Origin of the sequence: Paraburkholderia sp. GAS38 (assembly GCF_050434965.1) — a bacterium.
Classification (GTDB): Bacteria; Pseudomonadota; Gammaproteobacteria; order Burkholderiales; family Burkholderiaceae; genus Paraburkholderia; species Paraburkholderia phenazinium_A.
Map to the genome: position 1 here is coordinate 801,668 of NZ_JBNDJO010000001.1, position 57,671 is coordinate 859,338.

Below are 57,671 nucleotides of genomic sequence, written 5' to 3' on the forward strand. Positions count from 1 at the left end.
AGCGCATCGATTGGCAAATCCACCACAGTTCGTGCGAGGCCTGCGCGAGCGGCGCGGTGGCCCGCTCAGGCGCGGCCCATGGCGACCGACGCATAGCGTCCGCCAAAAAACACCAGCGGCGCCTGCTCATCGAGTGAGAACACCAGCACCTCGCCGATAAAGAGCGTGTGGTCGCCGCACGGATGACGGTCCACCACGCGCGCGGCAAAGCGCGCCACCGCATGCTCGAGCAGCACCACGCCCGGCAACCCGTCGACTTCGGCGAAGCGCGGCGCAAACGCGGTCTGCGCGTCGCCGGCGAAATGGCGGCTATGCGACTCCTGCTCGTCCGAGAGCACGCTGACGCCGAAGTGCGCGTGATCCATCAGGCAGCGATGCATGCGCGCGCGGTGCCCGACCGACACCACGATCAGCGGCGGATTCAACGAGCCGGACATAAAGGCGTTGGCCGTCATCGCGTGCATGCTCTCGCCCGCGCCGGTCGAAATCACCACCACGCCGGTGGCGAAGCGGCCCAGCGCATGGCGAAAGCGCCGTTCGTCGAACGCGGATGGGGCATCGGCCACGCCCGCGCCGCCGGCGAGATCACTGACTTGAAGTGCCCGGGCATTCATCGGCGGTCCCCTGCATACGGCCGTATTGATCGTCGAAGCGCACGATGTCGTCTTCGCCGAGATAGCCACCCGATTGCACCTCGATGATTTCGAGCGGTGTCTTGCCCGGATTTTCGAGGCGGTGCGTGACGCCGAGCGGGATATAGGTCGACTCGTTCTCGGACAGCAGGAAGCTTTCCGCACCGCGCGTGACGCGCGCCGTGCCGCGCACCACCACCCAGTGCTCGGCGCGATGATGATGCATCTGCAGCGACAGACGCCCGCCCGGTTTGACGACAATGCGCTTGACCTGAAAGCGCTCGCCGCGGTCGATCGAATCGTAGTAGCCCCACGGCCGCTGCACCTTGCGATGCTCTTGCGCCTCGGCGCCGTGTTCGGCCTTGAGGCGTCCGACGATCGCCTTCACGTCCTGCACGCGATCCTTCGCGGCGACCAGCACGGCATCGGCCGTCTCGACCACCACGAGGCCCGTCACGCCGACACACGCCACCAGCCGGCCGCCCGAGTGCGCAAAGCTATCGGTGCTGCCTTCGAACATGACGCGGCCCCGCGCCACATTGCCGTCGTCATCCTTATCCGAGACCTGCCACACGGCATCCCATGCGCCCACATCGGACCAGCCCGCGACGAGCGGCACGACCACGCCGGCAAAACGCGGATCGGAGCCGAGGTGTTCCATCACCGCATAGTCGATCGAATCGGACGGGCAGCCCGCGAAGGCGGCCGCATCCAGATGAAGCGCGCCGCTGCTGTCCGACGCCGCGCGCGCGAAGGCATCGGCACACGCCGACGCCATCGCCGGCTGGTAATGCGCAATCGCCGCGAGCCATACCGAAGCGCGCACCACGAAGATGCCGCTGTTCCACCAGTACTCGCCGGACGCGACATAGTGTTCGGCCAGCTCGCTACCGGGCTTCTCCACGAAGCGCTCGATCGCACGCGAGCCGGCCTCGCCCAGCAGCGCACCAGTGCGAATGTAGCCATAGCCGGTTTCGGCGTGCTGCGGCGGAACGCCGAGCGCGACGATCGCGCCGCTTGCCGCATGTTCGACGGCATAGCCGAGCGCCGCGGCAAAGGCGGCCTGTCCGGCGATCAGATGGTCGGCCGGCATCACCATGAGCACCGGATCGTCGCCGTCGGGTGCTGCCGCACGCGCTGCCAGCGCGGCCACGGTGAGCGCAGGCGCGGTATTGCGCGAGGCCGGCTCGAGCACGATGCGGGCGTGCGGCGCGCAGTCGAGCAGGCGCTCCGCCGTCGGCAGGCGCAGATCCTCGCGGCACACCACCAGCGGCTCGAGTTGCACGAAGCGCCGCGCATCGAACACGTGGCTCACGCGCTGCACGGTGGCTTCGAGCAACGAGCGGTCGCCGAGCAGATCGACGAGCTGTTTGGGACTATGTTCTCGCGACAGCGGCCACAGCCGCGTGCCGGAACCTCCGGCCAGGATCACGGACTGGACCGTGCAACACACCTGTGCTTGCCGCACGTGGGCGGGCAGCATGACAGGCGAGGCAAAATCGTTCATGCGGGATTCCCCAATTGGTGCGGCAAGCCGGACCTGCGCAACGAAGCGCCGAGATCGCGCGGTCCACCGCGACAGAGGCATTGAAGCATCGCCGCAAACGCCGGTCTGTTCGTGCGACCACACTGGCTTCGCGCGATGCGGTCGCCGCACGCGGCGACACTGCGCTTACGGCGCATTGCCGAGCACGCCGCCCACCGGCGCGCCGCCTGGGCGCGCCGCGCCGTGATGCTCGGACGCGGCGGGCGACGCCACGCAGCGCTCGAGCAACCACGCCTGCGCATCGGCCATGGCCGCCTCGCGCGCCTCGCGGGTGAACAACGCATGATCCAGTGTCGGCAAAGTCAGCACCCGGACCCGCGAAAAGCGCCGCAGCGCGCGCAGCCTTGCGCCGAACTGGATCTTCAGTTCGTCGACCCCTAGATCGTATTCGCCGTACACGAGATGCACGTCGACGCCTTTTCTCTCGAGCTTCTGCAGCAGCCCAACCGCCTCGTTGCGCACGAGGGAGAGCCCGGTGACCTGCTCGATCCGCTCGGCCACGCGCAACAACACGCTGCGCGCGCCGCGTTGCGACAGGCCGCGCAACACCCGCAGCAGCGAGGTTTCGCCGCGCAGCACACGCTTCCATTTGTCGAGCCGCAGCGCCGAGCGCCGCAAGACTCGCGACGAGGCGAGACCGGCCGTGCCGGGCGAGCGCGCTTCGCCATCCCAGATGAACTTCTGCAGATTCACGCCGAAACAGGCGGTCATCTGGGGATGGTGCGCACAGGCATGCAAGCCGACGAACGCCCCGCCGCAGACCCCGAACGTCACCACCTGGCGATGCCCCTGCGCGACCAGCCAGTCTGCGCCGGCCATGGCATCGGCGCAGGACTGCGGCGCGTAGATCGTATCGAGCGTGACGCTCTGCGCCGCCGGTGTGCTGTCGCCAAGGCCGCCCAGATCCATGCGCAGCGAGGCGATGCCAAGCGCGGCGAGCCGGCGAGCGAACAGGACGAAAATGCGGCCGTCGCCAATGTGATGACTGGCGCCGGTATTGATGAACAGCACGGCCGGCGCCTCGGCGCGCGGGGTATCGGGCTGGCAATGCACGCCGAAGTACGCACCGAAAACCACTGGACGCTCGACGGCTTGCGCCTCCGGCAAAGGCAGCAACGGTTGTTCGGGGTCCTCTTCTTCGCGGCCGGCGGCAGGCAGGGCCGCGTGGCTGGCCGTGTCATGCGCGTCATGCGTGTCGTACGATCCATGCGCGTCACATGCATCCCGCTTCGCCTCAGGCAGCGCGGCAAGCCATTCCGCAACCGCGGAAAACGCCTCGACCGGTTCCACGCTATAAAGCGCTTCGATGAGAAAACGATCGGCCTCGTCGAACGCACGCCGTTCAACGGCCACGCCATGCGCCGCGTAGTGATCCACAAGCGCACCGGCGCGCGCCCGGTCGCTGGCATCGAGCATCATCACGCGAGGCGCGGGCGCCGTGGTATCGCGGCGCAAGTCGATGGCCGCGAGTTGCGCGATGTCGTCGCCGTGCACGCCGAAGCCGAAGGCCTCGACATAGGCCGTACCCTCGGCAATGGGCTGTGCGTTGATGCCGTCGGGTGTGCTCAACCAGCTCTGGCGATGCGCCCGCAATTCGCGCAGATAGTTCTTCCCCGACAGCGCCGGCGAAAGAAGCACCAGCGACTCCACCTCACCGCTGCGTTGCGCCGCAAGTGCGGCAAGCGTGGCGCCGAGGCGCAGTCCGCACAGCGACACCCGTTCGACGCCCGTGCTGCTGCGCAGATAGCGGATCGCCGACGCGATGCTCGCGAGCCATGCATCGACCCGGCCACGCTCTTCTTCGCTGCCGGCCGAATCGCCGGTTCCCGGGTAGTCGAAGCGCAGCACCGGCATGCCCGCCGCGGCGAGCCGTTCCGCCAGCCGGCGCCAGCCCCGGTGGGTGCACAACGCGTCGTAGCCGAACGGATTGCAGAGCACCACGCCGTGGCGTCCTTCCCCCGCATGAAGCCAAGCCGCACAGCCGTCGAAGACGACAGGTCTCATGGTGATTCCTCGTGCGATCGCGACCCCGGAGCGAAGCGCGCCAGCAAGGCACGCGATCGCATCGGCATCGCCGCAACTCGATTTGGTATTTGCAAGCCTGTGTGTCAGGTGTTTGTTGGAATTTAATCAAACGCGCGTCCGCCTATCTGTACGGCCGCCCACACATTGCATCGCGGCCAGGTCTCACAATCGGGGCGATGACCACGCCTGCGGGCGCGTGCAGCGGCCCGGCAGGCGTTGCGCGAGCCGTCGTCCGCCGAATCACCCAGCACGAGTCCACTATGCCATTCAAGAGCCAGGGCGCTTCATTGCCTGAGACCGAAGCCAGCGTAGCGTCCGCCGACCTCGAAGGAGGCGCAGCGGCCGCGACGGCGCTGCCGGCCGCCCTGTTCCGGGACACCGGCGCGGACCGCCCGGCTCACCCGAAGCGGCCGGCGCACGGCGCGACCGCGCAGCCACGTCCGCAGCCGCATCTGCGGCCTCTGCATGCGCCGAAGTACCGGCGCGACATCGACGGCCTGCGCGCTATCGCGGTCCTCTCGGTGCTGGGCTTTCACGCGTTCCCGTCGCTCGTGCGCGGCGGTTTCATCGGCGTGGACATCTTCTTCGTCATCTCGGGCTTCCTGATCAGCACGATCATTTTCGAAAGCCTCGAAGAAAACCGCTTCAGCTACGCCGAGTTCTACATGCGGCGCATCAAGCGGATCTTCCCGGCGCTCGTGCTCGTACTGTTCGCGAGTCTCGCGTTCGGCTGGTACACGCTGATGCCCGACGAGTATCAGCAGCTCGGCAAGCATGTGTTTACCGGCGCCGGCTTCATTTCGAATATCGCGCTGTGGCGCGAGTCCGGTTACTTCGACAATACGGCCGCCACCAAACCGCTGCTGCATTTGTGGTCGCTCGGCATCGAAGAGCAGTTCTATATTTTCTGGCCCTTGCTGGTCAGCTTCGCATGGCGGCGCAAGCTCGGGTTTCTCGCGCTCATGGCGATCGTCGGCAGCGCGTCGTTCGCGGTCAATATGCTCACCGTCAAGGCCGATCCGACCGCCGCGTTCTATTCGCCGCTCTCGCGCGTGTGGGAACTGATGATCGGCAGCGTGCTGGCCTACGTCCTGCTGCATCGGCCCGCGAGCCTGTCGAAACAGGGCAATCGCCTGTCGCTGGCGGGCCTCGCTGTCATCGCGGCGGCGCTGCTTCTGCTGGACAAGAACGACGCCTTTCCCGGCTGGCGCGCCCTGCTGCCGACCGTCGGCGCCTTCCTGATCATTGCCGCCGGGCCCGACGCGTGGCTCAACCGCAAACTGCTCGGCAACCGCCTCATGGTTGCGATCGGCCTGATCAGCTACCCGCTCTATCTCTGGCACTGGCCGCTGCTCTCGCTCGCCAATATCATCGACGTCGGCCTCGTCTCGAACGGCACGAAGCTGGCCCTGCTGGCGGCGAGCTTCGTCCTGGCGACGCTGACCTATCAACTGCTCGAACGTCCTCTGCGTGCCTGGAAAAACAACCCGCTGAAGATCGGCACGCTGTGCGCCGTGCTCGCGGCGCTGGCGGCAAGCGGCGCGCTCCTCTACGCGAAAGGCGGCGTGCCGTCGCGCCCGGTGGCGCAGAATGCCGGCATCGCTCAGGTTGCGCTCAACCTGTCGCTCAGACATCAGGTTCCCGAGGAACCCTGCCATCTCGCCAACGCGCAAGCGGACTCGTTTTGCAAGGCCTACAACAGCGCGGCCACGGGACCGCTGATGGTGGTGTGGGGCGACTCGCACGCGGGGGCATGGCTACCCGTTTTCGTCGCGATGGCGCAGGAGCGCAACTATCGCCTCATGCTGTTCTCGCATCTGGGTTGCCCGCCGCTGCTCGATACGCGGCGCAGCGACGGCGCGGAGAGCGGCAAGTTCTGCAGCCAGTTGGGGCTAGCCGAGCCGATCGTCGCTTCGCTTCACAGCCTCAAGCCCGCGGTGGTGTTTCTGGTGGCGCGCTGGAGCCTCTACAGCAACGGCTGGATCAGCGACGGCGAACTGCAGAAGGCCACCCATTTCGTGACCACCGATGCGCATGCGGACGCCACCCAGACCCGTTCGCGCGACGCCCTCGCCAGCCAGCTTCCGCTCACGGTCAAGGCGCTGCTCGAGAGCACGCCGCGGGTCGTGATCTTCCAGAATCCGCCCACGCTGAAGGGCTACCTGTTACCGCGCTCGTACGCGGACCCCGCGCGGGTCGAACCTGCCGCGGCCGCGGACCGGGCCGACCAGGCGTTCAACCGCGCGCTCGTCGAGCGCATGGGGGCAACGCCCGGCGTGAAGCTGTTCGACGCCACCCCGGCGTTGTGCGACGGCACGCTGTGCCATGCGGTGCTGAATGGCGTGCCGGTCTACGACGACGACAATCACGTCAGCGCCCAGGGGGCGCTCCTGTTCAAGCCGCAGCTTCTCGGCCTGCTGGCGTCGCCGGGGTGAGCGCCATGCCCAGGCGGCGCCGGCGCGGCGGACTGTGCCACTGGGTGCGGCCTCGCACAAACACGAGCGGCTCGCGCTGGCACTATCGCGGCTAACAGGGCGTCGCGTGGATGCATCGGGCGCCTGGCGCCACGCGCCGGTCGCCTCCTTTCGCCGCAAGCCCGCCGGTCACATGGAAAAAACCCTTCTCAAGAATATCGTCATCAACTTCGCCGGGTTGATCGCACCGACCATCGTGTCGCTCGCGACCGTGCCGGCGTACATTCATCTGATGGGCGTCGAGCGCTACGGTGTGATCAACCTCGTGTGGGCGCTGATCGGCTACTTCAGCCTGCTCGATCTGGGCACCAGCCTCGCCACCGAGAACCAGATCGCGAAAGTCCGCGAAGCGCAGGACGATTCGGTCGAGCGAATTTTCTGGGGGGCCTGCTTTCTCAATCTCGGCACGGGGGTGCTGGGCGGCCTGATGGTGTACTTCGGCACCTATTTCTACGTCTCGTACGGCGTGCATATCGAACCCGCTTTCCGCCGCGAAGTCATGAGCGCGCTGCCGTGGATCGCGATCGCCGTGCCGCTTGCCAACGTCACCTGGGTGTTCGCCGGCGCCATCACCGCGGTCGAGCGTTTTGCCAGCTATAACGCGAACCAGACCCTGGGCACGATGCTGTTCCAGTTGCTGCCGCTCGCCGCCATCTACTGCTTTTCGCCGTCGCTCGCGGTGGTGATTCCGGCGGCCGTCGCGGCGCGCCTGATCGCCGGCATCCTGCTCGGCATCGCGACGTTCCGCGCACTCGGCATCAAGCGCATGCGCTGGCCCGAACGGCGCGTGATCGGGGAGCTGTTCGGCTACGGCAAATGGATGCTGCTGTTTTCCGGCGCGGGCGCGATTTCCGGCTCGCTAGACCGGGTGCTGGTGGGCTCGATACTCGGCGCGCGCTTCGTCACTTACTACGCGACGCCGCAAAACCTCGTGCAACGCCTGAACATGCTGCCGAGCGCGATGCTGCGCTCGCTGTTTCCGCGTCTCTCGGCCGCCTCGCGCACCGACGCCGACGATCTCGCCCGCGATGCGCTGGCGTTCCTCAACGGCGCGTTCACGCCCTGCATGATCGTCGCGTTATTCGCGCTCGCGCCGTTTCTGACGATCTGGCTCGGCGCGCCCATCGCTGCGGCGTCCGCGCCGGTTGGGCGCATCCTCGTGCTCGGCGTGTGGCTCGCGGGCCAGTCGGGCATTCTCGGCATCCTGATCCAGGCCCAGGCCAATCCGGCCTACGTCGCGCGGGTGAGCTGGCTGCAACTGCCGGTGTTCGTCGCGGCGCTCTGGTTTGCGACCCATCTGTTCGGACTGGTGGGCGCCGGCAGCGTCGTGGTCGCCAAGGCGCTGTTCGACTATGGCGCCTACCTCTACTTCGCGCGCCTGCATGTGCGCTTGATTGTCACGAGCATGCTGGCGCATCTGTCGTTCCTGCTGGTCTCGCTTGCGCTCGCCTGCAACCTGAGCGGCTTGCCCGCCATCATCGCCGCGGCCTGCGCCATGACCGGCGCGAACCTCGCGTGGTCGCTGTACCGCTCGCAAGAGTTGCGCGCGCTCGCGCGCAAGCTCTGGACCCGGGTCTCCTTGCCGGCCGGTTCTCACTAATTCGGGTCACTCGTGAAAACCATCAAAGCGCGCCTCAAGATCGAGCCTCTCTTCATCCTGATGGCCCTGGTGCTGCTGGCCTTCGCCTGGCGCGCGGTCTTCATCTACCGCCCGATCGAATGGGTCACGAATTTCTGGCTGTTCGAGGACTTCGGCTACTCGCTGAAAATTGCCCGCAACATTGCGCTGGGGCTCGGAGAAACCTTCGACGGGGTCGTATTCACGAGCGGTTACCAGCCGCTCTATGTGTGGCTGATGGTGCCGGTCTTCTGGATTTTCCCGAAGAATCTGGAAATTCCGGTGTATCTGGCCGAGACGCTGCTCGCCATCTGCAATAGCGTCACCGTGGTGTTCATCTACGCCATCGTCGCCCGGCTGACGAAGCGCCAGTGGAGCGGCATCGCCGCAGCCGCGTTGTGGGCGTTCAATCTCGCGATCGCCCGCAACGGCAGCCTCGGCCTCGAAACCGGACTCTCGACGATGATGGTCGCGGCGACCATGGCCTACGTCGTGTCGCTCGAGATCGGCGAGCACGCCACGCGCAAGGCGCTCGCGCTAGGCGCTTTGCTGGGTGTCACCTTTCTGGCCCGGGTCGACGCGGCCTTTCTCGTCGCCGTCACGCTGCTGTATTTCCTGTCCGGCAAGCGGGCCAGCCGCCGGGAAACCCTGGCATTCCTGATCGTGACGCTCGCGGTGTTCGCGCTGGTGGTCGGTCCGTATTGCCTCTGGAACCAGCTTCACTATGGTTCGCCGTTGCCGACCAGCGGCCAGGTGACCACGGGCAAATCGAGCCTGTTCTCCTCGCCGCTGTCGAACCAGTCGCAGGCCGAACTGCGCAACCACGTGCTATGCGCCTTTTACATCATCGGCCGGATGCTGGTGGGCATCACCTCGGTGAACGGCTACGATCCCTTCTCGACGACGTGGTCGAGGCCCGTTGCGCTGATCACGGCTGCGGTGCTGGTCGCAACGGCGGTCTTCAGCTATCGAAGCTTTCCCGCGAGCCGCCGCCAGATCCTGTTCGTCGCCGGGGTGGGCGGCCTGTACACGCTCGGCAATATCCTCTACGGCCTGATGCCGTATGAGCGCTATTTCCTGCCGCCAATCTTCGCCTTCACGATCCTCGCGACGGTGGCCGCAACCGGCCTGCTCGCTTCGCTGCGCTTTCCCGCCCGCCTGCGCGGCTCCACGATAGCCGCCGCCGTGGTTTTGCCGCTGGTCTGCTTCGGTGTGACCTCGAAGGCCAAGCTGCTGTCGGAAGAGACGCGCACGTATGGCTGGTATGACGGCATCCGGGTGCTGAACCGCATCGCGCGGCCCGGCGACACCGTGGGCGCGTTCCAGACCGGCAACACCGGCTACTTCTACGACAAGGGGCGGGCCGTCAACCTGGACGGTGTGGTCAACATGAACGCCTATCACGCGCGCATGAACAAGACGATCGACGAATACGTCACGCAAAACAACATCAAGTTCATCGCCGACGAGGATCCGTTTCCGCTCTCGCTAACCCGCGACATGAAGACCGAACAGGATCGCGCCAGCTTCCTCGCGCGGCTGTCGCAGGTCTACGCCAATCCAGCCTATCTCTACACGATCTACCGGATCGGCAGCGAACCCTACAAGGCGATCCGCAAACCCGAACCGGCAGCAGGATGGGCCGAAACGCCGCAACCGTATGCCACCTTTCGCCATGCCCTCGTGAGCGCGACGCCCGGTGCCCGCGTAGCGTTCTCGTCCGATCGACCGTTCGATCTGCGCTTCCTGCGTCAGGCATCGTCCGGCATGGCTAATGTCTATCGCGACGGCGTGCTGCTCGACACGGTGGATCTCTACGCGCCGGTATTCGACTCGACCTACAAGTTCCCGGTCTCCGGAGACGGACAGGTGCATCGGTACGAAGTGGAAGTCGCTCAGGAAACGAATGCCGGCTCGACCAGCCATCAGGTGTGGTTCGACGCGATCCTCGAGCGGTAGGGAGGCGGGCACACCACGCGCGGCATGCGCGGGCATGGATGGCCCATTCGGCCGGGTCTCAGCCGCGTGCTTCCGCGCTCAAGGTGCGCTGCGTTTCGCCGCGCAACTGCATGGCGCGCAGCACTGCCTGCACAACCTGCTCCACGGTCGGCCAGTTGCCCGCAGCGGCGCCCGTGGCGCTCTTCAACGGCGCCACGCTGCTATACGGCGGCGCGTAGCCCCAGACGGTATCGTGCGCTTTCGCATCGGCAAACGTGCCACCCAGCACCGCCACCGTGGGACGGCGAAAAGCGGCGGCCGCATGCAGGAGCATCGACGGATTGGTCAACACCACGTCGGCCTGCTCGGCGAGCGCAAAAGTGCCCCGCAACGAGACGCGGCCGGCAAGCGAGCGGATCGTCACGCCGCTGCCGCAGGCCGCGACGATCTCGGCGGCTTTCGCCTCATCGGCGGCACCGCCGACCACCACGATATCGAGCGCGTGACCGAGCGCATGCGAGAGGGCCTCGAGCGCCGCGATCAACGCCTGTGCCGGCCAGCTCTTCTCGACCAGACCGGCCGCGCAACCCACCAGCAGACGCAGCGGTTCAGGCTGGCTGGAACCGGCCGTGCGCCAGAGCGCGGCGGCTTGCGCGCGCTCGGTGTCGGTGAGGTACAACTGCGGCCGCGGCTCCGGGAGCCTGCTGGCGCCGAGCAATTCGGCCTGCGCCAGCGCCGCCCGCGCCACGTGGATCTCCGGTGTAAACACGATATGCGAACGGCAGGCACTCCAGCCGCCGCGATACCCGCGCACGCCTACCCGGTAGCGGACTTTCGCGCGCATCATCAGCAAGGCGCCCACGTGCGAGCCGAGCACATCGATGCCGACGTCGAAGCCATTGCGGCGGCGCAAGGCCGCAACCTGCCCGGAGCGCCAGATGAACTGCGCCACGTCGAGCGGCGACTGGTTGCGCACGACCTTGTTGTTCCACGGTGCGTCGAGCTCGACGATCTCGTCGACATAAGGATTGTTCTCGAGGATCGGACGCCCCCAGCGGCCCACGCCGGCCACGATGCGGGTCGCCGGAAAGCGCCATCGCAAGGCCTGAAAGAGCGGCGTCGTGGTCAGCAGGTCGCCGAAATCGTTGGGCCGCAGCACGAGAATATCGCGCGGCGTCTCGCGCAGCGGATCGATGCGCGGCCGATGAAACTGCCCGGCCGTCCAGACTGGTATCTCCAGTAATGCGCCCTTCCACCCCATTGCGACTCCTCCAGGTTCGACATCCGCACGGCGCGGCGCCACTCAGCCTTGCACGCCGGCACGCCATACCTTCGATATCCTGACGATCGGCACGAGCTGGGACAACGCCCGGCGCCGCGCCAGATACAGTGTGAGATGACCAAAATAGATCAGCAAGAAAGCCGCGCAACGCGACAGGCTAGGCTCGATCAGCCGATACCGTTTCACGCCGATATAAAGGCGCGCTGCCTCGCAATTCAGCTGATAGCGCGTGAGCCCGTCCACCGCACCGGCGCCGTTCAGGACGCCGCCGCCCGGCATGGTGTCCCGCGAGCACAAGGCGGGCTCCAGATCGATCCGGTAGCCGCGCCTGAGCGCTCGTAAGGACAACTCGGCATCTTCGGTGCCGAAGAAAATGTTTTCGTCCCACAGGTCGTGGGTGAATAGCGCCAGCGGAAAGACCGACGCATGCAGGTTCACGCACTGCGGCTCGCGGCCTTCCTTGAAATAGCCGGTGAACGACAGGCGCACCGGCTTGCACTCGTGCAGGCCTGGACCGCTCGACGCCCCGCCCGTCAGCATCGTCATGCGCCGCTGCAGGACGGGCAGGCTGGCGAAATGCTGACGCGCGACGGCGAAGAAATCGGCGTAGACCAGAATGTCGTCGTCGACGAACGACACGTAGTCGCATTTCGGCGCGTGTTCCAGGCAGTATTTCACTGCGTTGTTGCGATTGGCGCAGACGCCGCGCCGCGGTCCGGCGAGATACACGACGCCGGCGTGAGCGGCCACCACCGCTTCGTTGGCCGCACGCACGGCCGGCTCGGGCGAATCGTCGCTCACCACCACTAGCGCCGCGGGCGGCTCGCAACGCGCCAGATTGGCGAGGCACGCCGCCAGCGTGTCGACCCGGTTCATGGTCGTCACGCAAACGGCGAAGGCCGGCTGCCAGTCCGGTGGGTTGCCCGGTTCCGCTATCGCCAAGTCGGCTTGCGCCACTGGCCCTGGGTTGCTCATCGCCGCACTCCGCCTGGGAAATCGTCGTGGTGCGCCACGCTCGGGCACACCTGTCTGAATCTGCCTAACGCGCGCCATCCGCTACGAAACCGCCGCATGGTGCGCTGCATCGTGATCATGAAAGCTGCGGCTTCTACCGTCTGTGCGCTCGCCCTCCCTTCGGCGCCATGCGTCCCGCCGCCCGGATCTCGGGCCGACACGTCCGCGCCGGCGCGGCCATGCTGCGCTGCGTGTGCTGCCGAACCGACGCCGGCGGCGCGCGTCGATGAAATGCAATCTGATAAGGCACGTGAGCGACGCGCCGGGACGGTTCGCCCGGCGGCGCGCTCGACGCCCGCACAGACCGGCTATGGACAGGGGAGCAGCAGTGCAAGACAAGAGTAAAACAGTCGGCTTTTTACTGCGCTCGGTGCACTGTAACGACGGCGTGGCGTCCCATTGCGAAACCCTGATTGGCGCCTTGAAACGCAATGGCTGGCGCGTCATCGTGATAAGCGGCGCGGTCGACTACGACGCCCGCTCGGAGATGCGCTATCGCAATCTGATGTCGCTCGTCGAGCACTGGGAAGTGATCGAAGGATTGAATACGGTCACGCCGTCGATCCGCCACATCGCGCGTTGCCGGCATGTCATGAAGCAGCACCACGTGTCGATCCTGCACGGCCACGGCTTCTCGGCGCTGCCGCTCGCGGCGTTGCTGCGCCTGCTGACCGGCGTGCGCTGCGTCGCCACCTTCCACCCCTCGCTGCACGGCACCGATCCGCAACAGATGACGTCGCAAACCAGACGGCGTCAGCAGTCGCTGAAATACCGGCTGCTGTTTACGCTCGCCTCGCCCAAGGCCCTGATCGCCACCTCGCTCGAGATCCGCGACTGGCTGCTCGGCGACGTGGGTCTGCCGCTGGCCAAGGTCATTCACATTCCGCTCGGCATCGATTCGGACGCCTACCGTGAGCCTTCGCCCGCGGAACGTCTGGCCGCGCGCCGGGCGTTGAACATCGCCGACGACGAATGCATTTTCCTGCTGGCCGGCCGTCTCTCGTGGAACAAGGGGCACGACGTGCTGATCGATGCCGCGCGGATCGTCAAGACACGTCTGCCCGCGGCCAGGTTCCGGGTGGTGTTTGTCGGCTCGGGCGATCAGGAAGAGGAGATCAAGGCCTACGCCTTCAAGGACGGCACCGGCGCGGACCTCTTCACGTTCCTCGGTTTCGTGAAAAATCTGCCGGCGGTGTATTGGGCCAGCGACGTGTTCGTGCTGCCCAGCCGCTATGAAGGGTTCGGGCTGGTCGTCGCCGAGGCGATGTGTGCGGGACTGCTGCCGGTGCGCACGCCGAGCGGCGGTTCGCGCGATCAGATCGAAGACGGCGAATGCGGCTTCATCACGCCGTTCGACGAACCGGAACCACTCGCGCGCATCATCGCGACGTTGCTCGAGGACGTGCAGTTGCGTCAGCGCACCGCCGCCAATGCCGTGCTGAAGGGCAAGGCGCTGTTTTCCAAACAACGCATGGCGGAGCGCACCGCGCTGCTGTACGAGTAAGCCGCGCGGCCGCTTCGGGTACGGCGGCATCCGTCAGCGCGTCGGTGCGCCGGTGCGTCAACGTGCAGTCAGCGCATCAGCGCTCGCTCACCGCTTCCCGATACACATCGGCCACCTGAGCCGCGACCACCGCGCGGTCGAAGTTTGCACGCGCGTAGGCACTGCAGGCCTCGCTGCCCGGCAACACCCGGCGCCCCAGCAGCGCATCCACGATGCCGCTGCCGATCGCATGAAAGCCGACCGAACCCAGCACCAGATCCGGCGAGAGCGGCGCCACCACTTCCGGCAGGCCGCCCACGGGCGTCACCAGCGCCGGCGTGCCGGCCGCCAGCGACTCCGCCGTCGTCAGGCCGAAGCCTTCGAGCGCGACGGTCGGCACCACCGTCACGTCCGCGCTGCGGTACCACAGGGGTAACGCGGCGTCGGCGACGAAACCGGCCAGCTTGACGTGCCCAGTGAGTCCGCGCTGCTCGATCCGCATCAGCAGCGCCGACTCCAGCGGGCCTTTCCCGGCGATCGTCAGCAACACATCGGGCACCGCCTGCTTGACCACAAACATCGCATCGATCAGATTTTCGAGGCCCATGCGCGACACCAGACGCCGGATGCAGAAAATCTGCGGGCGGTCGTTCGGCAGGCCCAGTGCGGCGCGCGCCTGCTGCCGCGTGAGCGACGTATGGAAGTGGTCGACATCGACGCATCCGGGCACGACACGGATCGTCTCGTCCGAGACCCCATAGCTTTTGCGCAGGATGTCGCCGAACGCGTGCGAGAGCACGATATGGCGCTGGGCGCCCCGATACACCGACCACTCGAGCGCATGGCGAAACGCGCGCGATACCCCGCCGCGTCCTTCCGCCGTGCTTTCGGCCGCCCACGGTCCGTGAAAATGCACGACGCGCGGCACACGCGGAAACACCCCGATGGTCGGGGCCGCATACAGCGCGAAGTGCGTGGCCACCACATCGGGAACCGACACGCGCTTGAGCCGGCGCGAGTGCGCGCGCATCTGCCACATCCGGGTTCTGAGCGGCTCCTGTGCCGCCGCGAAGGCGTCGACGACGCCATGCGAGTCGGCCAGCACGCCTGTGCTGCCGGCCACCAGGCCGCGCACCGTCACGCCCTGGCCGGGCAGCGACTCGATCAGCTCCTTGAACATGCGATCGAGGCCCCCTGGGCGCTCGCCGAACCAGTGCATGCCGATCTGCAGCGAATCGATCGTGCTCATGTTTCGGTCGACACGCTAAAGCCCCCGACCGGGGCGAGTTGCGGCACCCGCCGCGCGCAGAGCTCCTCGTAGAGCGACAGATAGCGCGTCGCCATGTTTTGCCAGCTGAGCGTCTGGGCCCGCTCGCGCGCGGCGCGTCCCATGGCGCCGGCATAGGCCGGGTCAGAGGCGAGCCGCGTCACCGCCGCGGCGAGACCGGCCACATCCTCAGGACTCCCCAGCACGACGCCGCAGTCGTCGTCGATCACTTCGGCGCCGCCGGCCGTCGCGGCGGTCACCACCGGCAGTGCGCTCGCGAGCGCCTCCAGCATCACGAGGCTCATCGCCTCGTAGCGCGACGGAAACACGAACGCATCCACGGAGCGCATGAGCGCCGGCATGTCCTTCACGAATTCGACGAAATGCACCCGCTCTGCGACGCCCAGCGTCTGCGCCAGGGCGGGATACGGGCTGTTGCGCAGCGCGCCGGCCACGGCGAGATGCACGTGCGGCGGCATCGACACGAGCGCGCGCAGCACCGCGTCGAGGTTCTTGCGCGACAGGCGCAGGTCGCCCGCGAACAGCAGCATGAACGGCGCCTCGGGCAAGCCGAAGCGCGCGCGCTCCGCCGCGCCGGGTGCAAACTCCGTCACGTCGACGCCGTTGTGGATCACCTGCATCCGCTCATCGCCGATGCCGAGCGAGCGCACCTCGGCCGCCACCTTGAGCGACACCGGCACGACCACCCGCGCACGGCGCAAGGCACGCTTCTCGCACCATGCGTTCAGGCGCGTGTAGAGCACCTGATAGGCCGGATACGCGCCGTCGCGAATCCGGAACGGATAGAAGCCGCAGCGATACCAGCCGTCGTGCACGAAGTGGACTGTGTTCACATCGGCGCGGGCCCACGTGATGAAACCGTTCACGTGAATCACGTCGAACTCGGCGCGGTGGCGGCGAATCCACAGCGCGCTCTTCAGCGCAAACATCTGGTACTGCAGCAGGCGGGTCGGCAGACGGCTCGCCGGAATCTGCACGAAGCGCACGCGCGGCAGCGCGAGCAGCGCCGGCGCCGCCTGCGAGCCGAGCAGCGTCACCGAGTGGCCGGCCGCGAGCGCGGCGCGCACGATCTCGTAGTTCACCCGGCCCTGGCCGTCGTTGATCACGAAGGCATGGGTCACGATCAGGACTCTCATAGCACCGCCGGTGATAGGACGTTATCGATGCGCGCGGTCTTGCGCGGACTCGCGTGCGCATTCATGGCGCGGGAATAGCGCAGGCCGATCACCGGCATCACCACGCCGATCATGAAGAACATGCCCCCTGCCGCCTGCAGCGTGTTCATGAAGATCATCATCGAAAAGATCGCGAGCGCCGTGCCGACACCGGAAATCGCCACACGGTCCCGCTTGCGCGCGTAGCTCGCGGCGAAGGCGCGCCAGATCAGCGTGAGCAGGCCCGTGGCATACAGCAGCGTGCCGGGCCAGCCCATCACGTAGGGCACCTCCATCAGGCCGCTGTCGAACACGACGTTGACCTTGGTGGGGTCGTCCGCCAGCTTGGTGCCGATGCCGGTCATGCCGAAGCCCTCGCCCGAGATATCGGACAAGGCCGTGAACAGGAAATTCTTGTAGAAGTTTTCGCGCACGCGGTAGCTGCTGTCGTCGTTGATGTTCTGAAACGACTCGACGCGCTTGATCAGCGGCGTGGCGATTTCGTCGATCATCGTCAACGGCATGCAGATGCCGGCGAAGGCCACCACGCCGACGATCAGGCGGACGCGGCTGCGGCCGTCCAGCATCGCCAGCGGGTACAGCAGCCCGATCGTCCAGCCGCCCCACGCCGCCCGCACCGACGTGAACAACAGCGCCGGCACGCCCACCACGGCCGCGGCGGCGCGCATCTTGCCGCGCGCGGCGAGCGACATCAACAGGCCCACCATGATGGCGATCCCGAACGGACCCGACGAGTTCATCGTGCTCGAGATGCGCATGCTGAACGGCACGGGCAGACCGTCCGACTCCATGCCCGAGGAGATGAGCCAGAACGCGTCCCACGGCGGCGGGCTGACGAACTGGATCACGCCGTACGCCCCCATCACGAAGGTGCCGTAGACGAAGGTCTTCAGCAGCACCCGGTGATAGGCGGGATACTCCTGCCAGGTCACGATCATGCGAAAGCCGATCAGCGTGGGAAACATCCAGCCGCACAGCGTGAACGCCGCCGGCGCAATGCCGGCGCGCACCACGCCGATCAGAAACGCGTACAGCAGCGCCGTCATGATCAACAGCAGCGGCGCGGCGCAACGCTGCCCCAGCATGCGGTAGTGCGTAAACACCGCCATGCCGGAGATGGCCGCCGCGAGCAGCGGCGCGACCATGATCATGCTGCGCGGATTGAACGAACCGTTGAAGAAGTCGGCAAAGCGCCGCACTTCAGGCGTGAGAAAAAACAGCCAGCAGACGAAGCCGAGATAGTGCGCCGGATAGCGGCGATAAAGCCGCCAGGCGATCGGCACCGTCATGGGGGTGAACGCCAGCTCGAGCAGCTTGCCCTGATGCGCGACGATCAGGACCAGCGTCACGACCAGCAGGCTGACCTGCATGCCCACCGGCCCGGCGACGCGCGAAGCCAACGAGCTCGCCTTCGGATGCGCCCGGGTGCGCGGCAACGGCAGAGCCGCAGTGCGATTCATCGCGCGCCCTTAGAGCAGTTCGAAGGTGCTGGCCACCGGCGCGGCAGTGCGCTCGCGGCGCCAGCTTCCCAGGGCCGTGCGCGCGCCGCGCAACTGGCAGGTGAGGCCGATGAACGGCACCCCATGTTCGAGAAACGGACCTTCGGTCTTGCGAAAGCCGAACTGCTCGTAGAAACCGCGCAGGCTGACCGGCGCGGTGACCCGCACGACGCGCGCCGCCCAACGCTCGGCAATCGCCTGCAACACCCGCTCGATCAGCATTTCCGCCGTGCCGTCGCCGCGCCGCGCGGGACTCGTCAACACCTTGTCGATCACCACTTCCGGATCTTCCGCGTCGCCAGGCTGAATGCGCGCATACGCCATCACCGGCATGGGCCGCGACATGTCTTCGACTGCGAAGACATGCAGGGCCTGCTCGTCGTGCCCATCGGCATCGAGACACACATGGGATTGTTCGACGACGAACACCGCACTGCGCGCACGCATGACCAGATACAACTCGCGTGCCGTGAACTGTTCGAATTCGAGCGTTTTCCAGTTCATCAGATTCCCCCAGCGATTCGTTTGACGGGACGAGCCCGTTGCCATGACTGCACGTTACCTCCGGCGACCCTTGAATCTCCGTGCGGAAGCGCACCGACGATGCTGCATCGCGATCAGTTAAATACGGACAGCCGGCACACATCGTCCGAACCTGCAGCGCTCGGCGCATCCGGCAACGCATTCGCCGCCCGGGGGCGGCGAATGCGGCGAATCCAACCAGAAGCGGCTTAGCGACATGTCCTTGAGGGGGCGCCTTCCCATGAAAACTGCACTGCGACGCATTCTTTCCGAGTCCGCACGTCTCGACGTGCCGCCCGACACCCTGGCGGACGACGCCGACCTCTACGCGGCAGGCCTGTCGTCGCTCGCGACCGTGCACCTGATGCTCGCGATCGAAGACGAGTTCGACATCGAGATTCCCGACCGCATGCTGACCCGCCGGCTCTTTTCGAGCATCGATTCGCTGGCCGCCGCGGTGAGCGAGCTACAACAGGCAAAGGCGGCCGCATGAACGCCCCGCTGATGCACGACGCGGGCCCGCTCGACGGCCCACCTCCCGACGCGACGGCCGGCGGCGCGTCGCTCGCCGCCGTCGAAGCCGACGCCGGCTGGCGCGCCGCCGCCCAGCGCGCGGCGCAGGTCGCCGCCCAGCATGCGGACGCGGTGGACCGCGAAGCCCGCTTTCCGAGCGAAGCGTTCGACGCCCTGCGCCGCGAGCGGCTGCTCTCCGCGCTGGTGCCGCAAGCGTTCGGCGGCGCGGGCCTGCCGCTCGCCGACGTCGCCGCGATTTGCGAAATCCTCGCGCAAGGCTGTGCTTCGACCGCGATGGTGTACGCGATGCACCAGATCCAGGTAGCCTGCATCGAAGCGCATGGCAGCGCCTCGCCGTGGCACCAGGCCCTCCTCGCGCAACTGGTCGAACAGCAATGGCTGCTCGCCTCGGCGACCTCCGAGGAGACCATTGGCGGCAACATGCGCACCAGCGCCTGCTCGGTCGAACTCGACGGCGAGCGCCTGCGCATCGAAAAGCTGGCGCCGACCATCTCCTACGGCGCGCAGGCCGACGGCATTCTCGTCACGGCACGCCGCACGGCGGAATCGGCTGCGGCCGACCAGGTGATGATCGTCGCGTTGCGCGCCGAAACGACGCTCGAAAAACGCGGCGGCTGGGATTCGATGGGCATGCGCGGCACCTGCAGCGAGGGCTTTCGCCTCGTCGCGACCGGCCTGGCCGAACAGATCCTGCCGACGCCGTTCGCCGAGATCGCCGACCAGACCATGCTGCCGATCTCGCACACGCTGTGGGCCGCGGTATGGACCGGCATCGCCACCGATGCGGTCAATCGCGCGAAAGCGTTTTTCCGCGCCCAGGCGCGCGCCAAACCCGGTTCGGTGCCGCCGGCCGGCCTGCGTCTCGCCGAAGCCGTAGGCCTCCTGCAGATGATGCAGGCGCGCCTCGCCGTCGCACTCGACGCCGCCCGTGTCGCGCATCACGCCAAACAGGGCGCCTGCCAGGCCGATCTGCCGCTGTCGGCGCTGCTCGGCTTCGCCTCCGACATGAACACGTTGAAAACCAGCATTTCGACGACCGCGCTGCAGGTGGTCCACGAAGTGCTGATGATCTGCGGCATGGCCGGTTACAAGAACGGCACCGAGTACAGCGTGGGCCGCCATCTGCGCGACCTGTATTCCGCGCCGCTGATGATCAACAACGACCGCATCGCACAGAACACCGCGAGCCTGCTGCTGGCGCAGCGTCCGGCCGCCCCGGGGAGAGCCTGAGATGAACACGATGACCGACACCGCCGCCCTCGCCGCCGCGCAAGCCGAAGCCGCCCCGGCCGCCCCCAGCTTTCGCGACGAACTGCTCGAGAAGGGCATCCTGATCGATACCGGCGAAAACGGCCTGTATGGCCGCAGCCAGGTGTTCGAGGACGTGGTCGAACGGCTGAACGTGGCGATTACCCATCTCGGCGCCGACCAGCAGCCGGAAGTGCTGCGCTTTCCGCCGGCCATGCGCCGCACCGACTTCGAAGATAGCGAATATCTGAAGAGCTTCCCGAATCTCGCCGGCACGATCCATTCGTTCTGCGGCAACGACATGGGCCACCAGCGCCTGTTGCGCGCGCTCGACGACGCCATGACCGAGCGCGACGACGACCGCAGCGACGACTGGATGGCGCAGCAGAAACCCACCCGCGTGGTGCTGACGCCGGCTGCCTGCTATCCGATCTATCCGGTGATGGCGCGGCGCGGTCCGCTGCCTGAAGAAGGCCGCACCATCGACGTGCTGTCGTATTGCTTCCGCCACGAACCGTCGCTCGATCCGGCCCGCATGCAGATGTTCCGCCAGCGCGAATACGTGCGCCTCGGCAGCCCGGACCAGGTGATGGCGTTTCGTCAGATGTGGATCGAACGCGGCTCGGCGCTCGTGCACATGCTGCAGTTGCCGGTCGACGTCGACCTCGCCAACGATCCGTTCTTCGGCCGTGGCGGCAAGATCGTCGCGGACAGCCAGCGCGCCCAGGCGCTCAAGTTCGAGCTGCTGATTCCAGTGGCCAATGCCGACGGCAAGACGGCCTGCCTGTCGTTCAACTATCACATGGACCACTTCGGCGCGATCTGGAAGATCGAATGCGCGGACGGCTCGGTGGCGCATACCGGTTGCGTGGGCTTCGGCATGGAGCGCATCACGCTGGCGCTGTTCCGCCATCACGGCCTCGACGTCAACGTCTGGCCCGACGACGTGCGCGCGCTGCTGTGGGGCGACACTCGGGCGCGCGTGCTGCAGGGACTCGCGGGAGGCGCCGCATGACGCCCCCGCTCACGACCGCGCTCACCGGCTCGCTCCGCGCGCTGGCCATGCCCCACCCGATGCGCTCGCACCAGCCGCATGCCTTGCATCAGGGCGACCGGGTCTGGCAGGAGACCAATTGCTACGTCGACCTGTGGATCGAGCTGCTGCACGGCTTCGGGCTCGACCCGCGGGCAGCCTTCGCGTTCACCGTGACGCAGGACTTCGAGGGCGACCAGTTCACCTTCTTCAAGTTCCCGCTGGAGGATCTCGAGCGGCTCTACGGCACCCAGGTGCAGGAACTGGCGATCTACGACTCGCTGGAAGACCGCGTGCTGGCGCAGACCCTGCGCGGCCACACGGTGCTGGTCGAGGTGGACGGCTACTATCTGCCGAACACGCGCGCCACTTCGTACCGGCGCGAACATCCGAAGACCACCGTCGGCATCGACTTCATCGATCCGGCTGGGCAGCGCCTCGGCTATTTCCACAACACCGGTTATCACCTGCTCGAAGGCGAGGACTACGAAGGGGTGTTTCGCAAGCTGCCGCAGTTCAGCGGGCAGGCGGACCTGCTGTTCCCGTACGTCGAATTCGCCAAGCAGGTGCGGCCCGCGCTCGAAGGCACCGCGCTCGCGGAAGCGTCCGCGGAACTGCTGTGTACCCATCTGGCGCGCCGTCCCATGCGCAACCCCATCACGCAGTGGCGCGCCGAGTTTCCGCAGCAGCTCGACACGGTGCTCGCGCGCGGCGAGAAATTTTTCCACCTCTATTCGTTCAACCTGATGCGGCAACTGGGCGCGAACTTCGAGTTCCTGGCGAAGTACCTGCAGTGGCTGTCCGTGCAAGGCTTCGACATTCCTCCGGAGATTGCGGGTTCGGCGCAGAAGATCGCCTCGGAGTCGATGGTGATGCAGTTTCGCCTCGTGCGGGCCATGGCGCGCGGTCGCCACGACCTGTGCAACGACTGCTTCGACGTGCTTGAAAACGCCTACGACAAGACCATGCCGCCGCTTGCCGCGCTCGCGTTTTGACGCGCTACGCTGCCCGGAGTCACTGTGCGCGCCTTGCCCACCACCCCGCCTGACCTGGTGCGCGAAGCCGCTGCACCGCCCGCCGCCGGGACAACTCACGGCGGGCTCGCAACCGCGGACGGTGCGCGGGCCCGCACCGTCTGGCCGCGCGCGCTCGACACGGGCTGGCAATGCGTGAGCACGGCCGCCGGCGCGTGCGTATCGCCTGCCGACTGGCCTGCCGGGGGCTGGCTGGATGCGCAGGTGCCCGGCACGGTGGCAGCCGCGTGGCGGGCCGCTGGACAGCTCGACGCGGATCGTCCGCCGCCGTTTGCCTTCGACGATCACTGGTATCGCCTGAGCCTGACGCCCGCGCTGACCGGCAGCGGTCCGCAACGTCTGCGTCTGCACGGCCTCGCGACGCTCGCCGAAGTGTGGCTCGACGGCGTGAAGCGGCTCGACTCGGATTCGATGTTCGTCGCGCACGATCTCGAGCTCGAGCTGACCGGACCGGCCACGCTCGCCCTGTGCTTCCGTTCGCTCGCGCCGTTGCTCGCCGCCCGCCGCTCGCGCGCCCGCTGGCGCCCTCGCCTCGCCTCGCCGCCCACCTTGCGCAACGTCCGCACGACGCTGCTCGGACACATGCCCGGCTGGTGTCCGCCGCTGCAGGCCGTGGGTCCGTGGCGCCCCATCGAACTGCTCGGCGATGCCGGCGAAGCCTTCGATACGATCGACCTCGCGAGCCGCGTCGACGGCGACGACGGCGTCGTGTCGCTCACGCTGCGCTTCGTGCATCCGCAGAGCGAGACCGTCCCCGCGACGTTGAATTGCGGCGCGGCCCGTGCGTCTCTCGAGTGGCGCGACGCAGTCACGCTCACGGGCGAACTGCGCGTGCCGCGCGCCGAACGCTGGTGGCCGCATACCCATGGCGTGCCCACACTGCATTCTGTCGCGCTGGAACTGGGCGGCCAGCGCTTCGAACTGGGCCGGCTCGGCTTCAGAGAAATCGAAGTGGACCGCGGCGCGGACGGCGACGGCTTCGCCCTGCGTGTGAACGGCGTGCCGCTGTTCTGCCGCGGCGCCTGCTGGACCAGTGCCGATCTCGTCACGCTCGCCGGTACGCCACAGCAACTCGAACACGCCTTCACGCTCGCGCGCGACGCCGGCCTGAACATGCTGCGCGTGGGCGGCACGATGGTGTACGAATCGGACGCCTTCTATGCGCTCGCCGACCGTTTCGGAATCCTGATCTGGCAGGATTTCGCTTTTGCGAACTTCGACTACCCCACCGACGAGGCCTTCGCCGCCTCCGTGCGTCGCGAGGCGACGCAGTTTCTGGCCCGCACACGCCGCTTTGCGTCCCTGGCCGTGCTGTGCGGCGGCAGCGAGGTCGATCAGCAAGCTGCGATGTTCGGCCTGCCGCCTTCGATGCGCGCGCAACCTCTTTTCACCGAATGCCTGGCCGGTCTCGCCGCGCAGGAACGGCCCGATGTAACGTATGTGAACAATTCTCCGACCGGGGGCGTGTGGCCGTTTTCGACTCGCACCGGCATCACGCACTACTACGGCGTGGGTGCGTATCAACGGCCGCTCGACGACGTGCGGCGCGCCGAAGTGCGTTTCGCAGCCGAATGCCTGGCCTTCGCCAACGTGCCCGACGACGCCACCCTGCAGCAGGCGCTCGGCACGATTCAGGTTCACGATCCGCGATGGAAGGCGGCCGTGCCGCGCGACCAGGGCGCCGGCTGGGACTTCGACGACGTGCGCGACCACTACCTGGCCACGCTCTATGGCATCGAGCCCGCCCGCCTGCGCTACGAGGACCCGCAGCGCTATCTGGAACTCTCGCGAGCGGTGGTGGCCGAGCTGATGACCGAGGTATTCGCCGAATGGCGGCGCGCCGGTTCGCCGTGCGGCGGCGCCCTCGTCTGGCAGTTCCAGGATCTGCGCGCGGGCGCCGGCTGGGGCATCGTGGATTCGACCGGACGGCCCAAGAGCGCGTGGCACGCGCTCGCCCAGGTGCTGCGTCCGGTTCAGGTGGTCATGACCGACGAAGGCCTCAACGGACTCGACCTGCATCTCATCAACGAGACCTGCGAGAGCGTGACGGCACAGCTTGAACTGGTGTGCCTGCGCGACGGCGCGGTAAAGGTTGCGGGCGCAACCTCTCTGGTGGAACTCGCGCCACGCAGCAAGCAGCGTCTCGCGGCAGCGGAGTGTCTGGGGCAGTTCTTCGATCTGACGCATGCGTATCGTTTCGGTCCACGTTCGCATGATGTGACGTTTGCCACGCTGCGCGATCCGGCGAGCAGACAGATCCTCTCGCAAGCGTTTCATCTGCCCGAGCGGCGCGCTGCCGAACGTTACGACACCGGCCTTAGCGCCACGCTCGAAGCCACCGGCAGCGGCTGGCAACTGATCGTCGAAGCGAAGCGCTTCGCGCGCTTCGTCAACGTTGCAGATATGCACTACCGTGCCGTCGACAACTGGTTTCATCTGCCGCCTGGCGAGCCGCGCACGATCGCACTGCGTCCTTTGCCGGCAATGAACGCCGACGCAACACACCCCGCACCCTCGGGCGAAGTACGCGCCATCAACTCAAGCGCGCCCGTGTTCTACGGCTGAATCCACCCGTCTCCCACACCGCTCCCCTGCAAGGCTCGCAGACGCTCGTTCTGCTGCAGTTTCGCGGACGCTGTCATCACGTCAGCACAAGCGCCCGCACGCTTCGCCAAAAATTCCTTCCGTGCGCCAGGGCACCTAACCGGTGGAACACATATGAATCAAATCTGAGTCATCCCGGACCGCCGCGCCAAACGCCACCACACGTAGCCCGCCCCCTGCGAAAGACCTCATGCAGATTCTACGAGAACGCGTTTTAAACGAATTCTATCAATCACTTGCGTTGAATTTAACAGTCTCTGGCAAACCCTGGGTGGCCTTGAGGCGTCGTACAAAATTGAAACAAAAACGCACGTTTTGCCTCGCAAAACGCCATGCCGCTTTTCGCTGCGCCGCACCAGTGCTTGCTTTGGACCTGCATGGCACAGTCCTCGCTAAATGAGAAGCGCAGCACTAGCGCCGACGCCAACAACCATTCAAACGACGGCGCAAAAAGGCCATACGGGGCCCGCACTGTTCATCCATAGCCGCTCGCCAGGCGGCAATACACCAGGGATGCAGAGGCGGGTAAAAAAACCAACGAGTCGCGTCAGCGACTTCGTGCGAGGACCGATCATGTTAACGCTTCAATCCGATCTGCACGGCAATCATTTGCTCGGCGCACTGCCATCGCATGAGTGGCAAGCACTCGCCCCTCACCTCGAACTTGTCCATCTGCGCACCGAGCAGTTGCTCTGCGATTCAGGACAACGAATTCATCACGTGTACTTTCCGACCACTGCGATCATCTCGATGCTCTCGACGATGGAAGACGGCAGCTCGGTCGAGATCGCCGCGGTCGGCCGCGAAGGCATGACCGGCGTGCCGGTATTGACCGGCGGCGAAACCATGCCCAACCGCGTGCAGGTGCAAAGCGCCGGCTTCGCCTATCGCATGACCGCCCAGAGCCTGAAGCAGCATTTCCTGCGCTCCGACCTGCTGCGCCGCCTGATGATGCTCTACATGCACGCGCTGCTCACCCAGGTCGCCCAGACCGCCGCCTGCAACCGTCACCACTCGCTCAACAAGCAACTGTGCCGGTGGCTGCTCATCGAAGTGGACCGGGTCGCCTCCAACGAGCTGACCGTCACGCAGCAACTGATCGCAGACATGCTCGGTGTGCGCCGCGAGGGCATCACCGAAGCGGCCGGCAAGCTGCACGACGAAGGCCTGATCCATCACAGCCGCGGCCACATCAAGGTGCTCGACCGTCAAGGTCTGGAAGCGCGCGCCTGCGAATGCTACGGGCTCGTGAAGCGCGAATTCGACCGGCTGCTGCCGCGCCTGCATCAGGCCGAGGCCGTCAACTAAGCCGCCGCGGACCTGCAAGGTAGACCGACCATGTTGCGCAATACTGCGCGCTGTCTCGACGCGTTATTCGTGATCGCGGGTGCACTGCTCGCTCACTGGATGCGCTTCGATGCCACGCTCTCGCTCGCCGATACCGAACGGCTGCTGATCGCCTTTAACTGCGTGCTCGTCCTCTTGCTGTTCCCGGTCTTCGGCATCTACGAGACCTGGCGCGGCAAGTCGCTCGCGGAGATGCTGGTGCGCGTCTGCGCCGGCTGGTTCTTCGTGGTGGTGACGGGCCTGCTGCTGGTCTTCACGCTACACCGGATGGATGCCGTGTCGCGGCTCTGGTTCGGCTACTCGACGCTGATCTCGGGCGCCATGATCGTCGCGACCAAGCTCGCCGCCCATCTGATGTTGCGCGTGGTACGGCGGCGCGGCCTGAACTTCCGCAGCGTGGCGGTGGTCGGCTCGCCCGGCTTCGCCCGCATGCTGCTCGCCCATCTGGAGCAGGTGCCGCAGGCCGGCTTCAAGCCCGTCTGCGTGTTCGACACCACGCTGGCCGAAGCCGCCGAAGCGGGCGAGCCCGCCGAGGCCGGCGCGCGCATGAATCGTCTGCCGGTGTTGAGCGATCTGGATGCGTTCGCGGCGAAGGTACGCGCCGAACACATCAACGAAGTGTGGCTCGCGCTGCCGCTCTCGGAAGAACGCACCATCTACCGCTTCACGCGCACGTTCCAGCATGACTTCGTCAACCTGCGCTTCATTCCGGATACGCGCAGCATGACGCTGTTCGGCCATTCGCTGGTCGACGTGATGGGTCTCACGACCATCAACCTGACCGGCACGCCGATCTCGCCGCCGCAAATGTGGCCCAAGCTGGTGTTCGACCGATTGTTTGCGCTCGCCGCCCTGCTTGCGCTCACGCCGCTGTTCGCGGCGATTGCCATTGCGATCAAGGTCAGCACGCGCGGGCCGGTGTTCTTCGCGCAACAGCGCAAGGGCATCGACGGACACACGTTCAGGATCTACAAGTTCCGCTCCATGACCGTGCACGAGGAAAGCGGCGGACAGCTCACCCAGGCGACCCAGCACGACGTGCGCGTGACGAAGATCGGCGCCTTCCTGCGCCGTACCAGTCTCGACGAACTGCCGCAGTTCTACAACGTGCTGATGGGTCAGATGTCGGTGGTGGGACCGCGCCCGCATGCGCTCGAACACGACGATCTCTACAAGGATCTCGTCTACGGCTACATGCATCGCTACCGCATCAAGCCGGGCATTACGGGCTGGGCCCAGGTGAACGGCTATCGCGGCGCGACACGCAAGGTGGAAAAGATGGAAGCACGCGTCAAGTTCGACCTCTTCTACATCCACAACTGGTCGTTCTGGTTCGACATCAGGATTGTCCTGATCACGTTGTTCAAGGGCTTTGTGAACCGCAATGCCTACTAAACGCAGCAGAACCGACAGGAGCCTGCGGTGAACGAGGCGCCACGCCTTTCAGTCATCGTTCCGACCTACCGCCGGCCGGCGGATCTCGCGCGCTGCCTTGCAGCGCTCGATGCACAACTGCGTCCGGCCGACGAAGTGATCGTCGTCGCACGTCCCGAGGACGCCGCGACCCATGCGCTGCTGCGCGAACGTCTGCAGAACGCCGGCAGCGAGGCGTTGCGGGTCGCGTTCGTCGGCACGCCGGGCGTGGTCGCGGCCTACAACTGCGGGCTTGAAACGGCGCAAGGCGACATTGTCTGCTTCACCGACGACGACGCCGCGCCGCATCCCGACTGGACGCAGCGCCTCATCGACGGGCTTGGCCGCCGGCCCGACGCGGGCGGCATCGGCGGACGCGACATCGTGCACGAAAAAGGCGCGATCCTCGCCGGCGCGAACGGCCGCGTGGGACTCGTGCGCTGGTATGGACGCGCCATCGGCAATCATCACATCGGCTGCGGCGAGCCGCGTCCGGTGCACGTGCTGAAAGGCGTCAACATGGCATTCAGGCGCGCGGCCGTAGCGGGCCTGCGCTTTGACGAAAGACTGCGCGGTACCGGCGCGCAGGTGCATTGCGAAATGCAGTTCAGCCTCGACGTCGTGAGGCGCGGCTGGATCCTGATCTACGACCCGTCGATACTCGTCGAGCATTATCCGGCGCCGCGCGGCGACGAAGACCAACGCTTCATTTTCAACTATGCCGCGTTCTATAACGCGTCGTTCAACCTGCGGCTCATCATGCGCGAACACCTGTCCCTGCCAGGACGGTGCGCGTTCGTCGTCTATGCAACGCTGATCGGCACACGCGCGGACCCGGGGTTGGCCCGCGCGCTGACGCTTGCGATCGGCGGCGCCGGACCGGCGCTCGCCCTTCGCCAGTGGTGGATCGGCATTCGCGCGATGCGCGGTGCGTGGCAGGAAGCAAAACGCTGAGCGGGGTGCGGCGTTTCATGTAATGCGAGGGACCGAAACCATGATATCCAGAACGATAGTAACGGGGCTTGCGGTTGTGTCGCTGTGTCTCTTCTCGGCGTGTTCGTTTACGCCGGGCGGCTTTCTCGACACCACCAATCTGCAGGAAAACAAGGACGCCGAACCGGTTGCCACAACGGTTCAGGTGCAGCCGATCAACGCGGGGTATTTCAGCCGGACGTCGCTGCAAGCCACGCCCGCGGCAACCTGTCCGCTCACCTGTCTCACGCCGAAAACGCGCGCGCAATACGAGTATCGGATCGGTCCGGGCGACCTGTTGCAGGTGATCGTCTGGGATCACCCCGAGCTGACCTCGCCAGGCGGCGGGACCGGCAGTGCCGGTACGCCGCCGTTGCCCGCCCTGTCCGGCGGCGGCAGCGAAGGCAGCGGCAATTCCATCGCCGCGTCGCCGTCCACCAGCCCGGCCGCCACCGGCGGCGGCGAGCCCGGCGGCCTGACGCTGCGCGTCGCCGCCAACGGCACGGTGTTTTTCCCGCGCGTCGGACGGATCAAGGTGGAGGGCATGACGGCCGAGCAGGTGCAAAGGCGCCTCACCGCCGGTCTGGCCAAAACCATCCGCGGCCCGCAACTCGACGTCAGCGTGACCGGCTTCAACAGCAAGGCGGTGCAGGTGCTGGGCGACGTGCACGCGCCGCAGGCCCAGGCGATCACCGCGGTGCCGCTGACGATCATCGACGCACTCAATCGCGCCGGCGGCGCCAATGCGGACGCCGACCTGCAGAATGTCGGCCTCACGCGCAACGGCCAGCGTTACCCGATCAACGTCGCCTCGATTCTGGAATCCGGCAACGTGCTGCAAAACGTCGTGCTCAACGACGGCGACATCATCGACGTGCCGGATCGCACCAACAGCCGCGTGTTCGTGCTCGGCGAGATCTCGCATCCGTCGATCGTGCCGATGAACCGCGGCAGGCTGACCCTCGCCGATGCGCTGACGAGCGCCGGCAGCATTGACAGCCACACGTCCGACCCGCACGTCATCTACGTGATTCGCGGCATCGATCCGGAGGCCGGCGCCAATGGCCAGGTGACCACCAAACTGACCACGCCCGACGTGTACCGGCTCGACATGACCCAGGTCGACGCGCTGATGCTGATGACCAAGTTCGAGTTGCAGGCGCGCGACGTGATCTATGTGCAGATCGCCAGCTCCGCCCGCTTTAACCGCCTGCTCGATCTGATCACGCCGTCGCTGCAGACGCTGTTCTTCACCAAGCAACTGGCTCCTTAACATACGGCTAGCGAGAGAAAATAAAATGAGTACCTATGACATGCCTGAATTCTCGCCCGCGTCCGGTAACGACGAAGACGAGGTGATGCGCGACCTGGTGCGCATGGTGGTCGAACAGATCTGGTGGGTAATCGGCATTGCGGCCACGGTGCTGCTCGCCGCGGTGATCTACGCGCATGTGGCGACACGCATCTATTCGGCCGATGCGATGCTGCAGATCGATCCGTCGTCGCCGGGTTCGTCCGCCGTCTCGACGATCGCTTCGCTCTCGTCCGGCGGCACCAGCACCATCCGCACCGACGCCGAAATCGAAATCATCAAGAGCCGCGCCGTGGTCGAGCCGGTCGTCGAGCAGTTCAAGCTCAACTTCGGCACGGCGGCCAACGTCATGCCGTATCTCGGGCGCGTTTCGCGGCTCTTTGCCCATCCCGGCCACCCGCTTCCGGCCTGGTTCGGCATGCGCTCGTACGCCTGGGGCGGCGAAGAGTTCAACGTCGACTCCATCAGCGTGCCAAAGTCTCTGGAAGGCGTGCAAATGACGCTGCGCGCGCTCGGCGACGGACGCTACGAACTGCTCGACCCCGCCACCCAGCAGCCGATCCTGACCGGCAAGGCGGGCACGCTCGCCGAAGCCAATGGCGTGTCGATCCTGGTGACGAAACTGGTCGCCCGTGCCGGCACGGAATTTTTCGTCACGCGCGCCAACCAGCTCGACGCCGTCATGGGTCTGGCCGGCGGTCTGCAAGTGGTCGAAAAGAGCCACGACACCGGCATCGTGCAACTCTCGTACATGGGCGGGGATCCCAAGGCCATCACCGCGATCACCAACGCGGTGGCGCAGTCGTACCTGCGCCAGCGCACCGAGCGCGCCCAGGAAGAAGCGAGCAAGATGCTGACCTTCCTGAACAGCGAGTTGCCGCGTCTGCGCGACGACCTGAAGCGCTCGGAAACGGCGCTCTCGGAGTATCAGGCCCGCGTGGGTTCGTTCCAGCCGACTCAGGAAGCCTCGGTTTACCTGTCGGGCGGACTCGAGTACGAAAAGCAGATTGCCGGACTGCGCATCGCGCGCGCGCAATTGCTGCAACGTTTTATGGCCGATAGTCCCGAGGTCGCCACCGTCGATGCGCAGCTCGCCGCGCTGAGCGCGGAGAAGACCCGCTTCGAAGACCATTTCAAGACCTTGCCGGGTTCGGAACGCGAAGCCGTGTCGCTGCAACGCGACGCCAAGGTGGCGGAAGAAATCTATGTGGCACTGCTGAACAAGACCCAGGAACTGTCGATTACGCGTGCCGGGACGATCGGCAACGTGCACATCGTCGACGAGGCGCTGGTGCCTTCCGCTCCGGTCAGCCCGAAAAGCGGCCTGATCATTTCGGCGGGTGCGCTGCTCGGCATCATCGCGGGCGTCGGTTTCGCCTTTTGCCGCCGCACCTTTTTCACCGGCGTGGCCGATCCGGAAATGATCGAACGCCGCTTTCAGTTGCCGATCTTCGGCTCCATTCCGATCAGCGCCGAGCAGTCGCGCGGCGACCGGCTCATCGCCAGCCTGCGGCACCCGGCATTGCCGAGCGGCACACAGCGCATGAGCGGCGTGCTGGCGAGCGGGCCAGCGAGCCTCGGCAGGTTGCTGGGTCTGCGTGCGGCGCCCGCTCCTGCGCCGGCGCCGGTGCGCCAGGGTGCGCAAACGGTGATGCCGGCCCCGTACGCGGCGACCCGTTCGCTGCTCGCGAAGACTCATCCGTTCGATACGTCCGTCGAAGGCTTGCGCGGGTTGCGCGCCACCTTGCAGTTCGGCCTGATCGAAGTGCCGAACCGCGTCATCGCGTTCACCAGCCCCGCGCCGGCCGACGGCAAGAGCTTCCTGTGCGCCAACCTTGCCGCGCTGTTTGCGGAATCGGGCAAGCGGGTGCTGCTGATCGACGCCGATCTGCGTCGCGGCCGGCTCGCTCACTACTTCGGCCGCTCGCCGAACGGCGGCCTGACCGAACTGCTGACCGGCCAGGTCGATCTGGAAACGGCGGCGCGCGCCACCGGTGTCGACGGACTGCACTTCATCGCCGCCGGCGCCTATCCGCCCAACCCGTCGGAGATTCTCACCTCGCATCGCTTCAGCGAGATCCTGCGACGCTTTTCGCAGGAGTTCGATCTGGTCATCGTGGACACGCCCCCTCTGCTGGCCGTCGCCGATGCGGCGATCATCGCCAACATCGCCGGCGCGACCGTGCTGGTGATGCGCGCGGGGGCGCATACGGAGCGTCATATCAGCGAGGCGCTCAAGAAGCTGCGCCGGGCGCGGGCGCATGTGATCGGCGGCGTGATGAATGCGGTGTCCGTCAAGCACAACGGCCGCTATGGGACCTACGATTACGCCTACGCTTATACGTACGAGACCGCCGATCCGCTCGACCCGAGGTAGGATCCGACGAGACGGTTGTTCGCAGTTCAAGGCACGGCGAGTTCGCGGGACAGTTCAACGTCCCGGCGACTCGCCGGTTTTGTTTCTGGGGTTGCGTGGAGTGCGTTCGAATCGCCCGCAATCAGTTCAGCTTCCCACCCGCCCGGCCGCCTCCGCTTCCGGCTTCGTCCCGAACGGATGAAACTGCTGGATCAGCCGTTGCACGCGCCGCGTGTTGCGCTCGAACAGGAAGTACACCGCATACGCGTAGACATAACAGGCGGCCAGCAAGGCGATGAAAACAAGCGCACCGTAGCCGTCGGGCTGGATGCGATGCCCGATCATGGTGGCGATAAGAAACAGCACGAACGGAAAGTGCGTCAGATACAGCGAATAGGAAAACCCGGAGAACGCGATCGCGAGCCGCGACAGCCTGGGCGAACGCAGGCGCACGTCCTCGCGCAGGACGCAGGCGATAAAAGCGAAGCAGGCAAAACCGACCGTCCATTCGTCAGCCCATTCCTTCTGCCAACGGGTCGCCGCGAGCGCAACCAGGAACAGCACGCCGCTGACCCACGTCGACACCGGATAGCGGCTTCGCCATGCGCGCCGGGGAATGCGCTTTTCGATCCAGGCAATCAGCGCGCCGAGCAGCCAAAGCACGAAACCGTTCAGCAGCGGCTGAAACAACACCATCGAACCCAGCGCCAGACCGAGCACGACCAGTCCCTGCAGCATGCGCCGCCGTCCGACCAGCACATAGCAGGCGGGAAACCAGAGGTAGTACCAGAACTCGTTGGCGAGGCTCCACAAGGGACCATTCGATCCGTATGTGCCGCAGTAAAGCGTCTGCAGAAACGCGACGTTGCAAAACAGCGTGGCATGTCCGAGCTGCGCCGCGACGTTGACGCGTTGATCGAAGTTACCCTCGGTGCCCAGATAAAACGGACCGCCTATGGTCGCGAGTCCCATCCGGTCCCAGAAGAGGGTCAAGATCAGCGCCGGGATCAGCACGATCCAGAGCCGCGAAAGCCGTTCGCCCAGATAGCGCTGCCAGCTCCATGTCCCCGCCGCCACCTGGCGTATCACCGTGCCGCCGACGAAATAGCCGCTCAACACAAAGAACACCGTCACAGCGGTGTGGCCGTAGTTGCTGAGGAAATAGAAGGCCTGGCCGATCAGCCCGAGGTGCAGGCCGGCGCGGTAATCGACGAACAGCAGCGCGCGAATATGGCTCACGCACACCGCGGCGGCAGCCAGCGCGCGGATCAGGTCAAGTGTGTCGCAGTGCTTGTTGATGGCCGGCGCCATGAGCGTGTGGGATCGACAACATAGGTGGATCGAACGCGCGCGAGCAACGCGGCGCGCAGCGAATCACAACCCGGACGTGCAGATCGCACGAAGGGTTGCAAGCGGTTGTCCATCAATGTATGACGCGGGTTGCCCCTGCACAGTACGTTCGCACACGTTTTGGGCCGATGCTGCACCACCTGCATCGCCGTACGCTATGGGCAAGCGCGGCGGCGGCCGAGCGGCCGCACGCGGGTCCATGCGAACGCCAGCGTCGCCACGCTCAGGCCCACGATCTGCCAGGCTTTCGCCGCGCTATAGAGACCTGGAAGGACCAGTCCCGCGGCAGTGCAACCGGCTACCACGAGCGGTATGGAAGAGACGCACAGTCCGGCGAGGATGATCCATTCCGCGCTCTTCGACGTGGCCCGCAAGAAGATGAAGAAGCAGACCAGCCCCGGGAAGAAGTCGTATTCCTTCATCCGCGGATTGGTCAGCGTGAGCACCATGTAGAGGATAAAGAAGACTCTCCCGAGACGATCGGGCGGCGGCTTTTCTCCCGCAAAGGCCACCGTCACCAGTACCAGCAGAGACAGCGACACGACTGCATGGATGGCTAGCGCCAGCCGGTCGTTGAGCATGAGATGGACCAGGATCGAGAAGAACGAATAACCGAGGTCGCCCCGATCCAGCACCTGGTACTTCAAGGTCTCCATGAATTCGCCATACGCTACCGGATCGATACGGCTGAAGGCCCACCACGACAAAGCGAAGCCCACCACGACCGACCCGACGCGCACGAGGTCGCGCCAGCCGCGCCATGCGGTGACGAGTGGCACCAGCAGATAGACCAGAAAATATGGCTTGATGATCGAGAACACCAGCAACAGGGCCAGCGGCATGTTCTTCGACATCCACCCTGCCCTGCGGCCGCTGCGCAAAAAGGCCGCGATCAGCGCGAAATGCATGAATACCGTCAGGTTCCCGGAAATCGTAGACGTGACGCCCACGCCGCCGAAGGCTGCCGCCGCCATGACCGACGCGCAGCCGCGAAGCCACGGCGAGCGGTCGACGAGACGCGCAGCGCCCGAGCCTGACCTCGAAGCGTCGGCGCGCAGCCAGAGGGCGAGCTCGAACGCAAACCATCCGACGCTCGCCACGTATAACGCAATCAGCGCCACGCCTAACGGGATGACGCGGTTCAGCCAGGCGAACACGTCAAGCACGAGCGGGTGGTAAACGAACGGTAGTCCTGCGTCGATGCGGTAGGGATTCGCGCCGCGGGCAAGGTCGGCGACCGCGCGCTCGTAGACGGTGGTGTCCCAAAACAGGAAGGGCGTAGGCCGCGTGTAGAAATAGACCAGCAGGCCCAGCGCGCAGATCGCCATCACGCTCAGATCGGTACGCCACCCCTTCTTTGGCAATCTCAAGTCCAATTCGGCTACTCCATGTGTTGTCTGCCGGTGTCCGCAGGCAGGCCAGCAACGGTCGCGCCGACGGACGCGCAACAGCATGCCAACTACGCAGGAAAGTGATCTCAGAGCATGGTAGGCGAACCTGGCGCGACCGATCGTTCGATCCCGAACACAGCCTGATTGCAGGCCATACGTGACGTGTCGATGCGGATGAACCCGTTCGCTCAGGTCGATGCGCTCACGTCCGGCGCGCCCTGAACGTGGTCAACGTCAACGTGAGCGCGACCGCCGCCAGCCCAACGATCTGCCAGGTGTTCGACGCGCCCGATAGCGTCACGAAGGTCACCCCCGCGGCGCGGACGCCGCTCAGCAGCAACGGAATCCATGAAATCGCGAGACCGACGAAGATGATCGCGCCAGCTCTGGCCGAGAACGTGCGCAGAAAAATGAAGAAGCAGACGAGGGCCGGGAAAAAATCGTACTCCTTCATACGTGGATTCGCTAACGTCAGAACCATGTAGAACAGAAAGAACGCCGCTCCCGTTGACCGGCCCGACGCCGGCCTGCGCATGAACAGCGCAACCGTAAGCATCACGAAGACCACAGAGGCGACGACATGCAGGCCCAGCGCGAGCCAGGCGTGATGAACCACACGCATGAACGTCGCGAAAAACGAATAGCCGAGATCGCTTTTGCCGAGCGACTGATACTTGAGCGCCGCCATAAATGCGGCATAGCCTTGCGGATCGGCATGCGCGAGAAACAGCCACGCTACGCCGAAGAGTGCGAGCGCCCCTGCGGCTCTGAGCAGTTCCGCGCGCCTGTCGCTCGTCAGCAGCACGGGGATCAACAGATACAGCAGGAAATACGGCTTGACGATCGAGAGCAGCAAAACCAGCGCTATGGGGGCGTATCGGGCGAATGGACCATGCGTTCGCTGCGCCATCAGGAAGGCCGCGATCAACGCGAAGTGCATGAAGGTCGTGAGGTTTCCCGACAGCATCGACGTGACACCGACCCCGCCAAAAACGAGGGCCGCCATGAACGATGAGGCACCGCACAGCAGTCCGGCTGGCTGCGGCGCGGCAGCGCCTGCGCCTGTAGGTTCGTCCGCATGCAGACGAAGCCAGCGGCCTGCTTCAACGCAGAACCAACCGAGGCTGAGCGCATAGACGAGCACCAGCGCGAGGCGCAACGGCACAAGCCGGTTCAGCAGGAACAGCCCGTCGAGCACCAGCGGGTGGTAGACAAACGGCAGACCGGCGTCGGTGCGGTAAGGATCGAGACCCAGGCCGAGATCGCGCACTGCCCGTTCGTAGACGGACAGGTCCCAAAAGATTGCGTGGCCCGCCGCCATGAACAGATAAACGAGCAGCGCGACCGAGCAGACCCCTATCATGGTCCGCGAATCGGCTGCCCAATGGTTTCTCTGAATGTTCAAGCAGACCTCGACAATTGACGAAGCAGGTCAGCGCCGGCAGTAAAACGCCCGCGCTGTACGCCTTCCCTTCTTTACCGCGCGCTCAGGAATCTGTGGTCAAGTCCAGCGCAGGCTGTCTGCGTGCCTGCGGGACTGCCTGATGCTTCGTAACCGGCACGGCCGCCGGTTCCAGGGCACGCGACACATAACCCGCAACGCCGCCGCAGATCAGCAGCGCGGCGCTGACGTCGACCATGCTCAAGGCGCGAATTTCGTCCCCATAGCCGAACAGCAGGTACAGCGGGATATTGATCGCACAGACGAGCAGCGCATGGTGCCGCGCAGCGGGCGGCAACGCGGACCACCCGGCGCGCACGACGACGAACGCCAGAAACAGCAGCAGAATATTGAAGCCCTTGGGCAAGAGGATCCCGTAGGTGTACTCGCCATGCAGGTAGTTACGCGGATCGGCCAGAAAGCGCAGGTTGTCCCAGAGATGAAACTGCGCAAGCTCGCCGGGATTGCCGGCGTAGTGCAGTTTCGTTGCGAGGTTGACCGCCGCGGCCAGCGCCACGCAGGTGCCGAGCAAGAGCAGCGCGCGCGATCGGGACGACACCCGCATCGAGACGAACGGATACAGCGCGATCAGGAAAAACAGAAACGATTCCTTGTTGAGCGTCGCAACCAGCGTGAGCGGCAGCAGCCAGAGCAGGTTCGCACGCAGGGCGACCCAGACGGCCACGGTCATGAAAAGCAGCTCGGGGAAGTCCCAGAAATTGCCGACAGGCACCGCGAGCGCGAAGGCAAGCGGCGCCAACGTCGCCGCGATTTCGTTGCCGACGAGTTGCAGGCACAACAGCCGGAGCATCAGCATCGCCCCCAGCAATGCGCCGAACGTCATGGCGTACACCATGTAATAACGCAGTGCGTAGTGCGGATTCGCGGCGTCGGTCGCCCGCACGAACGTATTGCTCAGCCAGTTGTGTTGTGGATAGTCTGCCTGCAAATGATCGAGGAACCGCTGCCTGGCCGCGCGCGGAAGCGCCGCTTCGAGCAGATTGGCCGTGGCCGGCAGCAATTGCCGATACACGTACGGACGATCCGCCGTGCCGTCCAGCATCAGGGTCAGCGCATCGTTCTTCGAGTCGTCGCGCAGCGCATACTTTGCGAAGAAGCCGCAATACGACGCGCTGGCGACCAGCGTGTAGACGCACAGGAGTACGATCCAGCGCGTCGTCGCACGCGGCAATCCAGGCAAGCTCATGGTGGTCTCCGTTCGGCAGGCAGGAACAGCCGCGTCAGAACATGCTAGGCGAAGCGCGACCGGCGCATCGTTCGATGCCGAACACTGGTCCGCCCGGCGAGCGCGCGCGGCGTATCAACGGGTCGCGTCCGCAATGGTCTGCGTCATCTGCTCGAGATAGACGTCGACGGAAAAATGCTGCTTCACATCCACCAGCGCCTGAGCGGCGAGCTGTTGTGCGAACTCGGGCGTCGCATGCAGCGTTTCGATGGCCTCGGCCAGCGCCTCGGCATCGCCCGGCGCCACCAGCCAGCCGTTCTTGCGATGCCGCACGATCTCCTTCACGCCGCCGGCCGACGTCGCAATCACCGGCCGGCCCGCGGCCATCCCCTCGATGATCACGCGGCCAAAGGGCTCCGGCTCCGTCGACGTATGCAGGATCACGTCCACCGCTTTCATCCAGGCCGGCATGTCGTCGCGAAAGCCGGCGAAGATCAGGCGGTCCGCGACGCCCAGGCGCGCGGCCTGCTGGCGCAGCGACTCGACGTAGGCTTGCTCGCCGAACAGCGCCGAGCCCACCAGCACCAGGTGCAGCCCGGGCAGCCGTGCGAGCGCGTCCACCGCAATGTGCTGACCTTTCCACGGCGCGAGGCGCCCGAACAGGCCGGCCAGATAGACGTGCTCGGGCAGGCCCAGGCGGCGGCGCAGCGCGCCGCTATCGTCGTTGTCCGCACGGCTGAATTCGTCCAGATCCACGCCGTTATGCACCACCGGCACGTCTGCCGGCTTGCAGCCGGTGAGCGCGACGAGCGACGCCGCTGAAGCATGCGAGTTGGCCACCACCTGATCGACCGCGTAGCGCGCGAGCCACTTGACGATAAAGCGCTGCAGCGGCCCGAAGTGATCGCCCGACACGATGTCGTGCAGATGCCAGATGATCCGCTTGCGGTGCAGCGGCTTGCCGAGGGCGCCGAGCACGAGCGCCTTCTGCGTATTGAGAAACAGCACGTCGAACGATTCGGCATGGGTCGCGATCGTGCGAACCTGTCGGACGATGCCCGGCAGCGCCATCAGCCAACTGAGGCGAGCTGCCTGCTTCTTGATGCCGGAGACGCGCGCGTCGCACGCGAGCCGCACCGGCACGTCGAGCGATTCAAGCCGCGCGCGAAATGGCCCATCGGAAAGCAGCAGCACTTCGCGGCGTGCGGCCCACGTCGCGGCGAGCGGCAACAGACAGACTTCCGCGCCGCCGAGCTGGCCGCTCTGGTCGACAAACAGGACGCTCGGCGTCCCGGCCCCGGCCGGCAGACTGGCGGCCTGTCTACCCATGAATACTGGCGCTACAGTGTCGGACGCGATTGTCTTCGCGGCCGCAGATGCGGAGGTGTTCATTGCGATTGACCGGGCGGCAAGAAAATCCAAAGACACATTATTCGCGCGACGCGACGTTCTCTATGTGGCCGGCCGCACTCAGCGCGACAAACATCCGACGTGGATTTCCGGTGAACGCGCAGGCGTATTGATGCGCTGCCGGCAAGCCCGGCAGACATCTCTCGGGGCAGCTCGGCGCGCTTCCAGACGCGCCGGCCCAAGGATAGATAAGTGTCCTGACTATATCGACACTTGCCGCCTTCCCGGGCAATGGCGCTGGAATTGACAAACGCCCTGCTTGATCTTATGAATCGTCGGGCCGCCGTAATGCGTTTGTCAGTTGCCGTAAGTGCGTCCGGGCACATTGAAACAGGTATCGAACCCGAATAATGCCGATTCGGTCCCCCCTTCTATAACAAACCCTCGCCCGGGAACCCAGATGAAGTCAACCGCCCCAGCGAACGCACCGGTGATCGCTTCTCAAGCGACACCGCTCTATGCGCCCAGCTACCCAGCAGACGTAAGCAGAGTCGTGAGCATCCTGTTCGTGGACCAGAGCGGTCAACTCGGGGGCGCCGAATTTTCGCTGTTGCCGCTGGCCGTCACCTGGGCCGCCCGCCGCGAAGTCCTGTTGCTTTCCGATGGACCGTTTCGCACGCGGCTCGAATCGCTCGGCGTACCGGTACGGGTCGCCTGCGACACGCGCGTTTCCGGCATCAGAAAGCGGGCGGTGCATGTGAACTGGCTGATGGCGCTGCCGGGTATCGTGCGGCAAATCCGCACCATTGCGCGGCATGCCGAGTCGTTCGACGTGCTGTTTCTCAACACGCAGAAGGCGCTCGTGCTCGGTGCGCTCGGCAAGCCGCTGCACCGCAAGCGGATCATCTGGCATCTGCACGACATCATGTCGGGCGATCACTTCGGGCCGCTGCAACGGCTCATCGTCAGGTGGCTCACGCGCTATGCGGTCGATCACGTCGTCGCCAATTCGCATGCTTCGGCGGCCTCGCTCGTTGCGCTCACCGGCTGCGCGCCGGAAGCCGTGCCGGTCGTGCATAACGGCGTCGATCTGAACGAGTTCAGCCATGTCGACGATGCCGATACCGGCACGCTGCGCCGCCGCCTCGGACTGCCCGAGGATGTCTACCTGGCCGGCCTGTTTGGCCGCCTCGCGCCGTGGAAAGGCCAGCACATCGCGCTCGCGGCCCTCGCCCGGCTGCCCGACCTGCATCTGGTGCTGGTCGGCTCGGCGCTGTTCGGCGAACAGGCCTACGTAGCATCGCTGCGCGAGCAGGCCGCGCGCCTCGGCGTCGAAGACCGCCTGATCTTCGCCGGCTTTCGCGACGATATGCCAGCGTGGATGAAAGCGGTCGACGTGATCCTGCATACCTCCACCGAGCCGGAGCCGTTCGGGCGCGTGATCATCGAAGGCATGGCCGCGGGCCGGCCGGTGATCGCCGCATCCGCCGGCGGCGTGACGGAGATCGTGCGGCATCGCAAGAACGGCTGGCTGGTGCCGCCTGGCAATGTCGAGGCGCTCGCCGATGCGATCGAAACGCTGCACGCCGCGCCCGAACTCGCCCAGCGCCTCGCGGATCAGGCCCTGATCGACGTCAGCCGCCAGTTCTCGGTCGAGGCTTACCTCGAGCAGATGAAGCGGACCATCGCGCTCGCCACCGGCGTCGCGGCCATCACGAACGCCGCCAGTCCCGCCAGCGCCTGAGCCAGGGCTCACGCCTACGCCCACGCCTGCAGGGTCCTGCCGCGGTGTGTGTACTAGCCAACGGTGGCCTGCGTGCGGGCAGACCTAAGATGGCTCATCGTTCACGCTGCTTACGGTTCTGCCATCCAATGAGCGTCTCCAAGCTCCTCTCGTGGGGCCACTACCCTTACGCCCCCCAGGCGAGCCATCCGCTGGCGTGGCGCCAAAGCACGCAGACGGCATTGCGCGAACTGGGCACGCGCTTCGGCACGACCTTGCCGTTCGGCAACGGCCGCAGCTACGGCGACAGTTGCCTCGCCGCGACTGACCACGTGGTCACGCTGCGCGGTCTCGATCGCTTCATCAGCGCCGACTGGAACACGGGCGTGCTGCGTGCCGAAGCGGGTGTGACGCTGGGCGAAGTGCTGGCGCTCGCGGTCCCGCACGGCTGGATGCTGGCGGTCACGCCCGGCACCCAGTTCGTGACTTTGGGCGGCGCGCTGGCGAACGACGTGCATGGCAAGAACCATCATGTGCGGGGGACTTTTGGGCGACATGTGCGGCGTTTTTCGCTGCTGCGCTCAGACTCGGCGCCGCTCGAATGCGCCGCCGATGACAACGCCGCGCTGTTTTGCGCGACGATCGGCGGCCTGGGGCTCACCGGCATCGTCGAGTGGGTCGAAATACAGTTGCTGAAGGTCGGCTCGAGCCGCCTCACGGTCAAGACGCTGCCGTTCGACAACCTCGACGAATTCCTTGCGCTCTCGCAGGTACTCGATCCGGCCCACGAATACGGGGTGGCGTGGATCGATTGCCTCAGCAGCGGCGCCTCGCTCGGACGCGGTATTTATATGTCGGCGGATCACGCGGCCGACGGCCACTATTCCAGCCACGCACGGCGCGTGCGGCGGGTGCCGTTCGCGCTGCCGTGGTCGCCCGTGAACCGGGTCACGCTGAAGGCATTCAACGCCCTCTACTATCGCCGCCAGGCGGCCCGGGCAGGCACCGCCGAGGTGGACTACGCGGACTACTTCTATCCGCTCGACAGCCTGCTCGAATGGAACCGGATGTATGGCCGCCTCGGTTTCCAGCAATACCAGTTCGTGGTGCCGGAGACGGCGGCGCGCGATGCCTTGCGCGCTTTCCTGCAGACGATTGCGTCGAGCGGTTCCGGTTCGTTTCTCGCCGTACTCAAGCGCTGCGGCACGCTCGCTTCGCCGGGACTGCTGTCATTCCCGATGCCGGGCATTTCGCTCGCGCTCGATTTTCCCCAACACGAAGCGAAGAACCAGGCGCTGTTCGCGAGGCTCGACGCGATCGTGCGCGACGCAGGCGGTCGTCTCTATCCTGCCAAGGACGCCCATATGAGCGGCGCGGATTTTCGCGCCGCCTATCCGGCGTGGCAGGCAATCGAACAACTCCGCGACCCCGCTTTGATGTCGCGTTTCTGGCAACGGACCACACAGCAATGAAAAACATTCTGATCATCGGCGGTTCCTCGGCGATTGCAGTTGCGTGCGCGCGCGAGTGGGTCAAGGAAGGCGCCAACCTGTTTCTCGCCGGACGTCACGAGACCCGTCTTGAAGCCGTCGCACAGGATCTGCGGGTGCGTGGAGCGGGCAGTGTCGGCACCTACGTGCTCGACGTCAACGATTACCCGCAGCATCGCCCGATGCTCGATGCCTGTCTGACCGCCATGGGCCGCATCGACATCGTGCTGCTGGCGCACGGCACGCTATCCGACCAATCCGTCTGCGAACGCGATCCGGAAGCGACCGTACGCGAGATCTCGACCAACGCGCTCTCCACCATCGCCCTGCTCACGCTGCTCGCCTGCACCTTCGAAGCGCAGAAAAGCGGTTCGATTGCGGTGATTTCATCCGTTGCCGGCGACCGTGGCAGGCCTTCCAACTATGTGTACGGCACCGCCAAAGCGGCCGTCACGACGTTCTGCGAAGGACTGCGCGCGCGCCTGTTCAAATTCAACGTGAAAGTGCTGACCATCAAGCCGGGTTTCGTGAACACACCGATGACCGCCGGCCTGCCGCTGCCCGGACCGCTCGTCGCCACGCCCGAACGGGTCGCCACCGACATCGTGCGCGCCATCGCGCGCGGCAAGGATTCGCTCTACACCCCGTGGTTCTGGGCGCAAATCATGTTCGTGATCCGCTCGGTGCCCGGCTTCGTGTTCAAGCGGATCTCGCTGTGAACAGTCCCGCCTCGAGCTCCGCTGCCCGTCCTGCCGGCGGATTGACCGCGAGCCGCTCGCGCCTCGTCTTCTGGTATGCCGTGTTCGCGGCGATCTCGATGGCCTCGAACCTGGGCAGTCAGAAGCTCGCCTACCTCGTGTACCAGGCGGCGTTTGCCGTGCCGCTGTCGGTATGCGTCGGTACGGGCGCCGGACTTGTCGTCAAGTATCTGCTCGACAAGGCATGGATCTTTCGCTACGAGCATCGCAGCGTCGCGCACGGCGCGCGCACCTTTGCGCTCTACGTCCTGATGGGGCTCGGTACGACCTTCGTGTTCTGGGCGGTGGAGTTCGCAGCAAGCGCAGTTTTTCATACGGAGAACGCACGACTTGCCGGCGGCGCGTTGGGACTCGCCATCGGCTACGTCGCGAAGTATCACCTCGACAAACGATTTGTTTTTGCGTAAGCGCGAAGTGCGCTGGCGCACAGAGGTTTATCCGTGCCGTCGATAGCATGCATTCAGGCTCGGACCACGCTGGTTCGTCCCGCCACCTGCTGATACGGCTGCGGCATCGCACCGGATCGGACTATCTGTTCCCCCGGTGCGGAGATTGGTCATGGCAACCCCGGCAGTCAATTCGGTTCCGTTATGCGTCGATCTGGACGGGACGCTCACACGCACCGATCTGCTTTTCGAAGCCTTCTTCGTCCTCTTCAAGCAGAACCCCTTTGCGATCTTCCTGTGCATCGGCTGGCTGCTGCACGGACGCGCGTATCTGAAAGAACAGATTGCCCGCCGCGTGACGATCGATGTCGGCGTCCTACCGTATAACACCGAGCTGGTCGCATATCTGCGCGACGAACATTCGAGCGGACGGCACCTCTATCTGTGCACCGCCACCAATCAACGTCTCGCCACCCAGATTGCAGCGCACTTCGGCCTGTTTACCGGCGTGCTGGCGAGCACCGAGGACCGCAACCTGTTTGGCCGCAGCAAAGCGCAAGCGCTGGTCGACCAGTTCGGCGACGGCGGCTTCGATTACTGCGGCGATGCGATGGCCGACGTGCCGGTGTGGCGCCAGTCGCGCCGCGCCATTGTGGTCGGCGACAAGCACATCGCGGCCGCCGCGCGCAAGGTCAACGCGGCGATCATCTTCTTCGAGCAAAAGCGCCGTCTGTTGCCGCTGGTGCTCAAGGAAATGCGCGTACACCAGTGGGTCAAGAACGTGCTCGTGTTCGTGCCGCTCCTGACCGCCCACCGCTTCGACCTCCCTTCGATCGTCGCAGTTTGCCTGGCATTCCTGTCGTTTAGCCTGTGTGCGTCGTCCGTGTATCTGCTCAACGATATGCTCGATCTCGACGCCGACCGCCGGCATGCGCGCAAACGCAACCGGCCGTTCGCCTCGGGCAAGCTGCCGCTGTCGTTCGGCGCGGTGCTGACCGTGTTGCTGCTGGCCGCCTCGGTGGGGATCGGAGTGTTGCTGCCGTGGCGCTTCGGCGCCGTGCTGGCGGCCTACTTCGTCGCCACGCTGGCCTACTCGTTCGCGCTCAAACGCATGGCGCTGATCGACGTGTTCGCCCTCGCCTGCCTGTACACGGTGCGCGTCATTGCCGGCGGCGCCGCCAATGGCATCACGCTGTCGTACTGGCTGATCCTGTTCTGCGTGCCGATCTTCCTGAGCCTCGCCATGGTCAAGCGCTATGTTGAGCTCGACGCGATCCTGCGCGACGGCAAAGTGGAAGCCGCCGGACGCGGGTACATCACGCAGGACCTGTCGATTCTCCGTTCGTTCGGCACCTCGTCGGCCTACCTCGCCGTGCTGGTGCTGGCGCTCTATCTGAACTCGCCGGAACTCAAGCAGTTGTACCGTCATCCGCCGGCACTGTGGGCCGTGTTTGCGCTGACGCTCTACTGGGTCAGCCGCATCTGGATGTTTGCGTTTCGCGGCAAGATGCACGACGACCCGATTGTGTTCGCCTTCAAGGATCGTGTCAGTGTGGGCGTGATCGGATTGTGCGGACTGTGCATGCTGTTTGCCATCTGAGCGGCGAGCAAGAACCCGCACCATCTAGCGAACGGATCACCACTCGCTGCCCGTCGTCAGTTCCGGCGGGCGGTTTGATTTCTGCAGTCCGGCTTCAGCCTCCCCCATTGCTTCACGCTTTCGTCAGCACTCCGCTCTATCGCAGTGGGGACTGCTGCACCTCGCCAGAACTTCCATAGAAAACGAAAAAACCGCGCGTAGCAACCGCGCGGTCTTTCGATGCATCGAGCCGTCAGGCAACCTCAAACCCAAACCCGAACGACGGTCAAACCCGCGTCTCAGCGCCTCAAAGAAACACGCTCACGTCCGCATGGAATCGGGCGGCAAGCGCCTTGGCGACGTTTTTGCTGATCGCCCGGCGTCCAGCGAGAATATCGCTGACGACCGTCGGCGAAGCAATGCCGGCCAGATCCTTTTGCTTGAGACCGTGCGTCTCCAGCAGATGGCGCAGCACCTCGCGCGGCTCCGCTTTGGGCATGGCGACCACACGCGTTTCCCACGCCTCGATCAACGTGACGAGCACGCCGTGCAGATCGTCGAGCGCGCTCTGCGCGTCGCCGTTCAGATGCGTGGCGAGCTCCCTCGAGAGCTGCAGCATCGTCTGGTAGTCCTTCTCGTTGCGAATCGGCCTGATAGAGACGGTTTGCTGCAAGGCAGCCCAGGCTTCGATGATGTCGGGGAAATGTCCCGAAAGGCGATCGGCGTTCATGTGCTTCGATTATCCCTGTTCGAAAGTCTTATTGAATGGCGTGCTGCAATACGCGGCGAAGCGCCGCCGTCCGCCAGGGCGGATGGCCCCGGCAAGCAGCGGCCGATCGCCGCGCATTGTTCCCCTCCTACTACGATGACGCAGACTCAGCACACCTGTCTGACTGCACTCATGCGGTAAAGCATTAGCGAGACACTGCGTCGCCGGGCCATGCGAGATCCGCCTGCACGCGTTCGACACGCGTGCGCGGCCCCGCTGCCGCGGCGATGGTCCGGGTCACTTCGATCATGAACGAGTGCCGGAACGTCGCCGCGGAGAACCGCTCGGCATTCGCGCGGCAAGCCGCCGGCGTAATCAGCGACCGTTGCCGTTCGAAGGTCTCGACGGCGTCGAGAATCGCCGTGACCGTCTGGCGTGCGAAATACACGCCAGTCGGGCGGGCTTCGCCGAGCGGCACGACCGTCTCGAGCGCACCGCCCTTGCCGTACGCAATCACGGGCGTGCCGCACGCCTGGGCTTCGATCACCACAATGCCGAAATCTTCTTCAGCCGCGAAGATGAAGGCCTTGGCGCGCTGCATGTAATCCTTTAGTACAGCGAAAGCTTGATAGCCAAGAATTTTCACGTTGGGCCCTGCCTTGCTGCGGATCGCCGCCATCTCCGGACCGTCGCCGATCACCACCAGATTGCGGTGCGGCGTCGCGGTAAAGGCTTCGACGATCAGGTCGATCCGCTTGTACGGCACGAGGCGCGATGCCGTCAGATAGAAATCGTCCTTCTGTACACACAGATCGAACTTGTGGACGTCGACGGGCGGCGGAATCACGGCCGCGTCGCGCCGATAGGTTTTCATCACGCGACGCGCCACAAATTGCGAGTTGGCAATCAGACGGTCCACGCCGTTCGCGGAACGCGAATCCCAGCCGCGCAGGTAATGCAACAGCGCGCGCGCGGCCCATGAACGCGGGCCGCGCGTGAGTCGCGCTTCACGTAAATATTGATGCTGCAGGTCCCACGCGTAACGCATCGGCGAGTGCACGTAGCTCACGTGGGTTTGATCCGGACCGACCAGCACGCCCTTGGCGACCGCATAAGAACTCGTGATGACGAGGTCGTAGCTGGACAGATCGAGCTGCTCGATCGCCAGCGGCATGAGCGGCAGATAGGCGCGATAGCGGCGGCGCGCGAACGGCAGATGCTGGATGAACGAGGTCGTCACAGGCTTGCCGCACACCGGCGCGCGGTCTTCGAGAAAGTCGACGAGGCTGAACAGGTCAGCATCGGGAAAGCACTGAATGATCTGCTCCAGTACTTTCTCGGCGCCGCCTGGCGCGACGAGCCAGTCGTGCACGATCGCCACTTTCATAATGTCGACACCTGTAGAAGACGGCCCACGGCCATGAAAAGCAGTGTACGGGCAGCGTTTCCGGGCGTGCGTGCGCACGACCACACTCCACGCGCGACAATCGTCAAAGCGTGCAAGCTTGCTGAAGCGCGGTGAATGCGGCACGCGGCACGCGTCGCGTGTTTAGCGTCACGTCAGGGGTTGCGTGAAGTGGATGTCAGGCGAAGCGAAAATGCGCGGCGTGCGCGGAGGCATGTGTGGATGACGCAGCGCGATGTCCCGTCAAGGCGTTGCAAAGTACAACGGCAACGCGCGGCATTCGACGGCGCGCGTTGCCGGCAAGACCCGGGTTCAGTCCCGCGGATACTGGATCGTCTCGACGCCGGTGTCGGTACCGAGCAGACACAGATTCGCTCCGCGTCCTGCGAACAGGCCCACGGTCACGACGCCCGGCCACGCATTGATCTGCGCTTCGAGCGCGCGCGGATCGCCGATCTTCAGACCTTTGATGTCGATGATCTCGTTGCCGTTGTCCGTGATGAACGGTGCGCCGTCCTTCGTCACGCGTACCACCGGCACGCCGCCCAGCGCCGTCACGCGGCGGCCGATTGCGGTGCGCGCCATCGGCACCACTTCCACCGGCAGCGGGAACTGGCCGAGCACGTCGACGCGCTTGGTGGTGTCCGCGATGCAGACGAACACGTCCGACACCGATGCGACGATCTTCTCGCGCGTGAGCGCACCGCCGCCGCCCTTGATCATTGCGCCGCTATGGTCGATCTCGTCGGCGCCGTCGACATACACCGGCAGCGAATCGATTTCGTTTAGGTCGAGCACCTTGAAGCCATGCGACTGCAGGCGCGTCGTGGTGGCGAGCGAGCTGGACACCGCGCCGCGATAGCGATGCTTCGTCGCGGCCAACGCGTCGATGAAACAGTTCGCCGTCGAGCCGGTGCCGACGCCGATTACGGCGCCTTCGGGCACGTTCGCATTCACATAGTCGGCGGCGGCCTGGCCGACCAGTTGCTTGAGTTCGTCTTGAGTCATGGAAATTGCAGAGAGGCGGAAAAACCGCAAGTTTACCGGAGTAGCATGCGCCGCCCCGGTTTATCCGGCAAGTCCGCTAAAGACGGCCGCGAGCGCAGCCGGCTATTTCTTGACCGAGCGCTGCCGCACCGCTTCGTACAGGCACACGCCGCTCGCCACGGACACATTCAGACTCTCGACGCTACCCGCCATCGGAATCTGCATCACGATATCGCAGGTGTCGCGCGTGAGACGGCGCATGCCCTCGCCTTCCGCGCCCATCACCAGCGCAACCGGACCGTCGAGCTTGGTGTCGTAGAGGCTTGCGGTGGCTTCGTCGGCCGTCCCGACCACCCACACGCCGGCATCCTTGAGCTCGCGCAGGGCGCGCGCCAGATTCGTGACGGTGATGTACGGCACCGTATCGGCAGCGCCGCTCGCCACTTTCGCTGCGGTGGCGTTCAGGCCGACCGCCCGGTCGCGCGGCGCGATCACAGCGTGGGCGCCGGCCGCATCCGCGACCCGCAGACACGCGCCGAGATTGTGCGGATCGGTCACGCCGTCGAGCACGAGAATCAGCGGCGAACCGGCGATGCCGTCCAGCAGTTCCGCGAGATTCTGCGCGAGCGGCAGGTCGCCTGCGCGCGCCACGACGCCCTGATGCCGCTCGGTGTGCGCGAGGCCCCACAGACGCGTTTCGTCAGCCGCGATCAGACGCACGCCCGCTTCCTTCGCGGCATGCAGGAACTCCGTCATGCGGCGATCTTTGCGCGTCGCGTCGTAATACACCTCTTCGACCGTTGCAGCATCGTGGCGCAGACGTGCGGTCACTGCGTGAAAACCGTATAGAACCTTGAGACGTGACATGACTGAAACAACCTTTGATTGAGCGCTCCGCCATGCGGATGCGCTACTGGGATAAAGACAAATCAAATGCAGACCGCGCGCAACCGGCACATGGACATGTACCCGTTGCGCGCGGTGAACCCGCTGCACGCCAGGCGCCGCAGCGCAGCCGCCGGCAGGCGGCCCGCCGCGCGCGCTCAGCGCTTCTTGCGCGTCTGTGGCTTCGACGACGACGTGGACTTGGCCGAGGCGCCATGCTTCTTGGCCGCACCGCGTGCCGCGCGTGCTTCCTTGACTGCCAGCGTCGGCGCCGGTGCCGCCTTTTTACGGCGCGCCCCCGCACCGCCTTCTGCCGGCGGCAGCGAGCGCACCCGCGCGCCGCCGGTTTCGGCGACGGCCTTGTCGGCGAGCGGCGCACGCGAGCCCGGCGACTTGATCGGCGTATCGCGCACCAGCCGGAAATCGATCTTGCGCGCATCCAGATCGACGCGGCTCACCTGCACGCGCACGCGGTCCGACAGACGATAGCGGATACCCGTGCGTTCGCCGCGCAGCTCGTTCTTGATCTCGTCGTACTGGAAGTAATCGGAGCCGAGTTCGGTGACGTGCACGAGGCCTTCGATGAAGAGCGCGTCGAGCTGCACGAAGATGCCGAACGACGTCACGCCGCTCACCATGCCGCCGTATTCTTCACCGAGCTTGTCGCGCATGAAGTAGCACTTGAGCCACGCTTCGACGTCGCGCGAGGCTTCGTCGGCACGGCGCTCGTTGGCCGAGCAATGCAGGCCGAGCTCTTCCCAGATCGCCACGTTGTTCGAACGCGTGCGACCGCGTTTTTCGTCGTCGGCCTGCTGCATGGCGCGGGCACGCGGTGACAAGGCTGTGTTCAGATCGACGCCGTGCGGCGCCTCCGGCGTGTACTTGCGGCCCTGCAGGATCGCGTAGATCGCGCGGTGGGTCAGCAGATCGGGATAGCGGCGAATCGGGCTCGTAAAGTGCGCGTACGCTTCATAGGCGAGACCGAAGTGGCCGATGTTCTCGGGGCTGTAGACGGCCTGTTGCATCGAGCGCAGCAGCATGGTCTGCAGCATCTGCGCGTCGGGCCGGTCGCGAATGTGCGCCATCAGCGCGGCGTAGTCGCTCGCATGCGGCGAGTCGCCGCCGCCCAGCGTGAGGCCCATGCCGCGCAGGAAGGTGCGCAGGTTCTCGAGCTTCTCGGTCGTCGGCCCCGCGTGCACGCGGTACAGGCCCGGGTGCTTGTTGCGCTTCATGAAGTCGGCCGCGCAGACGTTGGCGGCCAGCATGCATTCTTCGATCAGCTTGTGCGCGTCGTTGCGGGTGCGCGGAATGATCTGCTCGATCTTGCCCTGCGCATTGCAGACGATGTAGGTCTCGGTAGTGTCGAAGTCGATCGCGCCGCGCTTTTGCCGGGCGGCGAACAGCGACTTGTAGACGCCGTACAGGTTCTGCAATTGCGGCAGCAAGGCCGCGCGACGGGTCGCTTCGGGGCCCTTGGTGTTCTTCAGCACCGCGGCGACTTCGGTATAGGTCAGGCGCGCCGACGAATGCATCACGCCCGGATAGAACTGATACGCCTTGATCTCGCCGCGCGCGGTGATCACCATGTCGCACACCAGCACGCAGCGGTCGACGTGCGGATTCAGCGAACACAACCCGTTCGACAGCTTCTCCGGCAGCATGGGGATCACGCGGCGCGGGAAGTAGACCGAGGTGCTGCGCTCGATCGCATCGACGTCGAGGCCGCTCTTCGGATGCACGTAGTGCGAGACGTCGGCGATGGCGACGATCAGGCGGAAGCCCTCGCCCTTGCCGACCGCCACCGGTTCGCAGTACACCGCATCGTCGAAGTCGCGGGCGTCTTCGCCGTCGATCGTGACGAGCGGCACATCGCGCAGGTCGACACGATGGCGGATGTCCGTGGGACGCACTTCGTCCGGCAGTCGCGCGGCGTCATCCAGCGCGGCCTGGCTGAACTCGTGCGGCACGCCGTACTTGCGCACGGCGATTTCGATTTCCATGCCCGGGTCGTCGATATCGCCCAGCACTTCCACGACGCGGCCGAGCGGCTGCGAATGGCGGCTCGGGAAATCCGTCAGTTCGACCACCACCACCTGGCCGACCTTGGCCTTCTTGGTGTTTTGCGTGATCAGAATGTCGTGGCCGATGCGCTTGTCTTCCGGCGCGACGATCAGGGCGCCGTTCTCGTTGAGCAGGCGGCCGATCACGCGCTTGTTGGCGCGGTCCGTGACTTCGACGATATGGCCTTCGGGCCGGCCGCGCCGGTCATAGCCGACGATCCGCGCGAGCACGCGGTCGTTGTGCATGACCTTCTGCATCTCGCCGGTGGGCAGGAACAGGTCGTCCTGGCCGTCGTCGCGCACGAGAAACCCGTAGCCGTCGCGGTGGCCCTGCACGCGGCCGCCGACGAAATTGGAGGGATGCGTAAGCTGGTAATGATTGCGCTGATCGAGCCGGATCTGGCCATCGCGCTCCATTGCCGCCAGACGCTTGAAAAATCCTTCGCGCTCCTGGCGCTTGATCGACAAGGCTTCGGCGATGTCGTTCGCTGCAAGCGGCGCTTCACTCGTGCGTAGCACGCCGAGGATTTCTTCGCGGCTCGGAATCGGGTACGGATATTTGCTCAAGGGCTTGTCGATGATTTTTTCTCGTTGCATGGACGTCGGTCGGCGTAATGACGCGGCTCTGTTGCACCTGCGATTGACTGCTCGGGTCTGGCTCGTTCAAGGCTGAGTCCGACGGGCTTGTGCACCGTGCCAACGAACTACTGCGAGGCATTCTAACACCCGTATTGCGCGCCACGCGCCGCGTCAACAGGCGCTCAGCGGCACAATCGGCGCGCCTTTGGCGGCTTTCCCGAAATGCTTGACAGGCCTGAATCTGTCGCTATAATGGCGGTCTCTGCTGTACAGACACCTGCCCAGGTGGCGAAATTGGTAGACGCACTAGGTTCAGGTCCTAGCGGTGGCAACACTGTGGAGGTTCGAGTCCTCTCTTGGGCACCAGATTCAAAAGTAAAGCCGCTTCCGAGCGGCTTTACTTTTTATGTAAGGCTCTGCTGTGGGTTCGAACGTGTTTCGAACAGATGGCGGAGTATCGGCAGGGCGGGAAGTCAGTATTGAACTCGATTCGATGCATGAAGATCCGAACGGTTTAATGAAGCGATTGTTGAAGTCCCCATTGACACGCTAAATCATCCCGTTAAAATAGCGGTCTAGCTTGAAGACGTGCCCAGGTGGCGGAATTGGTAGACGCACTAGGTTCAGGTCCTAGCGGTGGCAACATCGTGGAGGTTCGAGTCCTCTCCTGGGCACCACCCCTCTTCAGGCAAAAACGAAACACCCCGCAAGGCGATGAGCATGCGGGGTTTTTTGTTTTCTACGGTCCGTGCCCGGTTGGTCCAAGCCAAACTCCCGGGCACTTGCATCCGTCGCTGCAGTGCTGCAGCGAGTGCATGGCGCTGATATTGCGTAAATTGATCCCGCGCGAGTCAGTGCCTCCGCGTCTCCTCCTCGCGCCTCCTCCTCAATTCCCCCCCACGGTATTTCGCGCCAGCGCCGCACCCGCAGGCTTGGCCACCGGCGTCGCGCTCGTCGCACTGCGCGCGGCCCACGCCTTCGCCAGCAGCTTGAAGGTCGACACCGAACCGGCCACTGCAAACAGAATCGGAATCAGGAAGTCGTGATTCACGCGGGTGAATTCGACGATCAGCACGACGGCGGTCAACGGCATCTGCATCGAGGCGGCAAGAAAAGCCGCCGCGCCGACAACCGCAAACGCGCCCGACGACGTCCCCGGCCAGATCAGATTCCACACCCCACCGAGCACGATTGCGAGTAGCGCGCCGTTGGCGATGCCCGGCGTGAGCAGGCCGCCTTCGGCGCCCGCGCGCAGGCTGCCCGCCGTGATGGCCACCTTGAGCACCAGCAGCACCGCCGCAAGTCCAATGGTCAGTTCGCTATTGAACGACAGACCGGCCGGCCCCTTGCCGTTGCCCAGCAACTGCGGGAACGCAATCGCGAGTCCACCGATGATGGCGAAATTGAGCAGCGCCAGAACCGGCAGCCGCCAGTCCTTCGGCGCCTGCGCCCGGGCGCGTGTGGTCAACTGCGTGAAGCCCCACGCCGCCACGCCGAAAACCGGACCGCACAACGCCGACCACACGACCAGTGGCGTGCTCAGCATCAACGGCGAGACCGTGTATTGATGCTCGTTGCCGAGACCCATCCACGCGACGATCGCGGCAATCGCCGAGGTCGCTACCGCCGGCACCAGCGCCGCCCAGCCGAACGTGCCCAGCAGCACTTCGAGCACGAACACCGCGCCGCCGAGCGGTACGTTGTACACCGCGGCGAGACCCGCACCGGCGCCGCACGCCACCATGATGCGGCTTTCGGCGGCGGACAGCCCCGCGCGATGCGATAGCCAGCCGGCCCACACCGAGCCGATTTCGCGCGGCGCCACTTCGCGGCCAAGCGGCGAGCCCAGCGCGACGGTCACGATTTGCAGCACCGCATGCACGACCGTGCTGACCACGGGCATGCGCGGATCGTCCGACTTCACCGCTTTCTTGATACTGACGAGCGGCCGTCCAAAACGATACAGCGCCCACCAGCCGAGACCGGCGACCAGCCCGCAGATCACCAGCACCAGCACGCGCCGCTCGGGGGCCGCACCGCTCACGCCGTCCAGAAAGCTCTCGCTGCTGATGACGTGGTCGATGCTGTAGCCGTACGCGACGTGCTGGATCCAGTGCAGCAACAACGCCAGCAGCATGCCGCCGAGACCCGCGCCGACTCCGGTCAGCAGCGTAACGGCAATGAACACGGTGAGCGGGCTACGCTCGGAGGTCACGGGCTCGCGAGGAGTCGATCGGGTGGGCGTGGTAAGCGGCATGATGGCGGGCGATGGAGGCTAATTTCAGGATTACGCCATGTTATGGCGCACAGCATCATGAGGCAAATTGATTTTTCGACTCGACTGATGCGTTAGCTGAATATATGGCGCGCCTGCTGCGACCGCGCGGCTGCGCTTGCAGCCTCGGCCACGATATGTCGACAGCAAGTCAATATCCGCCATTTTCTCCGCCAATTACTTTCAAATTGCTTATATCAAAGCCTTTTATCGCCTGCGATTTATACGCGTTGCCCAACGCACATAGTAGACGTTCCGGTACTGCTAGATTTCCCCGTAACAATTGCATGCAGCACGACTAGCGTGGTGCAGCACGGTCTTCGAACCGGAAGAGAACGCACGAGAGACTGGATTTGAAAGCAGATTGTCAGCCATTCAATGGCGTGCTGCTTTTCCCCTCCGCCGGACGGCATTCGACACGCGGGTCGAATTTCGCAGGTCAAAACAGAGAGCGTAAATTTAAAAATGAAACCGAAACATTTGAGTTATGCGCTGCTGTTTCTGGCGTTGATGACCTATCTCTGGATGACCTGCTCATTCATGCCTTTTCCGGCAGATTTCGAAGATAGCTACATCATGCATCGCTATGCGCAGAACGGCGTCGATGGCTTCATGTTCGAATGGAACCGGGACTCCGCGCCGGTGCAGGGCACCACCGGAATCGCCTGGGTCACGCTGGTCACCCTGGTGGCGCGCCTGACCCGCTTCAACGTCATCGCCGTCAATTCGTACACGGGTCTGATTTTCGCCCTCCTGACGCTGCTGGTGGTGTACGCCGCGACGCTGCGCAACTTCAACCGGAATAACCGCTGGGTGGCGGTATGCGCCCTGATCCCGATCATTTCGAGCCCGTATTTTACGAGGACCTCGGCGAATGGACTTGAAACCTCCATCACACTATTTTTCGTGGCGCTTTCCATTTATCTGCTGCGGTTTTGTCGCGGCTCGTTCAAGGAAGCCATTGGGCTCGGCTTATTCTCCGGATTCACCGCATTGATCAGACCGGATTTGCCTTTATTTCCCATTTCGCTATTCGTCATTGCTTTCGCACTCAATTCGGAAGGCAATACCCTGCGGATCAGGAATGGACTCGCGTTGCTATTGGGCGCGCTCGTGACAGGGGTCCTCTCGCTATTTCTGGCGAAAATCGCTACGGGCACGGCATTGCCGTTGTCGGCCAGCCTGAAGTTTGCGCTCAGCGACCTGTTGCTCGGGCGCCTGCCCCTGTCGCAATACAATTTCATCCTCGGTTCCCAACTGGGATTTCTCAGCTATTTGCTGCCGTTGATCCTGCTGGCGCTGATTCCCATGATCGCGCTCGACCTGCAGGAATCGAAGAAATACCTCCCCGTCTACGGCGCCTGTGCGATCTACTTTGCCTATCTGTGTTCCGTCCTGCCCATCATGGACGTTGCCTACCGCTTTCAACTGCCTTTGCTGATCGGGCTTTCGTTTGCGATCGTCCATTTCTTCGACCTCATCGTGAAAGCCGGTGTCCCTGCGAGACGTGCCCATATCCTGATCTTTTCGATCGGGCTGCTTCTCGCCATCGGCAATACCACCCTGCTATTTGCCGGCAAACGGGAAGCGCAGATGCTCAGAGTCGACCATACGGATTTCGCGGATATCGGCAAGGAACTGGGCACCATCGACGGCATCAGCATTGCCTCGCCCGAAGCCGGCAAACTGGCCGCCTATTCGGGCAAGAAATTCTTCGACACCCTCGGCCTCAATGACTTCTTCGTGGCGAACAACCGGAACAAGCCGGACTATCCCGTCCTGCTGGAGAATTACCTGCGCAACGATTTCGGCATGCCGGATGTGTACGTTCGAAAATCGGATACCGGAGATAGCCGCTACACCTTTCTCGAGATTCTCCCCGACTTCAAGACGCTCTATGTCTGCAACAGCGCCGCCAACGCCGATCGCATCGGCAAGGTGGTGTGTGTCGCCCGATCGGGAAGCCATGTGAATGCCATCGTCGCGAACCTGGCGGCGTCGGGTGTCGAAATCGACACCAAACAATAGCATTACGCCTTACAAACAATTCAATAACACCGCCGCAGCATTCATTACATATAGCCGACAATCGGTCCTCCATCTCGCTGTCCGCGCCGTCCGCACTTAGGGACATGTACTGAGAAAGCGCATTTCAAGCATGCAGACGCTTAACGGTCGGCGTACACTCCCCCGAAGCCCGCTCCACGGGGCGTGCGGGTCGCAAAGCGGCCCGCCGTAAGGCACGGGTTGTTCGGAGACTTGGAGAAAAAACACATGAGTTGGACTCGGGAACAGAAAAACGTCACGATTGCGGCGTACCTGGGATGGACACTGGACGCATTCGATTTCTTTCTAATGGTGTTCATATTGAAAGATATCGCGAGCGAGTTCGGTACCGACGTGAAGACCGTCGCCTTTGGGATCACGTTGAGTCTCATGATGCGCCCGGTCGGCGCGCTCATTTTTGGCTGGCTCGCCGATAAATTCGGCCGCCGCCCCACGCTGATGGTCAACATCGCGTGCTATTCGCTGCTCGAACTGTTATCGGGTTTCTCGCCTAACCTCACCACCCTGCTCGTGCTGCGCGCGTTGTTCGGTATCGCCATGGGCGGCGAATGGGGTGTCGGCGGCGCACTGACCATGGAAACCGTGCCGGCCAAATCGCGCGGCATCGTCTCCGGTCTGCTGCAAGCCGGCTATCCAAGCGGCTATCTGCTCGCCTCGGTAGTATTCGGGGTGCTGTACCAGTACATCGGCTGGCGCGGCATGTTCATGGTCGGCGTGCTGCCCGCGCTGCTGGTCCTCTACGTGCGCGCGCATGTGCCTGAGTCGCCGGCATTCAAGACACTGGAAAAGCGCGCACGGCCGGGGCTGCTGGCCACGCTGAAGAAGAACGTCACATTGTCGATCTACGCGATCGTCCTGATGACCGCGTTCAATTTCTTCTCGCACGGCTCGCAGGACCTGTACCCCACCTTCCTGCGCGAACAGCATCATTTCGACGCGCATACGGTCTCGCTGATTTCCATCGTGCTGAATATCGGCGCCATCTGCGGCGGGCTGTTCTTCGGCTTCCTGTCGGAGAAGATCGGCCGCAAGCGCGCCATCTTTATCGCTGCGCTGATCGCCCTGCCGGTGCTGCCGGTGTGGGCCTTTTCGACCACGCCGGTGCTGCTCGCAGTGGGCGCCTTCCTGATGCAGATCTCGGTGCAAGGCGCATGGGGTGTGATCCCGGTGCATCTGAACGAAATCTCGCCGGATGAAATCCGCGCCACGTTCCCGGGCCTCGTGTACCAGCTCGGCAACCTGTTCGCCTCGGTCAACGCGCCGCTGCAAGCAGGCCTCGCCGAGCAGCACGGCAACAACTATGCGATGGTGATGGCGGTGGTCATCGGCATCGTGGCCGTGGTAATTGCGGTACTGATTCCGTTTAGTCGTGAACGTCGAGGCATAGATATGACACAATCTGCCAAAGAGGTCGCCGCGGTTTAAAGCGGCCTGACGCGGATTCAACCCCGCAGCACGAACGCGAGCAGTACGAAATACATACAGGCGGCCACAGGCCGCCACGCCAGGCAGTAATGACGAGGCCGTTCCGATTTCGATCGGAACGGCCTTTTTTATTCGGCGCCCGAAATGTTTTGATGCAATGCAGCGGTGCCTTTTTAGAGGAGTCAGTCCACACAGAGCCCTTGCCCGATGATCCAGATTCTTCTTATCCTGAAAAAAACGCGCGTTTCAAATGCGCATTTGAATCGCTTGTTTGCG

Annotated in this window: 41 protein-coding genes and 2 tRNA genes; 23 read left to right on the plus strand and 20 right to left on the minus strand. The window is 64.9% G+C overall.

Going from position 1 to position 57,671, the window contains the following annotated elements:
* Positions 1-65 precede the first annotated feature (65 nt).
* From P3T42_RS03475 to P3T42_RS03485, 3 genes are all read right to left on the minus strand, one after another.
* Positions 66-614 carry a flavin reductase family protein gene (locus P3T42_RS03475; protein WP_074298301.1) on the minus strand — a complete coding sequence of 183 codons (549 nt, stop codon included), beginning with the start codon at positions 612-614 and terminating at the stop codon, positions 66-68.
* Entirely contained in the window at positions 586-2,139 is a 1,554-nt protein-coding gene (locus P3T42_RS03480) for a mannose-1-phosphate guanylyltransferase/mannose-6-phosphate isomerase (protein ID WP_429305174.1), read from the minus strand. The genes P3T42_RS03475 and P3T42_RS03480 overlap by 29 nt, the downstream gene beginning before the upstream one ends.
* A gap of 165 nt (positions 2,140-2,304) precedes the next feature.
* Complete coding sequence (locus P3T42_RS03485; protein WP_429305175.1) at positions 2,305-4,182, minus strand: alpha/beta hydrolase; 1,878 nt, start codon at positions 4,180-4,182, stop codon at positions 2,305-2,307.
* Positions 4,183-4,463: 281 nt separating this feature from the next.
* Here P3T42_RS03485 and P3T42_RS03490 point away from each other — a divergent pair, with 281 nt between their 5' ends.
* From P3T42_RS03490 to P3T42_RS03500, 3 genes are all read left to right on the plus strand, one after another.
* Complete coding sequence (locus P3T42_RS03490; protein WP_429305176.1) at positions 4,464-6,638, plus strand: acyltransferase family protein; 2,175 nt, start codon at positions 4,464-4,466, stop codon at positions 6,636-6,638.
* A gap of 172 nt (positions 6,639-6,810) precedes the next feature.
* On the plus strand, positions 6,811-8,277 hold the full coding sequence (locus P3T42_RS03495) for an oligosaccharide flippase family protein (protein ID WP_429305177.1): 1,467 nt from the start codon (positions 6,811-6,813) through the stop codon (positions 8,275-8,277).
* Positions 8,278-8,289: 12 nt separating this feature from the next.
* Positions 8,290-10,254, plus strand: a complete 1,965-nt coding sequence (locus P3T42_RS03500) for an ArnT family glycosyltransferase (RefSeq protein ID WP_429305178.1) — start codon at positions 8,290-8,292, stop codon at positions 10,252-10,254.
* A 58-nt stretch (positions 10,255-10,312) separates the two neighbouring features.
* Here the strand turns inward: P3T42_RS03500 and P3T42_RS03505 are convergent, their stop codons facing one another.
* Together P3T42_RS03505 and P3T42_RS03510 are read right to left on the minus strand one after the other, a co-directional pair.
* Entirely contained in the window at positions 10,313-11,494 is a 1,182-nt protein-coding gene (locus tag P3T42_RS03505) for a glycosyltransferase family 9 protein (RefSeq protein WP_429305179.1), read from the minus strand.
* Between the two features lie 42 nt (positions 11,495-11,536).
* The gene (locus P3T42_RS03510; protein WP_171991683.1) at positions 11,537-12,490 is read right to left on the minus strand and encodes a glycosyltransferase family 2 protein; all 954 of its coding nucleotides are present in this window, start codon (positions 12,488-12,490) and stop codon (positions 11,537-11,539) included.
* 367 nt (positions 12,491-12,857) lie between these two features.
* Between P3T42_RS03510 and P3T42_RS03515 the strand changes: the two genes are divergently transcribed.
* Entirely contained in the window at positions 12,858-14,033 is a 1,176-nt protein-coding gene (locus tag P3T42_RS03515; RefSeq protein ID WP_429305180.1) for a glycosyltransferase family 4 protein, read from the plus strand.
* 76 nt (positions 14,034-14,109) lie between these two features.
* On the opposite strand, the gene P3T42_RS03520 is transcribed toward P3T42_RS03515, so the two are convergent.
* From P3T42_RS03520 to P3T42_RS03535, 4 genes are read right to left on the minus strand one after another with little or no spacing between them, the layout of a single operon-like run.
* Positions 14,110-15,261, minus strand: a complete 1,152-nt coding sequence (locus tag P3T42_RS03520; RefSeq protein ID WP_074298292.1) for a glycosyltransferase family 4 protein — start codon at positions 15,259-15,261, stop codon at positions 14,110-14,112.
* Entirely contained in the window at positions 15,258-16,436 is a 1,179-nt protein-coding gene (locus tag P3T42_RS03525; RefSeq protein WP_429305181.1) for a glycosyltransferase family 4 protein, read from the minus strand. Before P3T42_RS03525 ends, P3T42_RS03520 begins: the two co-directional genes overlap by 4 nt.
* Positions 16,433-17,935 (minus strand): hypothetical protein, encoded by a 1,503-nt coding sequence (locus tag P3T42_RS03530; protein ID WP_429305182.1) that lies wholly within the window; start codon positions 17,933-17,935, stop codon positions 16,433-16,435. Before P3T42_RS03530 ends, P3T42_RS03525 begins: the two co-directional genes overlap by 4 nt.
* A 9-nt stretch (positions 17,936-17,944) precedes the next feature.
* Positions 17,945-18,478 (minus strand): GNAT family N-acetyltransferase, encoded by a 534-nt coding sequence (locus tag P3T42_RS03535; protein WP_074301580.1) that lies wholly within the window; start codon positions 18,476-18,478, stop codon positions 17,945-17,947.
* Positions 18,479-18,737: 259 nt separating this feature from the next.
* Here P3T42_RS03535 and P3T42_RS03540 point away from each other — a divergent pair, with 259 nt between their 5' ends.
* From P3T42_RS03540 to P3T42_RS03585, 10 genes are all read left to right on the plus strand, one after another.
* Entirely contained in the window at positions 18,738-18,989 is a 252-nt protein-coding gene (locus tag P3T42_RS03540) for an acyl carrier protein (protein ID WP_074298286.1), read from the plus strand.
* Positions 18,986-20,260, plus strand: a complete 1,275-nt coding sequence (locus P3T42_RS03545; RefSeq protein WP_429305183.1) for an acyl-CoA dehydrogenase family protein — start codon at positions 18,986-18,988, stop codon at positions 20,258-20,260. Before P3T42_RS03540 ends, P3T42_RS03545 begins: the two co-directional genes overlap by 4 nt.
* Before the next feature lies 1 nt (position 20,261).
* Positions 20,262-21,293 (plus strand): amino acid--[acyl-carrier-protein] ligase, encoded by a 1,032-nt coding sequence (locus tag P3T42_RS03550; protein ID WP_429305184.1) that lies wholly within the window; start codon positions 20,262-20,264, stop codon positions 21,291-21,293.
* 47 nt (positions 21,294-21,340) lie between these two features.
* Entirely contained in the window at positions 21,341-22,306 is a 966-nt protein-coding gene (locus P3T42_RS03555) for a DUF1839 family protein (protein WP_253190255.1), read from the plus strand.
* Between the two features lie 24 nt (positions 22,307-22,330).
* Complete coding sequence (locus P3T42_RS03560; protein WP_429305185.1) at positions 22,331-24,910, plus strand: glycoside hydrolase family 2 protein; 2,580 nt, start codon at positions 22,331-22,333, stop codon at positions 24,908-24,910.
* A gap of 612 nt (positions 24,911-25,522) precedes the next feature.
* Positions 25,523-26,257: a Crp/Fnr family transcriptional regulator gene (locus P3T42_RS03565; protein WP_074298278.1), complete on the plus strand. Its 735-nt coding sequence runs from the start codon at positions 25,523-25,525 to the stop codon at positions 26,255-26,257.
* Positions 26,258-26,287: 30 nt separating this feature from the next.
* Positions 26,288-27,691 carry an undecaprenyl-phosphate glucose phosphotransferase gene (locus P3T42_RS03570; RefSeq protein WP_429305186.1) on the plus strand — a complete coding sequence of 468 codons (1,404 nt, stop codon included), beginning with the start codon at positions 26,288-26,290 and terminating at the stop codon, positions 27,689-27,691.
* 27 nt (positions 27,692-27,718) lie between these two features.
* A complete protein-coding gene (locus P3T42_RS03575; RefSeq protein ID WP_429305187.1) occupies positions 27,719-28,663 on the plus strand; it encodes a glycosyltransferase family 2 protein in 945 nt (314 codons plus the stop codon).
* A 40-nt stretch (positions 28,664-28,703) separates the two neighbouring features.
* Complete coding sequence (locus P3T42_RS03580) at positions 28,704-29,954, plus strand: polysaccharide biosynthesis/export family protein (protein WP_074298272.1); 1,251 nt, start codon at positions 28,704-28,706, stop codon at positions 29,952-29,954.
* Positions 29,955-29,979: 25 nt separating this feature from the next.
* Positions 29,980-32,370, plus strand: a complete 2,391-nt coding sequence (locus P3T42_RS03585) for a polysaccharide biosynthesis tyrosine autokinase (protein WP_074298270.1) — start codon at positions 29,980-29,982, stop codon at positions 32,368-32,370.
* 126 nt (positions 32,371-32,496) lie between these two features.
* Here the strand turns inward: P3T42_RS03585 and P3T42_RS03590 are convergent, their stop codons facing one another.
* The 5 genes from P3T42_RS03590 to P3T42_RS03610 all read right to left on the minus strand — a co-directional run bounded on the left by P3T42_RS03590 (position 32,497) and on the right by P3T42_RS03610 (position 39,046).
* The gene (locus tag P3T42_RS03590) at positions 32,497-33,660 is read right to left on the minus strand and encodes an acyltransferase family protein (RefSeq protein ID WP_429305188.1); all 1,164 of its coding nucleotides are present in this window, start codon (positions 33,658-33,660) and stop codon (positions 32,497-32,499) included.
* A 194-nt stretch (positions 33,661-33,854) separates the two neighbouring features.
* The gene (locus tag P3T42_RS03595) at positions 33,855-35,075 is read right to left on the minus strand and encodes a hypothetical protein (protein ID WP_429305189.1); all 1,221 of its coding nucleotides are present in this window, start codon (positions 35,073-35,075) and stop codon (positions 33,855-33,857) included.
* Positions 35,076-35,292: 217 nt separating this feature from the next.
* A complete protein-coding gene (locus P3T42_RS03600) occupies positions 35,293-36,495 on the minus strand; it encodes a hypothetical protein (protein WP_429305190.1) in 1,203 nt (400 codons plus the stop codon).
* 82 nt (positions 36,496-36,577) lie between these two features.
* On the minus strand, positions 36,578-37,738 hold the full coding sequence (locus P3T42_RS03605; RefSeq protein ID WP_429305191.1) for a hypothetical protein: 1,161 nt from the start codon (positions 37,736-37,738) through the stop codon (positions 36,578-36,580).
* A gap of 114 nt (positions 37,739-37,852) precedes the next feature.
* Entirely contained in the window at positions 37,853-39,046 is a 1,194-nt protein-coding gene (locus P3T42_RS03610; protein WP_429305192.1) for a glycosyltransferase family 4 protein, read from the minus strand.
* Positions 39,047-39,620: 574 nt separating this feature from the next.
* Between P3T42_RS03610 and P3T42_RS03615 the strand changes: the two genes are divergently transcribed.
* The 5 genes from P3T42_RS03615 (at position 39,621) to P3T42_RS03635 (ending at position 45,024) form a co-directional block, all read left to right on the plus strand.
* Positions 39,621-40,811, plus strand: a complete 1,191-nt coding sequence (locus P3T42_RS03615) for a glycosyltransferase family 4 protein (RefSeq protein ID WP_429305193.1) — start codon at positions 39,621-39,623, stop codon at positions 40,809-40,811.
* A gap of 128 nt (positions 40,812-40,939) precedes the next feature.
* Positions 40,940-42,262, plus strand: coding sequence for an FAD-binding oxidoreductase (locus tag P3T42_RS03620; RefSeq protein WP_074298256.1), 1,323 nt, complete (start codon positions 40,940-40,942; stop codon positions 42,260-42,262).
* Positions 42,259-42,999 (plus strand): SDR family oxidoreductase, encoded by a 741-nt coding sequence (locus P3T42_RS03625; protein ID WP_429305194.1) that lies wholly within the window; start codon positions 42,259-42,261, stop codon positions 42,997-42,999. The genes P3T42_RS03620 and P3T42_RS03625 overlap by 4 nt, the downstream gene beginning before the upstream one ends.
* On the plus strand, positions 42,996-43,445 hold the full coding sequence (locus P3T42_RS03630; RefSeq protein ID WP_290439574.1) for a GtrA family protein: 450 nt from the start codon (positions 42,996-42,998) through the stop codon (positions 43,443-43,445). The genes P3T42_RS03625 and P3T42_RS03630 overlap by 4 nt, the downstream gene beginning before the upstream one ends.
* Positions 43,446-43,596: 151 nt before the next feature.
* Complete coding sequence (locus P3T42_RS03635) at positions 43,597-45,024, plus strand: UbiA family prenyltransferase (protein WP_074298250.1); 1,428 nt, start codon at positions 43,597-43,599, stop codon at positions 45,022-45,024.
* Between the two features lie 286 nt (positions 45,025-45,310).
* Here P3T42_RS03635 and P3T42_RS03640 read toward each other — a convergent pair whose 3' ends face one another.
* The 5 genes from P3T42_RS03640 to rnr all read right to left on the minus strand — a co-directional run bounded on the left by P3T42_RS03640 (position 45,311) and on the right by rnr (position 51,646).
* A complete protein-coding gene (locus tag P3T42_RS03640; RefSeq protein WP_074298248.1) occupies positions 45,311-45,733 on the minus strand; it encodes a helix-turn-helix domain-containing protein in 423 nt (140 codons plus the stop codon).
* A gap of 184 nt (positions 45,734-45,917) precedes the next feature.
* Entirely contained in the window at positions 45,918-47,099 is a 1,182-nt protein-coding gene (locus P3T42_RS03645; RefSeq protein WP_074298246.1) for a glycosyltransferase family 4 protein, read from the minus strand.
* A 330-nt stretch (positions 47,100-47,429) separates the two neighbouring features.
* A complete protein-coding gene (rpiA, locus tag P3T42_RS03650) occupies positions 47,430-48,125 on the minus strand; it encodes a ribose-5-phosphate isomerase RpiA (RefSeq protein WP_074298244.1) in 696 nt (231 codons plus the stop codon).
* A 102-nt stretch (positions 48,126-48,227) separates the two neighbouring features.
* Positions 48,228-48,971 (minus strand): 23S rRNA (guanosine(2251)-2'-O)-methyltransferase RlmB, encoded by a 744-nt coding sequence (gene rlmB / locus P3T42_RS03655; protein ID WP_074298242.1) that lies wholly within the window; start codon positions 48,969-48,971, stop codon positions 48,228-48,230.
* A 176-nt stretch (positions 48,972-49,147) separates the two neighbouring features.
* On the minus strand, positions 49,148-51,646 hold the full coding sequence (rnr, locus tag P3T42_RS03660) for a ribonuclease R (RefSeq protein ID WP_074298240.1): 2,499 nt from the start codon (positions 51,644-51,646) through the stop codon (positions 49,148-49,150).
* Between the two features lie 261 nt (positions 51,647-51,907).
* Between rnr and P3T42_RS03665 the strand changes: the two genes are divergently transcribed.
* Positions 51,908-51,994: transfer RNA gene (locus P3T42_RS03665), tRNA-Leu, on the plus strand.
* A 224-nt stretch (positions 51,995-52,218) separates the two neighbouring features.
* Positions 52,219-52,305, plus strand: a tRNA-Leu gene (locus tag P3T42_RS03670).
* Between the two features lie 209 nt (positions 52,306-52,514).
* Here P3T42_RS03670 and P3T42_RS03675 read toward each other — a convergent pair.
* Positions 52,515-53,885 (minus strand): chloride channel protein, encoded by a 1,371-nt coding sequence (locus P3T42_RS03675; RefSeq protein WP_429305195.1) that lies wholly within the window; start codon positions 53,883-53,885, stop codon positions 52,515-52,517.
* A gap of 396 nt (positions 53,886-54,281) precedes the next feature.
* Here P3T42_RS03675 and P3T42_RS03680 point away from each other — a divergent pair, with 396 nt between their 5' ends.
* Together P3T42_RS03680 and P3T42_RS03685 are read left to right on the plus strand one after the other, a co-directional pair.
* Complete coding sequence (locus tag P3T42_RS03680; protein WP_429305196.1) at positions 54,282-55,931, plus strand: hypothetical protein; 1,650 nt, start codon at positions 54,282-54,284, stop codon at positions 55,929-55,931.
* Positions 55,932-56,177: 246 nt separating this feature from the next.
* The gene (locus tag P3T42_RS03685) at positions 56,178-57,395 is read left to right on the plus strand and encodes an MFS transporter (protein ID WP_074298234.1); all 1,218 of its coding nucleotides are present in this window, start codon (positions 56,178-56,180) and stop codon (positions 57,393-57,395) included.
* Positions 57,396-57,671 lie beyond the last annotated feature (276 nt).

Coding starts and splice junctions, on each gene's coding strand:
- P3T42_RS03645 (WP_074298246.1), bottom strand. CDS start 47,099: ATGAAAGTGGCGATCGTGCACGACTGGCTCGTCGCGCCAGGCGGCGCC.
- P3T42_RS03590 (WP_429305188.1), bottom strand. CDS start 33,660: ATGGCGCCGGCCATCAACAAGCACTGCGACACACTTGACCTGATCCGC.
- P3T42_RS03685 (WP_074298234.1), top strand. CDS start 56,178: ATGAGTTGGACTCGGGAACAGAAAAACGTCACGATTGCGGCGTACCTG.
- rlmB (WP_074298242.1), bottom strand. CDS start 48,971: ATGTCACGTCTCAAGGTTCTATACGGTTTTCACGCAGTGACCGCACGT.
- P3T42_RS03680 (WP_429305196.1), top strand. CDS start 54,282: ATGGCGTGCTGCTTTTCCCCTCCGCCGGACGGCATTCGACACGCGGGT.
- P3T42_RS03585 (WP_074298270.1), top strand. CDS start 29,980: ATGAGTACCTATGACATGCCTGAATTCTCGCCCGCGTCCGGTAACGAC.
- P3T42_RS03520 (WP_074298292.1), bottom strand. CDS start 15,261: ATGAGCACGATCGATTCGCTGCAGATCGGCATGCACTGGTTCGGCGAG.
- P3T42_RS03675 (WP_429305195.1), bottom strand. CDS start 53,885: ATGCCGCTTACCACGCCCACCCGATCGACTCCTCGCGAGCCCGTGACC.
- P3T42_RS03580 (WP_074298272.1), top strand. CDS start 28,704: ATGATATCCAGAACGATAGTAACGGGGCTTGCGGTTGTGTCGCTGTGT.
- P3T42_RS03505 (WP_429305179.1), bottom strand. CDS start 11,494: ATGGGGTGGAAGGGCGCATTACTGGAGATACCAGTCTGGACGGCCGGG.
- P3T42_RS03640 (WP_074298248.1), bottom strand. CDS start 45,733: ATGAACGCCGATCGCCTTTCGGGACATTTCCCCGACATCATCGAAGCC.
- P3T42_RS03510 (WP_171991683.1), bottom strand. CDS start 12,490: ATGAGCAACCCAGGGCCAGTGGCGCAAGCCGACTTGGCGATAGCGGAA.
- P3T42_RS03480 (WP_429305174.1), bottom strand. CDS start 2,139: ATGAACGATTTTGCCTCGCCTGTCATGCTGCCCGCCCACGTGCGGCAA.
- P3T42_RS03545 (WP_429305183.1), top strand. CDS start 18,986: ATGAACGCCCCGCTGATGCACGACGCGGGCCCGCTCGACGGCCCACCT.
- P3T42_RS03605 (WP_429305191.1), bottom strand. CDS start 37,738: ATGAGCTTGCCTGGATTGCCGCGTGCGACGACGCGCTGGATCGTACTC.
- P3T42_RS03540 (WP_074298286.1), top strand. CDS start 18,738: ATGAAAACTGCACTGCGACGCATTCTTTCCGAGTCCGCACGTCTCGAC.
- rnr (WP_074298240.1), bottom strand. CDS start 51,646: ATGCAACGAGAAAAAATCATCGACAAGCCCTTGAGCAAATATCCGTAC.
- P3T42_RS03535 (WP_074301580.1), bottom strand. CDS start 18,478: ATGAACTGGAAAACGCTCGAATTCGAACAGTTCACGGCACGCGAGTTG.
- P3T42_RS03485 (WP_429305175.1), bottom strand. CDS start 4,182: ATGAGACCTGTCGTCTTCGACGGCTGTGCGGCTTGGCTTCATGCGGGG.
- P3T42_RS03610 (WP_429305192.1), bottom strand. CDS start 39,046: ATGGGTAGACAGGCCGCCAGTCTGCCGGCCGGGGCCGGGACGCCGAGC.
- P3T42_RS03555 (WP_253190255.1), top strand. CDS start 21,341: ATGCCCCACCCGATGCGCTCGCACCAGCCGCATGCCTTGCATCAGGGC.
- P3T42_RS03490 (WP_429305176.1), top strand. CDS start 4,464: ATGCCATTCAAGAGCCAGGGCGCTTCATTGCCTGAGACCGAAGCCAGC.
- P3T42_RS03550 (WP_429305184.1), top strand. CDS start 20,262: ATGAACACGATGACCGACACCGCCGCCCTCGCCGCCGCGCAAGCCGAA.
- P3T42_RS03570 (WP_429305186.1), top strand. CDS start 26,288: ATGTTGCGCAATACTGCGCGCTGTCTCGACGCGTTATTCGTGATCGCG.
- P3T42_RS03620 (WP_074298256.1), top strand. CDS start 40,940: ATGAGCGTCTCCAAGCTCCTCTCGTGGGGCCACTACCCTTACGCCCCC.
- rpiA (WP_074298244.1), bottom strand. CDS start 48,125: ATGACTCAAGACGAACTCAAGCAACTGGTCGGCCAGGCCGCCGCCGAC.
- P3T42_RS03565 (WP_074298278.1), top strand. CDS start 25,523: ATGTTAACGCTTCAATCCGATCTGCACGGCAATCATTTGCTCGGCGCA.
- P3T42_RS03495 (WP_429305177.1), top strand. CDS start 6,811: ATGGAAAAAACCCTTCTCAAGAATATCGTCATCAACTTCGCCGGGTTG.
- P3T42_RS03525 (WP_429305181.1), bottom strand. CDS start 16,436: ATGAGAGTCCTGATCGTGACCCATGCCTTCGTGATCAACGACGGCCAG.
- P3T42_RS03635 (WP_074298250.1), top strand. CDS start 43,597: ATGGCAACCCCGGCAGTCAATTCGGTTCCGTTATGCGTCGATCTGGAC.
- P3T42_RS03530 (WP_429305182.1), bottom strand. CDS start 17,935: ATGAATCGCACTGCGGCTCTGCCGTTGCCGCGCACCCGGGCGCATCCG.
- P3T42_RS03625 (WP_429305194.1), top strand. CDS start 42,259: ATGAAAAACATTCTGATCATCGGCGGTTCCTCGGCGATTGCAGTTGCG.
- P3T42_RS03475 (WP_074298301.1), bottom strand. CDS start 614: ATGAATGCCCGGGCACTTCAAGTCAGTGATCTCGCCGGCGGCGCGGGC.